Raw genomic sequence first — 56,504 nt, 5'->3', positions numbered from 1 at the left:
CATCGCCCTGGAGCGCGCCGGCATCACCCATCTGCAGCGCTGCGAGGACCCGCGCCGGGTCATGGAGATCCTGGCCCGGGAGCCGATCGGCCTGGTGACCCTCGACCTGACCATGCCGCATCTCTCCGGGGAGGCGCTGCTGGCGCGAATCGTTGAGGAGCACCCGGACGTCGGGGTCATCGTCATCAGCGGCATGAACCAGGTGGAGACCGCCGTCGACTGCATCAAGAACGGCGCCTTCGACTACTTCGTCAAGACCGACGAGCAGCGCCGCCTGATCGAGGGCATCAAGCGTGCCATTCGTCTCCAGGAGCTGAAGCTCGAGAACCAGGCACTGCGCCAGCGCTTCCTCGACGACACCCTGGAGCATCCCGAGGCCTTCGCGCCGATCATCACCGCCGACAAGGGCATGCGGGCGGTCTTCCAGTACCTGGAGTCGGTGGCGCCGAGCCGCCAGCCGCTGCTGATCTGCGGCGAGAGCGGCGTCGGCAAGGAGCTGGTGGCCCGCGCCGTGCATCGCCTCAGCGGCCGCCCCGGCCCGCTGGTCAGCGTCAATGTGGCGGGGCTCGACGACAACGTCTTCGCCGATACCCTGTTCGGCCACCAGCGCGGCGCCTTCACCGGCGCCGACCAGGCCCGCGCCGGCATGATCGAGCAGGCCGCCGAGGGCACCCTCTTCCTCGACGAGATCGGCGACCTCAGCCTGGCCTCCCAGGTCAAGCTGCTGCGGCTGCTCCAGGAGGGCGAGTACTATCCGCTGGGCAGCGACCGTCCCAAGCGCCTCAACGCCCGCATCGTGGTGGCCACCCACCGCGACCTGCACGCCAAGCAGCAGGCCGGCGACTTCCGCAAGGACCTCTACTACCGGCTGCGCACCCACCAGGTGCTGATTCCTCCCCTGCGGCGGCGCAAGCCGGACCTGCCCCTGCTGCTCGACCACTTCCTGGCCGAGGCCGCCGAGGAGCTGGGCAAGGCAGTGCCGAGCTATCCGCCGGAGCTGCCGGTGCTGCTGGCCAACTATGACTTCCCCGGCAATATCCGCGAACTGCGCGCCATGGCCTTCGATGCCATGAGCCTGCATCGCAGCCGCATGCTCTCCATGGAGGCCTTCAAGCGCGCCATCGAGCAGGGTGGCGGGCAGGCGCCCGCCGCCGAGGCCCGCGAGCGGCCGGTCTTCGCCCCGGACGCGCCCCTGCCCACCCTGCACGAGGTGGCCGACCTGCTGGTCGGCGAGGCGATGCGCCGCGCCGAGGGCAACCAGTCCCTCGCCGCGCGCCTGCTGGGCATCTCCCAGCCGGCGCTGAGCAAGCGACTCAAGCGGCGCCGCCAGGGCGATGGCGACCCCCTATAACCCGAGGCCACTTATAACCTGGGTTATAATTCCTGAAAAATCTTTATTTTCATAATCTTGCAATAAATCCCGGCGCCCGCCGGGACGCCGGGTTATACCCCTTCCCCCGCCTCCCCATCCCACCGAATCCTAAAAATTATCCTTAAATTCATATAGTTATATAAATACTGACGACTTGGCACGCGACTTGCTGATAACAGGGTGGCTCCCACGAGGGGGCCCGACATTCCGAGCAAGAGGTTCGACCCACCATGCCAATAACAACGCCCCCGATCCCCCGGCCGGCGATCGCCCGCCCGACGCCCCTCACCCTCATCGCCGGAGGTGCCCCATGCTGGATCTGATCAACGATCTCCTCTGGGGCAAGGTGCTGATCGCCCTGCTGATTGCCGTCGGTATCGGCTTCACCCTGCTGTCGCGCTTCGTGCAGTTCCGCTATTTCACGCGGATGTTCCGTATCCTCGGCGCCAGCCATGCCTTCAAGCGTAATGCCCACGGCCACCTCAGCTCCTTCCAGGCCCTGCTGCTGTCGGTGGCCGGCCGCGTCGGCGGCGGCAATATCGCCGGGGTGGCGGTGGCCATTACCCTGGGCGGCCCCGGCGCCATCTTCTGGATGTGGGTGGTCGGCCTGATGGGCATGGCCACCAGCTTCCTCGAGTGCACCCTGGCCCAGGCCTACAAGAGCGCCGAGCCCGACGGCACCTACCGTGGCGGCCCGGCCTACTACATCTCCCGGGGCCTGGGCAGTCGCTGGACCTGGCTCGCCGCCCTCTACTCGATCCTGCTGCTGGTGACCTTCGGCTTCGGCTTCACCGCCCTGCAGTCCTATGCCGTGGCCACCTCCGTCGGCGACGCCTTCGGCATCCCGGTGCACGTCACCGGTATCGCCCTGGCCGTGCTGGTGGGGCTGATCATCTTCGGCGGCGTCAAGCGCATCGCCCGGGTCACCGAGGTGCTGGTGCCGATCATGGCCGTCGGCTACCTGGTGATCGCCATCACGGTGCTGGCCCTCAACGTGACCCTGATCCCCGACGCCATCCTGCTGATCGTGCACAGCGCCTTCGGCCTGGAACAGGCGGTCGGCGGTGGCATCGGCGCCGCCATCCTGATGGGCGTCAAGCGCGGCCTGTTCTCCAACGAGGCGGGCCTGGGCAGCGCCCCCAACGTGGCCGCGGTGGCCTATGTGCCGCACCCGGTCAACCAGGGCATCGTGCAGTCCTTCTCGGTGTTTATCGATACCCTGATCATCTGCTCCGCCACCGCCTTTATCATCCTGCTCAGCGGCGCCTATGACCCCGCACTGGGCGCCGGCATCGATGGCGTGGCCCTGACCCAGTCGGCCCTCGCCGACCATGTGGGCGAGTGGGGACGCAGCTTCGTCAGCATCGCCCTGCTGCTGTTCGGCTTCAGCACCATCCTCTACAACTACTACCTGGGCGAGAACAGCCTCGACTTCCTCAGCCGCCACAATGGCCTGCTGTTCAATGCCTTCCGCATCGCCGTCATCGGCCTGTGCGCCTGGGGGGCGACCACCAACCTGGGTACCGTCTTCGCCTTCGCCGACGTCACCATGGGCCTGCTGGCGCTGGCCAACCTGGTCGCCCTGATCCTGCTGATCAAGCCGGGGCTGCGTTTCATGCGCGACTTCGACGACCAGCTGGCCGCCGGCGTGAAGCGGCCGACCTTCGCGGCGGCGCAGTTCGCCGACCTGGAGATCGACCCGGAGGCCTGGACCCTCGAGCCGGAGGATCGCCAACCGGCCACCGCGCCCTCCCCCGCCACCCCCCAGTAAGTCCGTCACGCGGGGCCCCCAGAGGCCCCGCTCTCCTCGCAGGAGAGCCACGTCATGAATGCCAGTCCCTGTGCGCCGAGCCTCGACCTCGGCGCCTCGTCGTCCCTGCAGGCCTGGGTGGAACGCCTCGTCGAACGGGCCCGCCGCCGACTCGGCCAGGGGCGAGTCGCCGACTATATCCCGGCCCTGGCCGACCAGCCCGCCGATCGCCTGGGGATCGCCCTGTGCACCCGGGATGGCCGCCTCTACAGCGCCGGCGATGCCGAGGAGCCCTTCTCCATCCAGAGCCTCTCCAAGGTGCTGCTGCTGAGCCTGGCCCTGCGTAGCCATGGCGATGCCCTCTGGCAGCGGGTCGGGCTCAACCCCTCGGGCATGCCCTTCAACTCCCTGATGCAGCTGGAGACCGAACACGGCAAGCCGCGCAATCCCTTTATCAATGCCGGTGCCATCGTGGTCACCGATCACCTGGTCGGCGCCTATGCCACCCCGGTGAAGCACCTCCAGGACATCGCCCGGCGCCTCTCCGGCAATCCTTCGGTGCTGATCGACCGGGAGGTCCTCGCCTCCGAGTGGCGGCATCGTGCCCGCAATGCCGCCGCGGCCTATCTGATGCAAGCCTTCGGCAACCTGCACAACGAGGTGGACCAGGTGCTCGAGGCCTACTTCGCCAGCTGCGCCCTGCGCATGAGCTGCCGCGACCTGGCCCGTGCCTTCCACTATCTCGCCGCCGAGGGACGTTCCCCCACCACCGGCGAGGCCTTTATCCCGCCGGCCATGGCGCAGCGCATCAATGCGCTGATGTTTACCTCGGGCATGTACGATGCCGCCGGCGACTTCGCCTATCGGGTCGGCCTGCCGGCCAAGAGCGGCGTCGGCGGCGGCATCGTCGCCATCGTGCCCGGCGAGCTGTCGATCTGCGTCTGGTCGCCGGCCCTCGACGCCAGCGGCAACTCGGTGGCCGGCCAGTATGCGCTGGAACTGATCGCCGAGGAGCTTGGCCAACTTCGCCGGGGCCGCTGATAGGCGGCCTGCTGTGACCGGCGGACGATTCGCCTCCTAATCGTCTTTGCCCTATACTTTCGTATTATTACTACGCGACTCCGGCCCGCCGCCGGAGTCGTTCGCTTTTCTGGAGGCTTCATGACGTCACCCGCCCCTTCCCCCACCGCGGCGCGCCACCCCCGGCTAGCCGAATTCGCCCTGGCCCTGGGCGGCTTCGGCATCGGTACCAGCGAGTTCGTGATCATGGGCCTGATGCCGCGGGTCGCCGCCGACCTGCAGGTGGCCACCGCCGAGGTGGGCTATGCCATCTCCAGTTATGCCCTGGGCGTGGTGGTGGGAGCCCCGCTGATCGCCGCCCTGGCCGCCCGGGTGCCGCGCCGCACCCTGCTGATCGCCCTGATGCTGGTGTTTGCCGTGGGCAATATCGCCAGCGCCCTGGCGACGACCTTCTGGCCCTTCGTCGGCCTGCGTTTCCTGGCCGGCCTGCCCCACGGCGCCTACTTCGGCGTCGCCGCCCTAGTCGCCGCGGCGGCGGTGCCCGTCGACCAGCGCGCCCGGGCCATCGGCCGGGTGATGCTGGGCCTGACCGGCGCCATCCTGGCCGGGGCCCCGCTGGCCACCTGGCTGGGCCAGTGGCTGGGCTGGCCCAGCGCCTTCGTCGGCGTCGGCGGGATCGCCCTGACCACCGCGGCGCTGATTCGCCTCTGGGTCCCGCCCCAGCCACGTGACGCCACCGCCAGTCCGCGCCGCGAGCTCTCCGCCCTGGCCAAGCCCCGGGTGTTGATCACCCTGGGCATCGCCAGCATCGGCTTCGGCGGCATGTTCGCGGTGTTCAGCTACGTGATGCCGACCCTGGCCAGCCAGGCCGGCATGCGCGAGACCCTGGGCCCCCTGGCGCTGGCGATCTTCGGGGTCGGCACCATCGCCGGCAACCTGGTAGGCGCCCGGGCCGCCGACCGCGACCTGAACCGGGCGATCCCGGGCATCCTGCTATGGTGCCTGCTGGTCCAGGGCGGCTTCTATTTCGCCGCCAACCACCTGGTCACCGGGCTGCTGTTCGTCGGCCTGGTGGGCACCAGCATGGCCCTGGGGCCGGCGCTGCAGACCCGCCTGATGGACGTGGCCGGCGATGCCCAGACCATGGCCGCCTCGATGAACCACGCCGCCTTCAACTGCGCCAACGCCCTGGGCGCCTGGCTGGCGGCACTGGTGATCCAGGCCGGGGCGGTGTGGTCTGCCAGCGGCCTGGTCGGCGCGGCGCTGGCCGCCGGCGGCCTGGGGGTTTTCCTGGTCGGGCGTCGCCTGGAGCGACGCGCCGCCGTCCCCGCGCCCGGGACGCCCTGAGCCGGGCACCGGCGGGCCATGACGGCCCGCCCTCTGGGGGCGTATAATACCTGGCTTCCGTTGCGGGCGGCCTCGCCGCCCCTCGCCCCGCGACCCGGAGCCCGACATGTCCCAAGGCACCCTCTTTATCGTTTCCGCCCCCTCCGGCGCCGGCAAGACCAGCCTGGTGCGCGCCCTGCTCGAGCGCCTCGACGGCATCGAGGTGAGCGTCTCGCATACCACCCGGCCCAAGCGCCCCGGCGAAGTCGACGGCGTCAACTACCACTTCGTGGATGTCCCCGCCTTCGAGGCGATGATCGAGCGCGGCGACTTCGTCGAACACGCCCGGGTCTTCGATAACTACTACGGCACCTCGCGTCCGGCGGTGCAGGCGCGCCTGGCCGCCGGTCAGGACGTGATCCTGGAGATCGACTGGCAGGGCGCCCGCCAGGTCCGCGAGCAGTTCCCCGAGGCCCAGTCGGTGTTTATCCTGCCGCCCTCCCGGGCGGCCCTGGAAGCGCGCCTCACCGGCCGCGGCACCGACGATGCCGAGGTGATCGCCCGGCGCATGCGCGACGCCATCAGCGAAATGTCACACTATGACGAGTATGATCATGTGATCATCAATGATGACTTCGCCGTGGCCCTGGACGAGCTGTGCGCCCTGGTGCTGACGAGTCGCACCCGGCTGGCGCGCGTTCGCGCCGGCCAGGCGGCGCTGATCGAGGCGCTCTTGTCACAGGATCATGGGGTCGAGTAGACTTTTTTGTCCCCCCGAATACACGCCGCGCACACGCCGGCAGTGCAACATCAGGATACCGTTCATGGCGCGAGTTACCGTTGAAGATTGTCTGGATCACGTGGAAAACCGTTTCAAGCTGGTGATGATCTCCACCCAGCGCGCCCGTCAGCTGGCCCGCGGTTCCCGTGATGCCCTGCTGCCCTGGGACAACGACAAGCCCACCGTGATGGCCCTGCGCGAGATCGCCGCCGGCAAGATCGACGACCAGGTGCTCAACGAACCGGTGGAGGCGCCGGTACGCCCGCGGCCGGAAGCGGAAGCAGGCTACGGCGAGTAACGGCGACGCCGTTCCTCGTGTCTTCCTTCCCTTCGCAGCAATAAGGCGCGCCCATGTTTACCATCGACGACCTGGCCGACCGCCTCGGCAGCTACCTTCCTGCCGAGGAAGTCCAGCAGGTCAAGCGCGCCTTCTATTACGCCGAGCAGGCCCACGACGGTCAGCGTCGCCGCTCCGGCGAGCCCTATGTGACCCACCCCCTGGCGGTGGCCAATATCCTCGCCAATATGCACATGGACCATCAGAGCCTGATGGCCGCCATGCTGCATGACGTCATCGAGGATACCGGCGTGCCCAAGGATGCCCTGGCCGCCCAGTTCGGCGAGCCGGTGGCGGAGCTGGTCGACGGCGTCTCCAAGCTGACCCAGATCGCCTTCGAGGACAAGGCGGTGGCCCAGGCGGAGAACTTCCAGAAGATGGTGCTGGCGATGTCCCAGGATATCCGGGTGATCATCGTCAAGCTCGCCGATCGGCTGCACAACATGCGCACCCTGGGCGCCCTGCGCCCGGAGAAGAAGCGCCGCATCGCCCGCGAGACCCTGGAGATCTACGCCCGCGTGGCCAGCCGGCTGGGCATCAACACCATCCGCGTGGAGCTGGAGGACCTCTCCTTCCAGGCCATCTACCCGATGCGCGCCGAGCGCATCAAGCGGGCGGTGAGCAAGGCCCGGGGACATCGCCGCTCGGCGATTCGCCAGTTGCAGACCAGCCTCCAGCAGTGTCTGGACGACGAGGGCCTGGCCGGCAACGTGGTGGGACGCCAGAAGCACCTGCTCTCCATCTACCGCAAGATGCGCGATCAGCGGAAATCCTTCGCCGAGATCATGGACGTCTTCGGCTTCCGCATCATCACCGACAGCGTCGACAGCTGCTACCGCATCCTCGGCGTGGTGCACAACCTCTACAAGCCGGTCCCGGGGCGCTTCAAGGACTATATCGCCATCCCCAAGGCCAACGGCTACCAGAGCCTGCACACCACCCTGTTCGGCGCCGGCGGCATGCCCATCGAGGTGCAGATCCGCACCCGCGAGATGGAGGCCATGGCCAACAACGGCATCGCCGCCCACTGGCTCTACAAGGCCGGTCAGACCGATCACCCCATCGCCGAGGGCAGCCACGCCCGGGCCCGGCAGTGGGTCAAGGGGCTGCTGGAGATGCAGCGTCACGCCGGTGACTCGCTGGAGTTCATCGAGCACGTCAAGAACGACCTCTTCCCCGACGATATCTACGTCTTCACCCCCAAGGGCGACATCATGGAGCTGCCCCAGGGGGCCACGGTGATCGACTTCGCCTACAGCGTGCACACCGATATCGGCAACAGCTGTATCGCCTGCCGCATCGATCGTCACCTGGCACCGCTCTCCACCCGGCTGGAGAGCGGTCAGACCCTGGAGATCATCACCGCCCCGGGGGCCAAGCCCAATACCACCTGGCTCTCCTTCGTGGTCACCGCCAAGGCGCGCTCGGCGATTCGCCACGCCCTCAAGCACCAGCAGCATACCGAATCGGTGCAGCTCGGCCGGCGCCTGCTCAACAAGGCGCTGGCGGATTTCGAGACCAGTCTCGAGGAGCTGCCGGAGGGGCACCTGGCCGCCCAACTGGAGACGCTGTCGGTCAAGCACGAGGACGAGCTGCTGGAATCCATCGGCCTGGGGACCCGCATGGCCTATGCGCTGGCCCGCCAACTGGTGGAGGCCCTGCCGGAGGGGCGCGAGGCGCCCCGAGCTCCCCGAGCCGCCCAGGGCAACAGCCCGGTGGTGATCAGCGGCGCCGAGGGCATGGTGATCAAGTTCGCCCGCTGCTGTCACCCGCTGCCCGGCGACCCGGTGCTGGGCCACCTCTCGGTGGGCAAGGGCATCGTGGTACACCGCGCCGACTGTCGCAATCTGAACGACCTCAAGGGGGAACCGGAAAAGCTCTTCCCCCTGGAATGGTCGGAGACTATCGCCGAGGACTTCCCGGTGGCGCTGCGCATCGAGATGGAGACCCGGCGCGGCCTGGTGGCGGAGCTGGCCAGCCTGGTCACCGATGCCGATGCCAATATCGAGCGCATCGGCATCGAGGAGCGCGATGCGCGCCTGGCCATCGTCAACCTGACCCTGGCGGTACGCGACCGGATCCATCTGGCGCGCATCATCAAGCGGATTCGCAACCTGCCCCAGGTGGGCCGCGTCGGCCGCGTCCGCAATTGATCGACAACCTCCGGCCCCGCCGCCCCTGCCGGGCGGCGGGGCCCGCTTTTTCCTACACAACCACAGCGAGGACACCACCATGAGCAACAAGGCCGTGATCAACACCGACAAGGCACCCGCCGCCATCGGCCCCTACTCCCAGGCCATCAAGGCCGGCAACACTGTCTACCTGTCCGGCCAGATCCCCCTGGACCCGGCCACCATGGAGCTGGTCTCCGATGACTTCGAGGCCCAGGCCCGCCAGGTCTTCACCAACCTCAAGGCGGTCTGCGAGGAAGCCGCCGGCTCCCTGGGCGAGATCGTCAAGATCAACCTCTACCTGGTCGACCTCGGCAACTTCGCCATCGTCAACCAGGTGATGGAGGAGTTCTTCAGCGCCCCCTTCCCGGCCCGTGCCGCGGTGGGCGTCAAGGCCCTGCCCAAGGGCAGCCAGGTAGAGGCCGAAGCGGTGATGGTCATCGGCGACTGAGCCGACCCGGCGTGCGGCTCTTCTTCGCCCTGCGCCCCGACCCGGCCCTCGGCGAGCGCCTCGCCGCCCTGGCCGAGCAGGCCCGCCGCCACTGCGGCGGGCGTGCCACCCCTCGCGCCTCACTGCACCTGACCCTGGCCTTCCTCGGGGAGGTGCCCGAGTCCCGCCTCGACGCCCTGATTCGGCTCACCGAGGCGTTCCCCTGCCCCGCTGGTAGCTGGTCTGCGGATCGCTATGGCAGCTTCCCCCATGGCGGCATCGTCTGGCTCGGCTCGAGCCGCCCCTGCCCTCCTTTGGAGTCGCTCCACCGCGACCTCTGGCAGGCCCTGACGCCGCTGGGCTTCGCGCCGCCCCGGCGCCCCTTCCTGCCCCATGTCACCCTGCTGCGTCACGCCGCCCCGGAGAAACGTGATCCCTGCGTCCTGGCCAGGCTGCCCCGCCCTCGCCTCGACTGGCACTACACTGGAATCGAGCTGGTTCAGTCGGTGGCCGAAGGAGGACGCCACCGATACCGTGGCCTGGCCAGCAGTGGCCGGCACTGATATTGCCGCCGAGGGGGAGAGGGAACATGCCAAGACATCATGCACTAGGAGCCGGCTTCGCCGTGGCCCTGCTGGCACTGAGCGCGCCGGCCCCGGCCGATCTGAACGTCGGCCTCGGCTATACCAGCGAGAGCACGCCGGCGCTACGCCTGACCCTGGATCAGGAATTCGACCTTAGCCGCTGGCATCCGCGCCTCGACTTGCGCCTGGCCACGGGGGTGCTGCTGCTGCCCGGCGATGATGCGGACGATAACGCCGCCTGGGTGGTGACGCCGGCCTTCCGTTACGACCTGGGCGCGCCCGGCGGGGCCTATCTGGAGGCGGGACTCGGCGCCGGGCTCTTCCTTGAGACGCGCCTGGAGTCCCGGGAGCTCTCCACTGCCTTCCAGTTCGAGAACCGGCTGGCGGCGGGATGGCGACTGGCCCATGGCGGCGAACTGGGCCTCAGCGCCATTCACTACTCGAATGGGCGGATAAAGCGGCCCAATGACGGCTTCGAGGTCTATTCCCTAAACTACCGCCTGGCGCTCTGAGTCTCGTCAGGCCAGAAAAAGGCCGCTCTCCAGTCGGCGGCTTCGAGGTCTACTCCCTGAACTACCGCCTGGCTTGGTAATCAGCCCTTCTTGGTCGGCAGGAAACCGCCCGCCTCCAGCACCTGGGCATAGCCCTCGCGGAAGCTGGGGTAGCGGAAGCGGTAGCCGCTCTCGAGCAGCAGGGCGTTGTCGCAGCGCTTGCTGGCCCGGCGCCGCAACGGCGACTGAATCACCTGGCTGGGCTCCACCCTGAGCTTGTCGGCCAGCCACTGCATCACCTCGTGCAGCGGCGCCGGCTCGCAGTCGGAGGCCAGGTAGAGCGGCTCCAGGGGCTGGTCGGCCAGGGCCAGGTCGATCAGGTGGGCCAGCACCCCGGTGCAATCGTCACGATGGATACGGTTGGAGTACATCGCCGGGCTGGCCGGCGCGATGCGCCCCTCGCGGACCTGGCGAATCAGGCGATCACGTCCCGGCCCATAGATGCCGGAGAAGCGCACCACGGTGCCCGGCAGGTCATGGGCCAGCAGCGCCTGCTCCGCCTCCAGCATCAGCTGCCCCGAGAAGCCATGGGGCACCACCTCGCTGTGCTCGTCCACGGTCTCGCCGGCCTGCTGGGCATAGACGCTGGTGGACGAGACGAAGAAGACCCGCTTAGGCGGCCGCTTGCGGCCGGCATACTCGGCCAGCACCGCCTTGAGCCCGTCCGGGTAGGCGGCCCGGTAGGCCTCCTCCTCGAAACGGTCGGCGCTGATCACATAGACCACCACCTCGGCGTCTGGCAGGGCCGCCAGGCTCTCGGCATCCTGGACGTCCGCGGCCACCGCGGCGATGCCCGCCTCGGTCAGTGCCTCCGGGCGGCGCCGCACGCCGGTGACGCTCGTGCCTTGGGCCTTGAGTTGCCGTGCCAGGGTGATGCCGATATCGCCGCAACCGACGATCAATGTCGTTGTTTTCTTCACCTTTCCCTTGCCCCTTGATAAAAAGTCCCTATCGGATAACACATTACTGCCCCGAGAGGATGCCGCCGAGGCACCATCATGACTCTAACAGAACTCCGCTACATCGTAACCTTGGCCCAGGAGCGCCATTTCGGGCGCGCCGCCGAGCGCTGCCACGTCTCCCAGCCGACCCTGTCGGTGGCGGTGAAGAAGCTCGAGGAGGAGCTGGGCGTGCCCCTCTTCGAGCGCTCCAAGTCCACGGTGCAGGTCACCCCCCTGGGCGAGCGCATCGTCGAACAGGCCCAGCGGGTGCTGGAGCAGAGCAGCGTGATCCGGGAGCTGGCCAATGCCGGCAAGGACCAGTTGGCGAGCCCGCTGCGTATCGGCGCCATCTACACCATCGGTCCCTACCTGTTTCCCGACCTGATTCCCGAACTGGCCCGCAGCGCCCCCCAGATGCCGCTCTACATCGAGGAGGGCTTCACCGCCACCCTGCGCCGCAAGCTGCGTAGCGGCGAGCTGGACGCCATCATCATCTCGCTGCCTTTCACCGAGACCGATGTGCTGACCAAGCGCCTGTATGACGAAGAGTTCGAGGTGCTGATGCCGGCCAGCCATCCCTGGACCGAGAAGGCCAGCATCGACAAGGAGGAGCTGCTCGGCGAGCGCCTGCTGCTGCTCGGCGAGGGCCACTGCTTCCGCGACCAGATCCTCGAGGCCTGCCCGGCGATCAGCGCCAAGCTCAATAGCCCCAGCAACACCCTGACCGCCGAGGGCGGCTCCCTGGAGACCATCCGCTATATGGTCGCCTCGCGGCTGGGGGTGACGGTGCTACCCCACTCCGCCATCGGCACCGGCCGCTACGAGCAGGGGGGCGTGGAGAGTCGCCCCTTCAGCGATCCGGCGCCGTCACGCACCGTGGCCATCGCCTGGCGGGCCAGCTTTCCGCGGCCCAAGGCCATCGATACCCTCACCGAGGCGATCGCCAAGTGCCGTCAGCGGCGGACTTCATGAACGAGCTGCAGCAGCCGGTCACCGCGCTCAAGGGGGTCGGCGAGGCGCTGGCCACCAAGCTGGCCCGGCTGCGTATCGCCACCCTAGCGGACCTGCTCTTCCACCTGCCGCTGCGCTATCAGGACCGCACCCGCATCACCCCCATGGGCACCCTCAAGGCAGGCCAGGAGGCGGTGATCGAGGGCGAGGTGGCCGCCGCCAGCGTGGTTCAGGGGCGGCGCCGCAGCCTGCTGGTGCGGCTCAAGGATGGCTCCGGCATCATCAGCCTGCGCTTCTTCCACTTCTCGCCGGCCCAGCAGCAGCAGTTTCGCCCCGGGGTGCCCCTGCGCGCCTTCGGCGAGGCCCGGGCCGGGGCCACCGGCCTGGAGATCTACCACCCGGAGTACCGCCTGCTGGCCAGCGGCGAGGCCCCGGTGGAGGAGCACCTGACGCCCATCTACCCGACCACCGAGGGACTCAACCAGGCGCGGCTGCGGGCCCTGATCGGCCAGGCCCTGGCGCTGCTGGATCGTCATCCCGACGACCTGCGCGACTGGATCCCCGAGGCCCTGCGGGAGCGTTTCGGCCTGCCGGAGCTGCGCCACTGCCTGCATGCCCTGCATGAGCCGCCCCCGGAGGCCGATCTCGACAGCCTGGCCGATGGTCACCACCCGGCCATTCGCCGCCTGGCCCTGGAGGAGCTGCTGGCCCATCAGCTCAGCCTGCGCCAGGTACGCCTGCGCATCCAGGCCGATGGCGCCCCCGAACTGCCCTCCGGCCGCGGCCTGCAGGCGCGCTTCGTCGCCCAGCTGCCGTTCAGCCTGACCGGCGCCCAGCGCCGGGTGCTCGACGAGATCGCCGCCGACCTGCAGCGCCCCCTGCCCATGCTGCGCCTGGTGCAGGGCGACGTGGGCTCCGGCAAGACGGTGGTGGCGGCCCTGGCGGCACTCGCCGCCATCGCCGGCGGCTGCCAGGCGGCGGTGATGGCGCCCACCGAGATCCTCGCCGAGCAGCACTTCCGCACCTTCCGCGCCTGGTTCGAGCCGCTGGGCATCGAGGTGGCCTGGCTGGCCGGCAAGCTCAAGGGCAAGGCACGCCTGGACACCAAGGCGGCGCTGCTGGATGGCCGCGCCCAACTGGTGGTGGGCACCCATGCCCTCTTCCAGGACGACGTCCACTTCCAGCGCCTGGGGCTGGCGATCATCGACGAGCAGCACCGCTTCGGCGTCCACCAGCGCCTGGCCCTGCGCGAGAAGGGCGAGGCCGCCGGCCTGACGCCCCACCAGCTGGTGATGACCGCCACGCCGATCCCCCGCACCCTGGCGATGAGCGCCTATGCCGACCTGGACCTGTCGGTGATCGACGAACTGCCCCCGGGGCGCACCCCGGTGCAAACGGTGGCGGTGCCCGACGAGCGCCGCCCGGAGGTGGTGGCGCGCATCCGCCATGCCTGCGCCGAGGGGCGCCAGGCCTACTGGGTCTGTACCCTGATCGAGGAGTCCGAGGCGCTGCAGTGCCAGGCCGCCGAGGCGACCCGGGACGAGCTCACCGAGCAGCTCCCGGAACTCGCCATCGGCCTGGTCCACGGGCGCATGAAGGCGGCGGAGAAGGCCGAGGTGATGGCGGCCTTCAAGGCCGGCGAGCTGGACCTGCTGGTGGCCACCACGGTGATCGAGGTGGGGGTGGACGTGCCCAATGCCAGCCTGATGATCATCGAGAACCCGGAGCGGCTGGGACTCTCCCAGCTGCACCAGTTGCGCGGCCGGGTAGGGCGTGGCGCCACCGAGAGCTTCTGCGTGTTGCTCTACCACCCGCCGCTGTCGGCCCACTCCCGGGAGCGCCTGGCGGTGATGCGCGAGACCACCGATGGCTTCCGTATCGCCGAGAAGGACCTGGAGCTGCGCGGCCCCGGCGAGGTGCTGGGCACCCGCCAGACCGGCCTGGCGCAGATGAAGATCGCCGACCTGGAGCGGGACCGCGACCTGCTGGAACGAGTCGGCGAGCTGGCCAAGGCCCTGCTGGAACAGGCCCCGGAGGCCAGCGAGCCGCTGATTCAGCGCTGGCTGGGGGATGAAGCTGGGCGTTATGGGCAGGTGTAGCGCGCCGGAAGCTCCGGGCGCAGCCGATTAGAGGTGCTTCAGCAGTTTCTGCAACTTGGTGAGATCGGCGGAGTCGCCGACCAGGCGCACGGTACCGGCCATCATGCCGTCGAGGAAGGCCTGCTGGGTCGGTTTGCGCAGGACCTTGAGGGCGGCGGCCTCGTCCTCGAAGCGTAGCTCCAGGTCGAGATCCACCGGCAATCCCTTGCCGGTCTGGATGCCACGGGGCGACATCCGATAATAGCGGGCGATGGAGAGGTCTTCGGTGGCGATCCCCCAGTCGAGCCCCCTGGCCTGGCTCAGGGACTCGCGGAAGGCCGGCTTACGGCGCAGGGCGCGCTTGAGCAGCCAGCCCAGGATCCACAACATTAGACGCAGCTTCATGGCGTTCCTTGCGTGGCGAGAACCCGGACCCGGCGCGGCTGGCTACCGGGTCCGCGATGGACGGCCTTACTTGGCGACGGCGTCCTTGAGCGCCTTGCCCGGCTTGAAGGCCACGGTCTTGCTGGCCGGAATGGTCAGCGGCTGGCCGGTCTGGGGGTTCTTGCCGGTGCGCGCGGCACGCTCGCGCACGGTGAAGGAGCCGAAGCCGATCAGCGAGACGTCCTGCCCCTTGGCCACGCTGCCGGTGATCTCGTCGAGAATCACGTTCAGCACCTGGCTGGCCTTGTCCTTGGAAAGATCGGCACGTTCGGCGATCGCCGAGGCGAGTTCTGGTTTGCGCATACAGCCCTCCTGGTTTGGATATGCAAGGCGGCATCCGCCGCTCTCGTTGTTCTTCAAGGGTAACGGTCATCGAAGCCCCGAAGGGGGCGAACCCCCGGGGATGCCGGCGGGAGCCCTCCCCACGCGTAACGTCACTAGACTAGCAACGGCGGTGCGGCTCGCGCCAGCTCAACTTTCCGCCTCACGGCGGCGCCTGTCAACGCGAAACCCATCAAACGTCCGTCTACATCCTCGGCCAGGGCCGCGAGATCCCGTCCTTCTCCCTCGATACGCCAGCGCGCCGGCGCCTCTCGGGGCGGCAGCGACACCACCGGCAGCAGCGGCGTCTTGACCAGCACCGGCCAGGGGCCATAGCTCACCGGGGTCGGGGCGCCGCTCAGGGTCGCCGCCAATGCCTTGGCGGCCGCCTGCAGCGGCTGCACATACATGGCGTTGATGCCGGCCACGCAGGCCGCATCGCCCAGGGCGTAGACTCCCGCCGCCGAGGTCGCCAGGTAGCGATCGGTGACGATGCCCTCGACACCGGTCGTCAACCCCGCCGCCTCGGCCAACTCGACCCGCGGCGCCAGGCCGGTGGCCACCAGCACCAGGTCCGCGGTCAGGGACTGACCATTATCCAGGCCCAGGGCCATGCCCTCTGCCTCGGCCTCGATCGCCGTCAGCGAGCGCCCCCCATGCAGGGCGATGCCCACCTCCGCCATGGCCTCGCCCAGGGCTCGCCCCAGGTGTTCCGGCAGCAGCCGCGCCAGGGGCGCCGGCTCCGGGGCGACCAGCGCCACCCGATGGCCGCCGGCCTGCAGGTCGTTGGCGAACTCGCAGCCCACCAGGCCGCTGCCGATGATCGCCACCCGGGCCGGGCGGCCGAGACCCGCCAGGGCCGTCTGAAAGGCGCGATAGTCGTCCAGGTCATTGATGGTAAAGACCCGATCGGCGAGCCCCACGGGGATGGCGAAGGGCGGTCGCGGCGCGGCGCCGGTGGCCAGGACCAGTTGCCCGTAGTCGAGGCGCTCCTCGCCGATCCACAGGCAGCGGGCCTCGGGGTCGAGGGCGGTGACCCGGGTGTGAGTCCGCACCACGGCCCCCAGTTGCTCGGCCACCTCGAGGGCCGAGCGCTGGGCCAGCCGCTCCGGGGGCAGGCCCTTGGCGAAGCCGGTGGAGAGCAGTGGCTTGGCGTAGTCATCGCCGCTATCGGCGGTGATCAGGGTCAAGGGATGGTCGGGGTTCCTGGCCCGCCACTGGCGGGCCAGGCCCAAGCCGGCCATACCGGTTCCGAGGATGATCAGGGGCGTGTCCATGGGGCTCCTGGCAGCGAGAGGGGAATGGCCCCCATGGTACACTAGCCGCCCCTTGACTCGACCCGGAGCGGCACGGTGCGCGACAGGCCACTTCATCCCATCGCCATCCCCCACTGGCAACCCGCCGCGGCCTTCAGGCCCTTGATCAGCGCCCCCTGGTGGCAGTGGCTGGCGTCCCAGGACTCATTGACCGAGCGCCTGACCGCCGCCGGCGACGCGCGCCCCTTCCGGGTACGCCTGCTGAGTCAGCGCCTGGGAGTGCCGCGGCGCGACGAGGCCCAGGCCCTGGGGCTGGCGCCACGCCGCCTGGCCTGGTTGCGCGAGGTCGCCCTGTGCCTCGACGAGCGCCCCTGGGTGGTGGCCCGCTCGGTGGCTCCCCTGACCCAGCTACGTGGCCAGCGCCTGGACGGCCTGGGCGAGCGCTCCCTGGGCAGCTGGCTGTTCCGCCAGCCGGACCTGGAACGCGGCCCCATCGAGCTGACCCGGCGGCCGGCCCCCTTCCACCCGGGGCGGGGCCCCTGGGGGCGCCGCTCGGTGTTCCGCCACGGCGACTTCGCGGTACTGGTGCAGGAGTACTTCCTGGCATCGATGGCCGAGGCGCTGGGGCTGCCATCGCGCTAGGAGGCTGTCGGCTTAGGCCGGATAGGCTGCTAGGATTAGCGCCATCGCTTCAGGAGGACACGATGGACTCGACCCAGCCCCGCGGCCTGCGCCGCCTGCCCGATTTCCTGCGCCTGATGCGCCTCGACCGGCCCATCGGCACCTGGCTGCTGATGTGGCCCACCCTCTGGGCGCTGTGGGTGGCCAGCGAGGGCATTCCCGAACGCAAGTTGCTGCTGATCTTCATCGCCGGGGTCTACCTGATGCGTGCCGCCGGCTGCGTGATCAACGACTTCGCCGATCGCCACCTGGACGGCCATGTGAAGCGCACCAAGGAGCGTCCCCTGGCCACGGGGCGGATCACCGAGAAGGAAGCCAAGACGCTGTTCGGCGCCCTGGTGGTGGCGTCCTTCGTGCTGGTGCTCTTCACCAACCTCTTTACCATCCTGCTGGCCTTCGTGGGGGTGGGGCTGGCCTTTATCTACCCCTTTATGAAGCGCTATACCCACCTGCCCCAGCTGTTCCTGGGCGCCGCCTTCTCCTGGGCCATCCCCATGGCCTTCGGCGCCGTGCTGGGCCATATCCCGATGGAGGCCTGGCTGCTGTTCGCCGCCAATGTCGCCTGGACGGTGGCCTACGACACCCAGTACGCCATGGTCGACCGGGACGACGACCTGAAGATCGGCATCAAGTCCACGGCGGTGCTCTTCGGTCGCGCCGACAAGGCGATCATCGGCCTGCTGCAGCTGACCACCCTGGGCCTGCTCGGTTGGGCGGGCTGGGGCCTGGGACTGGGTGGCTTCTTCTGGCTGGGGCTGGCGGCCATGGCGGCCACCTTCGTCCATCAGCAGGCGCTGATCCATGACCGCTCCCGGGAGCGCTGCTTCCAGGCCTTCCTCAACAACCACTGGTCGGGGCTGGTGCTCTTCGCCGGCCTGGCGCTAAGCCTCTGGCCCCAGGGCTAGCGACCTCGCCGAGGAACGCAGGGGCCGAGACGAAGCGGGATCCGGTAGCCCCGAGACAAACTCGCGTTGTCATGGCACTGTCATATTGTCAGGCTCTAATCGTCATCACACCGTCATAGCCAGCCGAGGCCCAAGATGACCGCCAAGACCGTTCTGATCGTCGATGACGAAGCGTCCATCCGCGAGATGATCGCCGTGGCCCTGGAGATGGCCGACTATCGGGTGCTCGAGGCCGACAACGCCCAGGATGCCCACGCCATGATCGTCGACCACCAGCCCGACCTGCTGCTGCTGGACTGGATGATGCCCGGCACCAGCGGCATCGAACTGGCCCGGCGCCTCAAGCGCGAGACCACCACCGCCGAACTGCCGATCATCCTGCTCACCGCCAAGGGCGAGGAGGACAACAAGATCCAGGGGCTGGAGGCCGGCGCCGACGACTACATCACCAAGCCCTTCTCGCCCCGGGAACTGGTGGCCCGCCTCAAGGCCGTGCTGCGCCGCACCACCCCCAAGGGGGTCGAGGAGGCCGTCGAGGTGGATGGCCTGGTGCTGGATCCCGCCAGCCACCGAGTCAGCGCCAACGGCCGGGCGGTGGAGATGGGTCCCACCGAGTACCGCCTGCTGCAGTTCTTCATGACCCACCAGGAGCGCGCCTATACCCGCAGCCAGCTCCTCGACCAGGTGTGGGGCGGCAACGTCTACGTGGAGGAGCGCACCGTGGACGTGCATATCCGCCGCCTGCGCAAGGCCCTGGGCGAGCACCATCAGCACCTGGTGCAGACGGTGCGTGGCACCGGCTACCGCTTCTCCGCCAAGGCCTAGAAGCTGGGCCACCGACTTTTCCGTCGAAGCCTAGTATTCTGATGCCAAAAGCGGTGCTGACCACCGCCCCCTGAACCTCCGATGCGGAGCCCGTCCGTGCATAACTGGCATCGCGAACTCTGGCGACTCGGCCTGTTGATCGTAGGCTTCGGCCTGCTGGGCTGGCCCCTGGGGCATCCCGCCGCCGGCCTGGCCCTGGGGCTGGCCCTGGGCCTGGGACGCCAGCTCTGGCAGTTGCGCGCCCTGCATCGCTGGCTGAGCGAGCACCCCCAGGACGAGCCCCCCGCCGCCAGCGGCCTGTGGGGGGAGCTCTTCGATCGCCTCTACAAGTACCAGAAGGGCCAGCGCCTCACCCAACGCCGCCTGCGCGATACCCTCAAGCGCATCCAGGACTCCTCCGAGGCGATGACCGACAGCGTGGTGATGCTCGACTCCCACGGCGACCTGGAGTGGTGGAACAGCGCCGCCGAGCGCATGCTGGGCCTCAAGGCCTCCCATGACCGCGGCCAGCACATCACCAACCTGCTGCGCGACCCGCGCTTTATCGGCTACTTCAATGCCCGCGACTACCAGGAGCCCCTGACCCTGCCCTCGCCGCTGCGCGAAGACCTGATCCTGCAGTTCCAGATCACCCTCTATGGCGACAACGAACGCCTGCTGATGGCGCGGGATATCTCGCGCCTGCACCGCCTGGAGATGATGCGCCGCGACTTCGTGGCCAATGTCTCCCACGAGCTGCGCACCCCCCTGACGGTGATGACCGGCTACCTGGAGACCTACGCCGACCATGCCGACCTGCTGCCGCCGCGCTTCGCCCGGGGCCTGGGGCAGATGCAGCAGCAGGCCACCCGCATGCAGACCCTGGTGGAAGACCTGCTGCTGCTGTCTCGCCTGGAGAACGAGCAGCATCGGGAACCCGCCGAAGCGGTGGACCTCGGCGAGCTGATGGCGGCGGTACGCCGCGACGGCGAGGCCCTCTCCGGAGGAGCGCACCAGCTTACGGTGGAGGCCCAGGCGACGGAGCGGCTGCTGGGCAATGCCCAGGAGCTGCGTAGCGCCCTCTCCAACCTGGTCTTCAATGCGGTGCGTTACGCCGGCGAGGGGGCGCAGATCACCCTACGCTGGCGCCTCACCGCGGAGGGCGCCTGCCTGGAGGTGGAGGATGACGGCGAGGGCATCGACCCGGTGCATCTGCCGCGCCTCACCGAGCGCTTCTACCGGGTCGACAAGGGGCGCAGCACCGCCACCGGCGGCACCGGCCTGGGCCTGGCCATCGTCAAGCATGTGCTGCTGCGCCACGACGCCCGCCTGGAGATCGACTCCCATCCCGGCGAGGGGGCCCGCTTCTCGTGCCACTTCCCCGCCGAGCGGCTGCTGCCCACCCCGGCCGAGGCCAACGCTTCCTGATTACGCCTGGCGCGGCATCGTCAAGCCGCGGTAGTGGGCGTCCCACATCAGCACCGCGCCGGCCACGGCGCCGGGCAGCAGGATCAGGTTGGCCAGGGGAATCCAGGTGATCAGGGTGACCCAGCCGCCGTAGGTGAGGGTCGGCCAGCGGCGCCGTGCCAGGCGCCGGCGCATCTCGGCGAAGCTCACCTGGTTGTTGTCCATGGGGTAATCCAGGTAGGTGATGGCCATGATCCAGGCGGAGAAGAGCGCCCAGAGCAGGGGCGCGAACAGGTTGAGGCCGGGAATCCAGCCGATCAGGAAGAGCAGCGCCATGCGCGGCAGGATATAGGCCAGCTTGACCAGTTCACGGCCCAGGGCATCCACCGCGGTGCGCAGCAGGCCGCGATCGTCCAGGGGTTCGCGGCCGGTGGTCAGCACCTCCACCCTGGCGGCGAGGAAGCCATAGAAGGGCGCGGCGATCAGGTGGGTCACCAGGGTAAAGGTAAAGAAGACCATCACCACCAGACTGATCAGGAACAGCGGCCAGATCAACCAGCTCAGCCAGTCGAGCCAGGCCGGCACTATCGCCATCCAGCCATCCAGCCAGCCGCCGAAATGGCTCAGCACATAGCGCAGCAGCAGCGCATAGACCACCAGGTTGATGGCGATGGGCATGAACACGTAGCGGCGCAGGCCGGGACGGAATACCAGGCGGGTGCCACGCAGCACCGCGGTCAGGGCATCGAGCATGGGGTATCTCTCCTCAAAACGACAGCGACCGCCGGCAGTCGCGGCGGTCGCTGCATTGGAGGGGCTCGCGCCCCGGCGGTCAAGCCCCAATCAGTCCTGACGCTTGATGGCGGCCTCGTCCAGCTTTTCGGGGTCGACATGGCGGATATCCAGCCCCTTGACCAGATAGACCACGTATTCCGCCAGGTTGTCGGCATGATCGCCGATACGCTCCAGGGCACGCAGGATCCACATCACGCTGAGCACCGAGGAGATGGAGCGGGGATCCTCCATCATAAAGGTCATCAGCGAGCGCATGGCGCTGGCATACTCGCTGTCCACCGAGTCGTCCTCGCGCACCACCTCCAGGGCCAGCTCGATATCGAAGCGCGCGAAGGCGGTCAGGGCGTCACGCAGCATCTTGCGCACGTGCTCGCTGATATGGCGCACCTCCACCATGCCCTTGGCGTTCTGGCTGGACTCGATCAATGCCAGGGCATTGCGGGCGATCTTGCTGGCCTCGTCGCCGATGCGCTCCAGGTCGGAGGTGGCGCGGATCACCGCCAGCACCAGGCGCAGGTCGGAGGCGGCCGGCTGACGACGCGCCAGCACCCGGGTGCACTCGTCGTCGATCTTCAACTGCATGTCGTTGACCGCCTTGTCGTTGTCGCGCACCCGCTCGGCGAGGCGGCTGTCGCCGTCCAGCAGGGCACTCACCGCCTCCTGGATCTGCTGCTCCACCAGGCCACCCATGGCCATCAGGTGGGTCTTGAGCTCCTCGAGCTCCTGGTTGAACTGGCGGGAAATATGCTGGCTATGGGTATCGCTGGTGATGTCCATGGGACTCTCCTGAAGCCGCCGGATCAGCTCATCCGGCCGGTGATGTAGTCTTCGGTGCGGGTCAGCCGCGGATTGGTGAACAGGTCATCGGTGGCGGCATACTCCACCAGTTCGCCGCCCTCCAGGAAGGCGGTGTAGTCGGAGACCCGGGCCGCCTGCTGCATGTTGTGGGTGACCAGGATCACCGAGAGCCGCGACTTGAGGTTGCGGATCAGCTCCTCGATCTTCAGCGAGGAGATCGGGTCCAGGGCCGAAGCGGGCTCGTCGAGCAGCAGCACCTCGGGCTGCACCGCCAGGGTCCGGGCGATCACCAGGCGCTGCTGCTGCCCTCCCGAGAGGGTCCAGGCGGAGTCGTGGAGGCGATCCTTGACCTCGTCCCAGAGGGCCGCGGAGACCAGCGCCCACTCGATGATCTCGTCGCGGCGGCGCTTTTTCAGCGGCGCCTGGAGTCGCAGCCCGAAGGCCACGTTCTCGTAGATCGACATGGGGAAGGGGTTGGGGGTCTGGAAGACCATCCCCACCCGGCGGCGCAGCTGCGCCACCGCCACCCCCGGCCCGTGGATATCCTCCCCCTCCAGCAGCACCCGGCCGCTCTGGGTGACCTCGTCATTGAGATCATGCAGCCGATTGAGGACCCGCAGCAGGGTCGACTTGCCACAGCCCGAGGGGCCGATAAAGGCGGTGACGCTGTGTCGCGGTACCCGCAGCGACAAGCCCCTGAGCGCCGGCTGCTCGCCATAGCGCAGGGAGAGGTCATCGATCTCCAGACAGCCCTGGGCCGCCGGGATCTCGATGATCGCCGAGCGGGTCTCCCCGGCCGCCCGGGAAAGCAGTGTCTCGGACATGGCTCGACTCATCGGGTCCCCGGCGCCGCATGCCGCGCCCTCAGATGATGCCGCAGCAATATTGCAGTCAGGTTAAGCACCAGGATCACTCCCACCAGCAGCAGCGCCGTGGCATAGACCAGCGGCAGGGCCGCCTCCACGTCACCGCCATGAAAACCGACATCGAAGACATGGTAGCCCAGATGCATGAATTTCCGCTCCAGGTGCAGGTAGGGGAAGTCCCCGTCCACCGGCACCTGGGGCGCCAGCTTGGCCACCCCCACCAGCATCAAGGGCGCCACCTCGCCGGCGGCCCGGGCGATGGCCAGGATCACCCCGGTGAGCATCGCCGGCAGGGCCATGGGCAGCACCACCCGGCGCAGCATCTCGGCGCGGGTGGCGCCGAGCGCCAGGGCCGCCTCGCGCTGCTGATCGGGGATGCGCGCCAGCCCCTCCTCGGTGGCCACGATGACCACCGGCAGGGTCAGCAGGGCCAGGGTCAGGGAGGCCCACAGCAGGCCCCCGGTACCGAAGGTGGGCGACGGCAAGGTCTCGGCGAAGAACCACGCATCGAGGCGCCCGCCGAGCCCATAGACGAAGACCCCGAGGCCGAAGACGCCGTAGACGATGGAGGGCACCCCGGCCAGGTTGCGCACCGCGATACGCACCCAGCCGGTCAGCCGTCCCTGGGGGGCCACCTCGTGCAGATAGACCGCCGCCAGCACCCCGAAGGGGGTCACCAGCAGCGACATCAGCAGCACCATCAGCACGGTGCCGAAGATCGCCGGCCAGACTCCGCCGGCGCTATTGGCGGCCTCGGGCCCCTCGCTGAGGAAGTGCCAGAGGTTGCTTCCCCAGGCCAGCAGTTTCTCCGCCGGCGACATGGCATTGGGCCGCCAGGCGGCCGTTATCTCGGCCAGGGGCACGCTCAGGCGCTCGCCGGCGGCGCTCTCCACCACCAGGACATCCCGTGCCATGGCCGCCTGCAGTTCGGCGACCCGCGCTTGGGCCGCGACCAACCGCTCGCGGGCCGCGGCGTCGTCATGGCCCGCCGCCAGGCGCCGCGCCAGCGGCGCGATCACCTCCTCGCGCAGGGCATCGCGCTCCTCGGCCAGCGCCCGGCCCCGTTCCAGGCGGGCCTCGAAGGCCGACCATAGCGGCGCCTCCGTCAGTCGCCGTCCCGCCTCCTCCAGGGCCAGGGGACGCACGATCAGCTCGCCCCAGCGCCGACGCTCGATCACCGCCCACGCCTCGGGGGTCTCCTCGGCGACGATGCGCCCGACCTCGACCCAGCGCCAGGCCTCGCCGTCCAGGTCGCGGTTGCCGACCCGGTAGAGACGCTCGCGCACCCAGTGCCCCTCCAGGGTACGCCGGCGCTCCTCGCGCACCGGCTGACCGGCCAGCTGGTGCCCGTCATCGAGGGTCACCAGCACCACCGGCGCCGGCCAGAAATGCCCCAGGCCGCGCCCCGCCAGCAGCAGCAAGAGGGCCGCCAGCATCAGCAGCGACAGGGCCAGGCTGCCGGCGGCCAGCCAGGGCCAGGGCCCCTCGCCCCGGGGTCGCCCGGCACGGCGCATCGTCGGGAGTCTCATCGTCCCGCCCCCAGGCGCCGATAGCGTCGCTTGAGGCGCCGCCGGACCAGCTCCGCCAGGGTATTGACGACGAAGGTGAAGAGGAACAGCAGCAGGGCGCTGAGCAGCAGTACCCGATAGTGGGTGCCGCCGGGTACCGCCTCGGGCAGTTCGATGGCCAGGTTGGCGGCAAAGGAGCGCAGGCCCTCCAGGGGATTGACGCTCATCAAGGCGGTATTGCCGGTGGCCATCAGCACGATCATGGTCTCGCCCACGGCGCGTCCGGCGCCGATCATCACCGCCGAGAAGACCCCCGGCCCAGCGGCGGGCAGCAGCACCTTCCACAGGGTCTGCCAGCGGGTGGCGCCCAGGGCCTGGGCGCCCTCGCCGAGGCTCGCCGGCACCCCGGAGAGGGCATCCTCGGCCAGGGCGAAAATGGAAGGAATTACCGCGAAGCCCATGGCCAGGCCGACGATCAGGGCGTTGCGCTGCTCGACGTCGAGCCCCAGGGAGGCCGCCAGCCAGCCGCGCAGATCGCCGCCGAACCAGGCCGCCTCCAGCCAGGGCGAGGCCCATAGCGCCAGGGCCACCCACAGCGCCAGCCAGGGCATCAGCCAGAGCCCCGCCCAGCCCAGGGGCAGGTGGCGGCGCAGCGCCGTGGGCAGCCAGGCCCACAGCCCTCCGGCCAGCAGCATCGCCAGCGGCAACAGCACGATCAGCGCCAGGCTACCGGCCAGATGGCGCTCGACGAAGGGCGCCAGCACCAGGCCGGCGATAAAGCCGATCACCACCCCGGGCAGCGCCTCCATCAACTCCAGAGTCGGCTTGAGGCGATGGCGCAGTCGCCGCGGCAGGTAGCAGGCGCTGAAGACCGCCGCCCCCAGGGCCAGGGGCACGGCGAACAGCAGGGCATAGGCCGCCGCCTTGAGGGTGCCCCAGGCCAGCGGGGTCAGACCGTACTTGGGCTCGTCCAGGCTGCCCTCGCCGGCGCTCTGCCAGCGTTGCTGGGGGGCGGCATGGCCCTCGTAGGGCTGCGGCAGCCAGAGCGTCCGCCAGTCAATCTCGGCATGGGGCGCCTCGATGGCCAGGCGCCGGACGACGCCCTCGCCTCGCCATAGCAGGTGCCCCTCGCCATCGAAGCCCAGGGCCTCGCCGGCGGGGAGCTCGCCGCGCCAGCGCTCCCCGGCCAGGGCGTCGTAGAGGCTCAGCCCCGCGGCGTCCCGGACCAGGAACTGGCGCGACCCGGGGCGCACCCAGAGGGCCTCGATGGGCGTTCCCCGGTCACGATAGGTCTTGGCCAGGCGCAGCCAAGGGGGGCGCTCCTCGACGAGCCAGCGGCGCAGGCCACCGGCGTCGTCGGCGATGATCAGGCTGCGCCCCCCGGCCAGGCTCGCCACCGCGCTGATGCGCCGCTCGGGGGCCACCACCGGCAACCGCGCCACCAGCGTCGGCGCCTCCCCCGCCAGGTCGATCCTGGCCAGGCGATGCGCCTCGGCCAGCCAGAGTCGCTCGTCCAGGGCTCGCGGCGGTCGCTCCAGCCGCTGCTCCCGCAGCCAGGCCTCGAGCCCGGCGGGCAACGGCGCCTGCAGGGGGTAGGCCACCTCGACGCCAGGGGAGGCCGACTCGGCGGTCACGCGTGGGGCGGAGAAGAGCGGCCAGGCGGCCATCACCAGGAAGACGCCGATGGCCAGCACGGCGACGATCACACCGATGCCGCAGGCGCTGATCAGCAGAGTCGCCAGGCGATCCCGCACCTGGCGCCAGCGCTGGCGCCGGCGCACGGCGAGCGAGGAGAAGTCGATCATGGCCGGGGCCCATGGGAAGCGAAGAGTGGCATGGAGGTAGCGTGACTCTAGGTCAGGATGATGACAAAACGATGACAGCGATCAGGGCGGCGCCAGGCCGATCTCCCGGCGAATCGCCGCCAGGCGTGGCGGCGGCAGGGCCACGAACCCCAGCTCCTCGACGATGGCCTGCCCCTCGGCGGAGAGCACCAACTCGACGAAGGCCCGTTCCAGGGGCGGCCAGGGCTCGCCGGGGACCAGATTGAGGTAGAGGTAGAGGGGGCGCGTCAGGGGATAGTCACCGGCCAGGGCGGCCTCGGCGGTGGGACGGACCACCGTGCCGTCCTCTCCCACCAGGCCCAGGGCCCGCACCCCGGATCTCAGGTAACCCAGGCCGGCGTAGCCGATGCCCCGGGGATCGCTGCCGACCGCCGCCACCACCGCCGCCGATCCCATGAGTTCTCCCACGTCGAGGCGGAAGTCGCCGCCGCACAGGGCCAGGCGGCGCACCACCCCATGGCTGCCGGAGGCGCTGTTGCGGCCATAGCGACTGATGTCACCCGACAGCGTCGGGCGCAGCGCGTCCCAGCGCTCCAGGGGGGCGGCGGCCCCGCAGCGCCGGGTGTCGGAGAAGATGGCATCCAACTGTGCCAGGCTCAGGGCCGCGACGGGATTGTCGCGATGCACGAAGAACGCCAGGGCATCCAGGGCCACCGGCACGGCCAGGGGCGCATAGCCGTGGGCCGCCTCGAAGGCCGCTCGCTCCGACTCCGACATGGGCCGCGACATGGGCCCCAGGCGGGTACTGCCCGCCACCAGCGCCGGCGGCGCCGTCGAGGAGCCACTGGCCTGCAACTGCAGGCGCACCCCGGGGTGTCGCGCCTCCAGGGCCTCGCCCCAGCGCAGCATCAGGCTGGCCAGGGTCTCGGAGCCGGTGGAGTGGAGGGTGCCGGCGATGGGCGGGGCGGCCTGCAGCGGCCCGCCGATCAAGCCGATCAGCAGCAGGGCGACCCATGGCAGGTGGCGAAGCCGTCGTCGAGGGAGTGGCATGGCAAGGTTCCTGAACGCCGCGACGCCCTGTCACGGATGGTGGTTAAGGGGCGGACAGGCGTTTAAGATGCCTGTTTCGTCATTCTCGAACAACAATTGCAGCGATGCCCGCCCCATGACCGATCTCGATGATATCCCCGCCCCCCAGGGGCAGTTGACCCTCAAGCTGCTGGCCTCGCGCCAGGATACCAACCTCTATGGCGATATTCCCGGTGGCTGGCTGGTCAGCCATATGGATCAGGCCGCCGAACTGGCCGCCGGTCGGGTGGCGCATGGCCGCACCGCCACCGTGGCCATCGAGGCCATGGATTTCCTGTGCCCGGTGCGGATCGGTTCGGTGGTCAATATCTTCACCGAGGTGCGGGAGATCGGCCGCAGTTCCATCAAGATCGACGTCGAGGTCTGGAGCCGTCCGCCCCAGGAGCGCGATCCGGACGAGCTGCACAAGGTCACCGAGGCGCGCTTCGTGATGGTGGCCCTGGACGAGAACGGGCGGATTCGCGCCGTCCCCGAGGCCTAAGACGCCACTGGGCACCCGCAGGCGCCCAGTGGCTCTAATGGTGACATCCCCCTGGCGCCACCACTGATTCAGGACGTTACCGCATCGCGGCTTTTCAGGTAGGCGAATTCCCCCACGTCGGTAAAGCCCCGCACCAGGCGCTGGAAGGCCTGATAGGACTCGTAGACCCGCGCCGACTCGGGGTCGGACTCCGCCTGCCGCGCCAGTACTTCACGTGACGACTCGTGGAGCGCCGCCATCACCTCGTCCGGGAAGGTGCGCAGCTGCACCCCATGCTCGTCCACCAGGGTCTGCAGGGCCTGGGCATTGCGGAAGGTGAACTCATCGATCATCGCCAGGTTGGCGGAGCGCGCCGCCTCCACCACCACCGCCTTGAGGTCGTCGGGCAGGGCGTTCCAGGCATCCAGGTTGATGGTGCCCTCGAGCACCGCGCTGGGCTCGTTCCACACCGAGGTGTAGTAGTAATCGGCCACCTGATAGAGGCCGAAGGCCATGTCGTTATAGGGGCCCACCCAGTCGGCGGCGTCCAGCACCCCGGTCTGCATGGAGGTGAAGATCTCCGAGCCCGGCATATTGACGGCGGTGGCGCCGATGCCGTTCATGGCCTCGCCGGCCAGTCCCGGCAGGCGGATACGCAGGCCGCGCATGTCCTCCAGGGAGTTGATCTCCCGCTTGAACCAGCCGGCCATCTGGGTACCGGTATTGCCCACCGCGAAGGGCTTGAGGTTGTGCTGGGCGTAGATCTCGTCCCACAGCTCCTGGCCGCCGCCATGGTAGAGCCAGGCATTGGTCTCGGTGGTATTCATGCCGAAGGGCACGGCGGTGAAGAACTGGGAAGCGGCGACCTTGCCCCGCCAGTAGTAGGCGGCGGAGTGGCCCATCTCGGCGGTGCCGGCGGCCACCGCATCGAAGACCTCCAGGGCCGGGACCAGCTCGCCGGCCCCATAGACCTCGACCCGCATGCGCCCCCCGGAGAGCGTCTCGATGCGCTGGGCGAAGTCGTTGGCGCCGGTGCCCAGGGCCGGGAAGTTCTTCGGCCAGGAGGTGACCATGCGCCAGGTGATGGTCTCCTGGGCGCTGGCGGTGGAGACGAAGGGGGCGGCCACGGCTCCCGCGGCGCCGGCGCCCAGGGCGCCGAGGAATTGACGTCGTTGCATGACGGGCATGACTCCATTGAGCGTTATTGTTTTTCCGCCGCGGGGCGTGCCCGGCGGAAAAGTGTCCGTCACGCAGTATGCTTAGCGCGCATATATTCGGCAAGTTCCACCGCCAACGCCATTGACGTTAGCGTCAAGCAGCATTTATAGCGGCGTTAGCTTGGCGAAGCCCAGCACCAGCCACTTGTCGCCCTCGCCCTCGAAGCTCACCTGCACCCGGGCCCGCTGCCCCTCGCCCTCGGCGTTGATGATCACCCCCTCGCCGAACAGCGGATGTCTGACCCTTTGCCCCAGGGAGAGGCTGGGCAGCGCATCGCCGCCGTTGACGCCCTCCTGGCGGGCCGCCGCGGGCATGGCCCGGCCGGCGGTGACCGGCCGCGAGATCTGGCCGCGCAGGCGCACCTCCTCCAGTAGCGCCTCGGGCAGCTCGCGCAGGAAACGGGAGGGGCGCTGGAAGGTCTCCTTGCCGTGCAGGCGGCGCAGCTCCGCATAGGTGAGGTAGAGCTTGTGCATGGCTCGGGTCAGGCCCACGTAGCAGAGGCGCCGCTCCTCCTCCAGGCGTCCCGGCTCCTCCAAGGACATCTTGTGGGGGAAGAGCCCCTCCTCGACCCCGGCGACGAAGACCACCGGGAACTCCAGCCCCTTGGCGGAGTGCAGGGTCATCAGCTGCACGCAATCCTCGAACTCGTCCGCCTCGTGGTCGCCGGCATCCAGGGCCGCCTCGGCCAGAAAGGGCTCCAGGGCCGCGGCGCCCTCGCCCACCTCCACTTCGGCCAGGGGCGTGGCCTGGGTAAAGGCGCGGGCGGCGGTGACCAGCTCCTCCAGGTTCTCGACCCGGGCCTGGCCCTTCTCGCCCTTCTCGTTGCGGTGATGCTCCAGCAGCCCCGACTGGCTCACCACATGATCGACGATCTCGTGGAGCATCAGCGCCGCGGTGTCGTGATCGAGGCGCTCGACCAGCTCGGCGAAGGCCTCCACCGCCTTGGCGGCACGCCCCTTGAGCCGGCCCTGCGCCAGACAGTCGTGAAGCGCCTGCCACAGGGAGATATTGTCCTCCCGGGCCCGCTCGCGGATCACCTCCACGGTACGGGTGCCGATGCCCCTTGCCGGCACATTGATGACTCGCTCGAGGGAGGCGTCGTCATCGCGGTTGAGCAGCAGGCGCAGATAAGCCAGGGCGTTCTTGATCTCCAGGCGCTCGTAGAAGCGGTGGCCGCCATAGATGCGGTAAGGCATGCCCTGGCGGATCAACGCCTCCTCCAGCACCCGAGACTGGGCATTGGAGCGGTAGAGGATGGCGATATCGCGGCGATTGATGCCCTCGTCCACCTTCTCCTTGATGGTGTCGACGATGAAACGCGCCTCGTCCAGGTCATTGAAGCCGGCGTAGACGGAGATCGGCTCGCCCTCGGCGCCGTCGGTCCACAGCTCCTTGCCCATGCGCCCGCTGTTGTTGCTGATCAGCGCATTGGCGGCATCCAGGATGGCGCTGGTGGAGCGATAGTTCTGCTCCAGGCGCACCGTCTTGGTGTCGGTGAACTCGGTCTCGAAGCGGCGGATATTCTCGACCCGGGCGCCGCGCCAGCCGTAGATCGACTGGTCGTCGTCGCCCACCACCGTCATCGGCGTGCGCTGGCCGCTGAGCAGCTTGAGCCAGGCGTACTGCAGGGTATTGGTGTCCTGGAACTCGTCCACCAGCACATGAGCGAAGCGCGCCTGGTAGTGGGCCAGCAGCGCCGGGGTATCGCGCAACAGCTCCAGGCTGCGCAGCAGCAGCTCGCCGAAGTCCACCAGGCCGCCCCGCTCGCAGGTCAGCTGATAGCGCTCGTAGAGCTCCACCATCTGGCTCATGTAGGCGTCGCCATGGGCATCCACCTGATGGGGCCGCAACCCTTCCTCCTTGCAACCGGAGATAAAGTACTGCACCTGGCGGGGCGGGAAGCGCTCGTCGTCGATCCGGTGATCCTTGAGCAGGCGCTTGATCAGGCGAAGCTGGTCATCGCTGTCTATGATCTGGAAGTGCTGGGGCAGGCGGGCGTCCTGCCAGTGGGTACGCAGCAGGCGATGGGCGATGGAGTGAAAGGTGCCCACCCACATATGGCGCAGCGACAGGCCCAGCAGGGCCTCCAGGCGGGTGCGCATCTCCCGGGCCGCCTTGTTGGTGAAGGTCACCGCCAGGATGGCGTAGGGGGAGAGCCCCTCGGTCTGCAGCAGCCAGGCGATGCGATGCACCAGCACCCGGGTCTTGCCGGAACCGGCCCCGGCCAGCACCAGCATATTGCCCTGGGGGGCGCTGACGGCCTCGCGCTGGGCGGGGTTGAGGTGGTCGAGAATCGCCGTGACGTCGTCCATAGGGGCAGGCACTTGCTGGTCGAAAAATGGGCGACCAGCTTAGCATAAGCCCCGGATGGAAGCTGGGCACTCGCGGCTTTAGGCGCCCGGTTCGTCGTCTTCCGGATAGCGCAGCGGCACCAGGCTCTTCTTCACCGACTTGAGCTGTTCGGCGAGCCGGGGGCCGCGGGTCTTGGCCACCCCCACCGCCAGCACGTCGACCAGCACCAGATGGGCGATCCGCGAGCTCATGGGGGTATAGATCTCGGTGTCCTCGTGGACATCGATATAGAGCGGCAGGCTCACCTCCTCGGCCAGCGGCGAGCCACTGGGGCACAAGCCGATCACGGTGGCGCCGGCCTCGCGGGCCAGACGCACGCTGGCCACCAGGGCACGGGTGCGGCCGGTCTGGGAGATGGCCACCACCACGTCGCCCTTGCCCAGGGTCACCGCCGACATGTTCTGCATATGCGGATCGGTGTAGGCCGAGGTCGAGATCTGCAGGCGGAAGAACTTGTGCTGGGCATCGAAGGCCACCGCCCCCGAGGCGCCGAAACCATAGAACTCCACCCGGTTGGCCATGGCCAGGGCGTTGATGGCCTGGTTGAGGGCCTCGATATCGAGGCGGTCGCGCACCGAGAGCAGGGTGCCCACGGTGGAGTCGAAGATGTTGTGGGAAAATTCGGCGACGCTATCGCTGTCGTTCATGGAGAACTGGGCGAACTGGCTGCCGGTGGCCAGCATCTGGGCCAGCTTGAGCTTGAAGTCCTGGAAGCCGTTGCAGCCCAGGGCGCGGCAGAAACGCACCACGGTGGGTTCGCTGACCTTGGCCTCGGTCGCCAGGTCGACGATTCGCATATGAATCACTTCCTCGGGATTGCGCAGCACAAAGCGGGCCACTTTCTGCTCGGAGCGACGAAAGTGCTCCATGCGACCTCTGAGTTCATCGAATAGGGCGCGGCTCACGTTTCGCTCCTCGTTCTTTCGTTATCGTCTCGGGGCCCGACGGGCGCGCCTTCAGTATGCCCAGCTCGAGGCCGAGCTGTCAGCACCGGGATGGCGGCGCTTGACATCAACGGCCTGCCTGGGTCATCAAATTGTCAAGTAGGTTATAGTAAGAGAAGCAGTGTCGACACTTTTGTTGCTTGCGTCCTCTGCAGGAGAACCGACTCATGCGCGATATGGAACGGCTATCCACGCTTCGTAACGAGCTCCTCGATATCTTCATGAGCATGGAGAACGACGAACACCAGCAACGCCAGAAGAGCGCCGCCGTGCGCCATCTGCGAGCCCGTCGCGGCATCGAGCTGCATGGCGAATTCAAGCGTCTCGAGAAGGAGATCAGCGACCTCGACGACGCCCTGCAATAGACAAGAACGCGGTAGCCCCGCCGAGGCGGGGCTACCGGGGAGAACGGCGACAGCGTCCCGTCGCGAGCCTAGAGGCTGGCGATGAACACCACGATGACGCCGATCGGTGCCACATAACGTGACACCAGGTGCCAGAGGCTGGCCATACCACCGCTCAGGCCCAGCTCCTGCTCGACGCCGCGACGTTCCAGGAACCAGCCCACGAAGATGATCGCCCCCAGGCCGGTCAGCGGCAGCATAAACTTGCTGGTCAGCTTATCGAGCAGGTCGAAGACGCCCAGGCCGAACAGCACCGGGTCACTCCACACATTGAACGACAGCAGGGCGGCGATGCCCAGCGCCCAGGCACCGACGCCGGCCACCAGGGTGGACAGGCTCCGGGACAGCGGGGTGCGCTCCTCCACGAACTCAACCACCGGCTCCAGCAGCGAAATGGCCGAGGTCAGGGCGGCGAAGGTCAGCAGCAGGAAGAACATCAACCCGAGGATCAGGCCACCGCCCATATTGCCGAAGGCCAGCGGCAGGGTAACGAAGATCAGGCCGGGGCCGGAATCGAGATCGAGACCGTTGGAGAAGACGATCGGGAAGATCGCCAGGCCCGCCGCCAGGGCGATCACCGTATCGAGGATCACCACGGTGCGCGCCGTCTTGAGCAGGTTCACCTCTTCGCCCAGGTAGGAGCCATAGGCCATCATGATGCCCATGCCCAGCGACAGGGTGAAGAAGGCGTGGCCCAGGGCCGCCAGCACGGTATCCCCGCTCAGGGCGCTCCAGTCCGGATTGAACAGGTAGGCCACCGCCTGGCCGAAGTGGCCGGTGGTCATACCGTAGCCCACCAGAACCAGCAGCAGCAGCGCCAGCGCCGGCATCAGGGTGCGCACCGCGCCCTCCAGCCCCTTGCTGACCCCGCGCGCCACGATACCGATCACCAGCAGCATGAAGACCGAGTGACCGGCCAGCAGCAGGCCGGGGCTAGCCAGCATATTACCGAACAGCTCGCCGATGCCGTCCGCATCCTGGCCACTGAAGGCGCCGGTCACCGAGCCCAGGGTGTAGTAGAGCGACCAGCCGCCGATCACGCTGTAGAAGGAGAGGATCAGGAAGGCACCGATGATGCCGCTGGCGCCCACCAGCCACCAGATTCGGGGGCGTCCCGCCCGTTCGGCCACATCGGCCATGGCATTCGCCGGGTTCTCCTGGCCACGCCGCCCCACCAGCCATTCGGCCACCAGGATCGGCAGGCCAATCAGGGCGATACATAACAGGTACACCAGGACGAAGGCGGCGCCGCCGCTTTCGCCCACCATATAAGGAAACTTCCAGATATTGCCCAGGCCGACGGCGGAGCCGGTGGCGGCCAGGATAAAGGCCAGTCGCGAGGACCATTGCGCATGTAGCTTGTTGGACATGATTCACCCTGATTGTGCGTGTCGCTATCGATCGGTCGGATGCGATAACGGCTTGTGCTTATTGTTGCCACGTCCAGGGCGCCATGGGTCACACGGCGCTCCAAGGGCATGACAGGATCCAGGCAGGATCACTGCCAAGTCACGCCCCCTTCCGCCATGGCCCCTGGTCGGTGCCCAGGCGAAAGGGTGCCGAGCGCCGAAACCTTACCGAATCCACGCAGGATTCGCGCAAAACCCGGGAAGATCTTTGGATAAACAGCGCTCAGGACGATAAAACTATCCGATCATACGCTCGATGGCCAGGCCCGCTTTCGTCTCCTGTCCCGGATCGAAAGATTAGAAAAGGCTGACTTGCTGCTCACCGGGAAAGGCCGCCAGCGCCGGCAAGGGGACGCGACGCGCCACCTCGGCATAGAGGTCGCGCGCCAGGGCCGGGGCCTCCCGGTTATCCGGGGTATGCACAAAGAGGAAAGGGGTTTTCCCCTGTTTTATCCACAAGGCCAGGCGCTCCGCCCAGGGAGCGAAGTGCTGCCGATTGATCGCGGCGTCGAAGTGACCGATAAAACGCACCAGGGGCGAGGATGCCGTGGAGATCACATGTAGCGGGACTCTCGGCTTTTCGCCCTGGGCCTTGAGCAGGCCGGGCTCCTCGCCGGCGGGCGTGGCAAAGAGCGGGCGGACATCCAGCATTACCCGCTCCATGCCATGACTTATCAACAGGCGGTTGAAGGCCCGCTCGGCCTCCCCCTTGTGGAAAAAGTCGGGATGCCGCCCCTCCACCGCCGCCGGCAGATCCGCCGGCCACGCCTCGAGCAGGGCCGCCAGCCGCGGCAGCTCCTGGCCACCGAAGTCCCTGGGCAGCTGGATCATCAGCGGTCCGAGGCGATCATGCAGCGGCGCCAAGGCCTCGATAAAGGCCGCGAGCTCCGCCTCGATACCCACCAGGCGCCGGCGATGGGTCAGTTCGGCAGGCAGCTTGAAGCAGAAGCGAAAGTGGGAGGGCGCCTGTTGCGCCCAGGCCGCCGCCGTCTCGGCCCGCGGGGCGCCACTATAGAAGGTGGTATTGCCCTCCACGGCATCGAAGACCGCGGCATATTCCGCCAGCATGCCGGCATTACCGCCATGGGGGGCCAGCAGCGAGCCCCGCCAGTCGCCATTGGCCCACATGGCCAGGCCCAAGTGAAGTTTCCCCATGATCTACTCGATGGCTCTCGACTCGCCGGGCCGATCCCTATCGATGCCCGGCCTTTGCCTTGTTACTCCACCGTGACGGATTTAGCCGGGGTGGTGGAGAGCCGGGCTAATCCACATCGGGGCCCGGCCTTTGCCTTGTTATTCCACCGTGACGGATTTGGCTAGGTTCCGCGGTTGATCCACATCGGTACCCTTGAGTACCGCCACATGGTAGGAAAGCAGCTGCAGCGGCAGGGTGTAGAGGATCGGCGCCAGGGCCTCGTGCACCGCCGGCAGGCGCAGCACCCGCACGCCTTCCCCGGCCTCCAGGGCCACGCTCTCATCGGCGAAGACGAAGAGCTCGCCGCCCCGGGCCCGCACCTCCTGGAGGTTGGACTTGAGCTTGTCGAGCAGCTCATCATTGGGGGCGACCGAAATGACCGGCATCTCGCTGTCGACCAGGGCCAGGGGCCCATGCTTGAGCTCCCCGGCGGGATAGGCCTCGGCATGGATATAGGAGATCTCCTTGAGCTTCAGGGCCCCCTCCAGGGCGATGGGGTAGTGGGCGCCACGCCCCAGGAAGAGGGCATGGTGCTTCTCGGCGAAGGCCTCGGCAAAAGATTCGATCTCGTCGTCCAGGGCCAGTACCCGGGTCACCGCCTCGGGCAGCCCACGCAGGGCCTCGATCAGCCCCGCCGGAGCCTCGCCCCCCTGGACGCGCTGCAGGGCCAGGGTCAGCAGCAGCAGGGCGGTGAGCTGGGTGGTAAAGGCCTTGGTGGAGGCCACGCCGATCTCCGGGCCGGCCTGGGTGAGCAGGGTCAGGTCCGACTCTCGCACCAATGAGCTGCCCGGCACGTTGCAGATCGCCAGGCTGGCCAGGTAGCCATTGTCCTTGGCGAAGCGCAGGGCGGCCAGGGTATCGGCGGTCTCGCCGGACTGGGAGAGGGTGACGAAGAGCGTGTTCTCCGGTACCACCACCCGACGATAGCGGTATTCCGAGGCGACCTCCACCTGGGTCGGCAGGCCGGCATAGCGCTCCAGCCAGTAGCGGGCCACCAGGCCCGCGTGGTAGCTGGTGCCACAGGCGACGATATGCACCTGGCGCACCTGCGGGAAGAGCGCCTGGGCCTCGCTGCCGAAGCCGTTGACCAGTACCCCCTCGGCACCCAGGCGCCCCTCCAGGGTGGCGGCGATCACCGCCGGCTGCTCGTGGATCTCCTTGAGCATGAAGTGACGATAGTCGCCCTTGCTGGCGGCGCCGTCACCGTGTTCGAAGACCCGCACCGGACGCTCCACCGCCTGTCCCCGGGCATCGAAGATGGCGATCTCGCCGCCCGGGGCCAGGCGCACCACGTCGCCCTCCTCCAGGTAGATAAAGCGGTCGGTGACCTGCAGCAGCGCCAGGGGGTCCGAGGCGAGGAAGGCCTCCTCGATGCCCACCCCTACCACCAGGGGACTGCCCTGGCGGGCGCCGATCACCACGCCGGGCTCCGAGGGGCTGATCACCCCCAGGGCATAGGCGCCGTCGAGCCCCCCGGCCACCGCCTGTACCGCCGCCAGCAGATCCTTGCCATCGCGCAGCTGACGCGCCAGCAGATGGGCCACCACCTCGGTATCGGTCTCGGAGGTAAAGACGAAGCCCTCGCCCCGCAGCTCGCGACGCAGCGCCTCGAAGTTCTCGATGATGCCGTTATGCACCACCGCCAGGTCATCGCCGGACTGATGGGGGTGGGCATTGGCCTCGCTGGGCTTGCCATGGGTGGCCCAGCGGGTATGGGCGATGCCGCTGTGACCGCCCAGGGGCGACTCGGCGAGGCGCGCCTCCAGGGCCGCGACCTTGCCCAGGGCGCGGCGCCGCCCCAGGGTCCCGGCACTATCGAGCACCGCCATGCCCGCGGAGTCGTAGCCCCGATACTCCAGGCGCTTGAGGCCCTCCAGCAGGATGCCCTGGACGTTGCGGCCGGCGACCGCGGCGACGATTCCACACATGATGACTCTCCTCGAAATAATGCGACTAGTCGGCGTCGACGGCGGCCCGGATCACCTCGATCCCCTGGGCCTCGATGGCGGCCAATGACTTATCCCCAAGCCCTTCGTCGGTAATCAGGGTGTGGATAACCTTCCAGGGCAGCTCCAGGTTGGGAATGCGCCGGCCTACCTTGGCGGACTCCGCCAGTACCACGACCTCCCGGGAGACCTCGGCCATGACCCGGGAGAGGCCCAGCAGTTCGTTGAAGGTGGTGGTGCCCCGGGCCGGATCGATGCCATCGGCGCCGATAAACAGCTGGTCGAAGTCGTACTGGCGCAGCACCTGCTCCGCCACCTGGCCCTGGAAGGACTCGGAGTGGGGATCCCAGGTGCCGCCGGTCATCAGCAGCATCGGCTCCTCCTCCAGCTCGCGCAGGGCATTGGCCACCGCCAGGGCATTGGTCATCACCACCAGGCCCGCCTTGCCCGCCAGGCCGGGAATCATCGCCGAGGTGGTGCTGCCGCTGTCGATAATGATGCGCTGATGCTCGCGGATACGCCCGCAGGCGGCCCGGGCGATGGCCCGCTTGGCCGGAGAGAGGCGCGCTTCCCCGAGCAGCTCTTGGGGCAGGGGCGCGGCCCCGCCGTAGCGGCGCAGCAGCAGGCCGCTCTTCTCCAGGGTCGCCAGGTCCTTGCGCACCGTCACCTCGGAGATGGCGAAGTGCTCGGCCAGGGTATCCACGCCGGTCTCGCCCCGGGCGTTGACGAAGGCGAGAATGGCATGGCGGCGCTGGGCGGTATTACGCTTCGACATGAAAGATCTTGGCTTCGACTCGAAAGAAGAGATAAAACCGCAGCCGGCGCCCCGGGTCAAGCCCGGGAGCTACCCGAGCAGGGTTCGTGCGGGAATCGCTAAGGGACACTGGGGGCCGGCCTCCCGGAGGCCTGCCCCAGGGTAGCCCCGGGCCTCGGGCATTAACCGCCCGCGATTACTTGCGCTTGCTGGGCCGCGGCCAGTCCGCCTTGGTCAACTGGCGACCCCGGGCCACCGCCAGGGCACCGTCGGCCACGTCCTTGCTGATGGTGGAACCGGCGCCGATGGTGGCGCGGGCCCCCACGCTGACCGGGGCCACCAGGGCGGTATTGGAGCCGATAAAGGCGTCGTCGCCGATCTCGGTGCGGGACTTGTTGACGCCATCGTAGTTGCAGGTGATGGTACCGGCCCCCACGTTGACGCCGCGCCCCAGGGTGGCATCGCCCACATAACTCAGGTGGTTGATCTTGCTGCCCTCGCCCACCTGGGCATTCTTGGTCTCGACGAAGTTACCCACCTTGGCCTGCACCGCCAGGTGGGTGCCGGGACGCAGCCGGGCGAAGGGCCCGATACGGTTATGTCCCGCCGCTACGCTCTGCTCGACGATGCTGTGGGCCTCGATCACGCTGCCGGCGCCGATATGGCTGTCGCGGATCACGCAATAGGGGCCGATGCGCACCCCCTCGCCCAGCTCTACCTCACCCTCGAAGACGCAGCCCACGTCGATCTCCACGTCATGGCCGCAGCGCAGGCTGCCCCGCACGTCGAGGCGTGCCGGATCGAGCAGGGCCACCCCCTCGGTCATCAGCGCTTCGGCGATCCGCGCCTGATGCGCCCGCTCCAGGCGCGCCAGTTGGGCGCGGTTATTGACCCCCTCCACCTCCAGGGGATCCTCCGGCTGGGCGGTGACGATCTTCACCCCCTCGGCGGCGGCCAGGGCGATAATATCGGTGAGGTAGTACTCGCCCTGGGCGTTATCGGCGGAGAGCTGGGGCAGCCAGCGCTTCAGCTGGGCCCGGGTCATGGCCATGATGCCGGTATTGCACTCCTTGACCGCCCGCTCGCTCTCGGAGGCGTCCTTGTGCTCGACGATGGCCACCGCCTGACCCTCGGCATTGCGCAGGATGCGCCCATAGCCGTCGGGCTCCGCCAGGGTCACGGTGAGCAGCCCCAGATGTGACTCGTCGACCCCGTCCAGCAGCCCCGCCAGGGTCTCGGCGCGAATCAGCGGCACGTCGCCATAGAGCACCAGCACCTTGTCATGCTCCAGGCCCTCGAGGGCCTGGGCCACCGCATGCCCGGTGCCCTTCTGCTCCGCCTGCAGGGCGAAGTGCACCGGGCAGTCGCCCAGCTCGCTGCGCACCTGGTCGGCGCCGTGGCCGATCACCACATGCAGCTTGCCGGCGCCGAGCCGGGTGGCGGTATCGATCACATGGCGCACCATGGGCTTGCCGGCCAGGCGATGCAGCACTTTGGGCCGGGTCGAACGCATCCGGGAGCCCTGCCCGGCGGCGAGAATCACGACGTCGAGACTCATTCTTCCTCCTGATTGTGGTTCCATGCCGGCACCTCGATCTCCAGCTCGGCGAGGCGGGCCTCGCCCAGGCGTTCGCCGAAGGCACGACTGGCCAGGCTCGCCCAGCCCTCGCCGTCGCGCACCAGCAGCAGCACCTCGAGCCCCTCGCGCTCGGCCAGGGTCAGGGCCTCCTCCGGCCCTACCACGCTGAGTGCGGTGGCCCAGGCATCGGCCCAGGCATTGGAGGGGTGAAAGACCGATACCGAGGCCAGGGTATGGGTCACCGGATAGCCGCTGCGCGGATCGAGGGTATGGGAGAAGCGCCGGCCATCCTCTTCAAAGTAGTTGCGGTAGTCGCCGGAGGTGGCCACGCTACCGTCATGCAGCGGCAGCACATGGCGGGCCACCCGGCGCTCGCTATCCGGCAGCTCGACGCCGATCCGCCAGGGCTGCGCCTGGCGATCCCGGAATCCCTGGGCGACCAGGTCGCCCCCCAGGTTGACCAGATAGTGATCGATGCCCTGGGCCTCCAGGTAGACGGCGACCCGGTCGGTGGCATACCCCTTGGCCACCCCGGAGAGGTCGACGAAGACATCCGCCAGGCGCCGCGCCTGGCTCGTCGCCGGATCCAGCTCCAGCTTGTCGGGGCCGATCTCGGCCAGGCGGGTCGCCAGCTCGTCGCCATCGGGCACCTCCCGGGGGCGAGCCTCGGGCCCGAAGCTCCACAGATTGACCAGGCCACCCACCGTCATGTCGAAGGCGCCGCCGCTGGCCTCGGCCACCGCCTGGCCGATGGCCAGCACCTCCATCAGGGGCGCAGAGAGGGGCTGCCACTCGCCCACCGGCGCCCGATTGAAGGCCACCAGCTCGGCGTCGTCCCGATAGGTGGACATGGAGGCATCCACCGCCTCGAGCACCTCCAGGAAGCCCGCCTCCAGCGCCTCGGCGCCTTGCCGGGTCAGGGAATCGGCGATGGTCACCTGATAGAAGGTGCCGAAGATCTCCCCATCCAGGGTGACCGGTGACTCCAGCGGGCGATCGCCGTTATCGCAGGCGCTCAGTGTCACCGCCAGCAGCACCATCAGTGCCCAGCGCACCGGGCTTGCACAGGACCTCATCACATCACTCCTCGGAAATCACCAGAAGATCCATAGTAGCCAGGCCCCCAGCAGCAGCCGGTAGGCCACGAAGGGCTGCATGCCGATGCGCTGGATAAAGGCCAGGAAGTAGTGGATGCACAGGTAGGCGCTGATCCCGGAGAGCAGGGCCCCGATCACCAGCACCGACCAGTCGATGGCCTGGGGCGTGCGGATCAGGGTCAGGGTCTCCATCCCCCCGGCCAGCACGATCACCGGGATCGACAGCAGGAAGGAGAAGCGCGCGGCCCCCTCCCGACTTAGCCCCAGCAGCAGCGCCGCGGTGATGGTGATACCCGAGCGGGAGGTGCCGGGAATCAGCGCCAGGGCCTGGGCGGCGCCGATCCATAGCGCCTGCTTCCAGGTCAGCTGGTACTCGCTCAGGCGTCCGCGCCCGCGCCAGTCGGCGTAGCCCAGCAGCACCCCGAAGCCGATCAGTCCCGCGGCGACGATCAGCGGCGAGCGCATGGCGTCCTGGATCAGGTCGTGGCACGCCCAGCCCACCACCCCCACCGGCACGGTGGCCAGCAGCACCCACCAGGCCAGGCGGCCGTCGGCATCGGTGCCGCGGCCCCTCAGGGAGGCCCACCAGCTGACTAGCATGCGCCCCAGGTCATGGCGGAAGTAGATCACCACCGCCCCCAGGCTGCCGATATGCAGGGCCACGTCGAAGGCCAGGCCCTGGTCGGGCCAGGCGGTCAGCTCCGGCGCCAGGATCAGATGCGCCGAGCTGGAGATGGGCAGGAACTCGGTGAGTCCCTGCAGGATGGAAAGCACCAGGACCTGCAGCCAATCCATGGATCACTCGCTTGCTATCAGGGATGAGACCGCGCGGGCCGGTTCGAAACCTGGCAGAGAATACACCCCATGGCGTGCCTTGTCCGCCGTCGCACCATCGCGACTAAGGCACGCCAGCGAGACAAGACGCCTTGGCGCCTAGCCGGTCAACAGGGCGGTGGCGATGCTGAAATAGATCAGCACCCCGGAGGCGTCGATCAGGGTGGTCACCAGGGGCGCCGAGGCGGTGGCCGGGTCCCAGCCGATGCGATTGAGCACGAAGGGCAGGCACATGCCCAGCAGGCTGCCGAAGAGCACGATGGTGACCATGCTGAAGGCCACCACCAGGGCCACGGTCTCGCCGCCGCGCATGATGCCGATGGGCGTCACCGCCACCGCCATGGTCAGCCCCAGGGAGCCGGCCACCAGCAGCTCGCGCCCCAGCAGCTTGCCCCAGTCCTTGACCCCCACGTCGCCGGTGGCCATGCCACGCACCGTCAGGGTAGCGGCCTGGGCCCCGGCGTTGCCGCCGCTGCCGATCAGCAGCGGCAGGAAGAACACCAGCGCCACCTGGGCGGCGATGGTCTCCTCGAAGTAGGCGATGCCGGCGCCGGAGAAAAGGTTGGCGAAGACCAGCAGCACGAGCCAGAAGACCCGCTTGCGGTAGAGGCTCCACAGCGGCACCCGACTGACGCCGTCCTCCAAGGCGCCGATGGACATCCCCTTGTGGATATCCTCGGTGGCCTCGGACTCGGCCACGTCCATGGCGTCATCGTGGGTGACGATGCCCACCAGGCGCTCCTCGGCATCGATCACCGGGATCGCCAGCAGGTCGTAGCGGGCCACCAGGCGGGCCACTTCCTCCTGCTCCTCGTCCACCGCCACGCCGATCACGTCCTTGATCATCAGGTCATCGACCCGGGCCCCGGGCCGCGCCACCATCAGCTGACGCAGCGACAGGGTCCCCACCAGGCGGCCCTCGGGATCGACGACATAGATCTGGTAGACGGTCTCGGCGTCCGGTGCCGTCTGGCGTACCCGCATCATCGCCTGGGAGACGGTCATGCCACTGGGAATGGCCACATAGTCCGAGGTCATGATGGCCCCGGCGGTGCCCTCCTCGTAGCTGGCCAGGCGCTTGAGCTCCTCGCGCTCCTGGCGGGCCATGCGTCGCAATAGCGCCTCGCGGCGATCCTCATCGAAGAGATTGAAGAGGTCGGCACGCTCGTCGGAGCTCATCTCCTCGAGCACCAGCAACAGGGCCTCGTCGGCGATCTCGGCGGCCCAGGCCAGCTGCAGCTCACCGGGCAGATAGCCCAGCACATTGGCGCGCCGCTCGATGGGCAGGCGCTCCATCAGCGCCTGGAAGCAAGCCAGGCCCTCCTCCTGTTCGGCGATATCCTCGAGGATCTCACCGATATCGGCGGCACGCAGCTCCGGCAGCAGGGCATCCAGGCGCTCGGCGTCATCCTGGGCCAGGGCCGCCAGCAGGACGCTCTTCTGCTCGGTGAGGGTTTCGTTCAGCGACATGGGCATCCTCCTGATGCCTCCACGATCCACGCGGCGACAGGTGACGGAATCTTCCGGAGGCGATCCGGCAATGGGAGTCATGATACCAGGAGGCTGCCGGGCTTGACCGATCGTGACGAGGATCACGGATTTCGAGTCAAATGGTCCGATCGATTGAGGCGAATAGCGAGCTATTTAACGAAATCGATCGAATCAAGTTGGCCGAAAGCCCGGGATTCGCAGTAGGTCTGTGTTAAGTCCGGCAGCCTCCACACACGAAAACGCCCCCCGAACACTGTTCGAGAGGCGTTTTCCACGGCCCGGGAGGGGTTAGCCTCGGCCGAGTTTCTTGCGCAACTGCTGAATGGTACGCAGCTGGGCCACGGCCTCGGCGAGCTCGGACGCGGCGCGGCTGTAATCCAGCTCCGCGGACTGCTCGTTGAAGGCCTTCAGCGCATGCTGGCGCGCCTCTTCGGCGGCGGCCTCATCCAGGTCGTCGGCACGCACGGCGGTATCGCCGAGGATGGTCACCACATCCGGCTGCACTTCCAGGAAGCCGCCGGAGATGTAGAAGTTTTCCTCGTCGCCACCGTCATGAATGACGCGAACCGGACCCGGCTGCAGCTCGGTCAGCAGCGGTGCGTGACCGGGCAGCACGCCCAGGTCACCCATCACGCCGGCCGCAATGATCTGCTCGACCCGGCCGGAGAACACCGCGGCTTCGGCGCTGACGATCTCGCACTTGAAGCTGTTCGCCATAGTCTAGTCCTCTTGGTGGACGGCCCTTTACTTGTTGGCTTTCTCGACGGCCTCGTCGATGGTGCCAACCATGTAGAAGGCCTGCTCCGGCAGCTCGTCGTAGTCGCCGTTGAGGATGCCCTGGAAACCGCGGATGGTCTCCTTCAGCGACACGTACTTGCCGGGCGCACCGGTGAAGACCTCGGCGACGAAGAACGGCTGCGACAGGAAGCGCTGGATCTTACGCGCCCGGGCCACGGTCTGCTTGTCCTCGTCGGACAGCTCGTCCATGCCCAGGATGGCGATGATGTCCTTGAGCTCCTTGTAGCGCTGCAGCACGCCCTGCACGCGGCGAGCGGTGTCGTAGTGCTCGTCGCCGACGACCAGCGGATCCAGCTGACGGGAGGTGGAGTCCAGCGGATCGATGGCCGGGTAGATACCCAGCTCGGCGATGGAGCGGGACAGTACCACGGTGGCGTCCAGGTGGGCGAAGGTGGTCGCCGGGGACGGGTCGGTCAGGTCGTCCGCGGGGACGTAGACCGCCTGCACGGAGGTGATGGAGCCGGTCTTGGTGGAGGTGATGCGCTCCTGCAGGACGCCCATCTCCTCGGCCAGGGTCGGCTGATACCCCACCGCGGAGGGCATCCGGCCCAGCAGGGCCGAGACCTCGGTACCGGCCAGGGTGTAGCGGTAGATGTTGTCGACGAACAGCAGCACGTCGCGGCCTTCATCGCGGAACTTCTCGGCGATGGTCAGGCCGGTCAGGGCCACACGCAGGCGGTTCCCGGGCGGCTCGTTCATCTGACCGTAGACCAGCGATACCTTATCGATAACGTTGGAGTCGGTCATCTCGTGATAGAAGTCGTTACCCTCACGGGTCCGCTCACCCACGCCGGCGAACACGGAGAAACCGCTGTGCTCGATGGCGATGTTGCGGATCAGCTCCATCATGTTGACGGTCTTGCCGACGCCGGCGCCGCCGAACAGGCCGACCTTGCCGCCCTTGGCGAACGGGCAGACCAGGTCGATGACCTTGATGCCGGTTTCCAGCAGCTCGTTGGAAGCCGCCTGATCCGCGTAGCTCGGGGCCTTGCGGTGGATCGGCATGCGTGCTTCTTCGCCGATCGGGCCGGCTTCGTCGATCGGGCGACCCAGCACATCCATGATGCGCCCCAGGGTCTCCTTGCCCACCGGCACGGAGATGGCCGCGCCGGTGTTCTCGACGTCCATGCCCCGCTTGAGGCCCTCGGTGGAGCCCATGGCGATGGTCCGCACCACGCCGTCGCCCAGCTGCTGCTGGACTTCGAGCACGGTTTCGGAATTGGCGACATTCAGCGCGTCGTAGACCTTGGGCACATCGTCCCGCGGAAACTCTACGTCAATCACCGCGCCGATGATTTGTACGATACGTCCGCTCATCTTGGTTCCTCTCAAAACCCTGTAAATGAAATCCGGTGACGGAGGGCGGGGCCCGTGCCCGCTCACCCTCCGTGGTGCTATACGGCGGCGGCGCCGCCGACGATCTCGGAGATCTCCTGGGTGATGGCGGCCTGACGGGCCTTGTTGTAGACCATCTCCAGGTCGTCGATCAGTCCGCCGGCATTGTCGGTGGCGTTCTTCATGGCGATCATTCGCGCCGCCTGCTCACAGGCCGCGTTTTCCACCACCGCCTGATAGACCTGCGATTCGATGAACCGCGTCAGCAGGCTATCCAACAGCACCTTGGGGTCCGGCTCATACAGGTAGTCCCAGCTTCCGGGACGCGACTGTTCTGCGTTGTGCCCGTTCCCGATATCCGGGGAGAGGGGCAGCAACTGGCGCACCACCGGCTTCTGCGTCATGGTGTTGACGAACTCGTTGGACACCACGCAGAGGCGGTCGAGACGCCCCTCGTCATAGGCTTCCAGCATCACCTTGACGCTACCGATCAGATCCTTGACCTCGGGCTTCTCGCCCAGGCCGCTCTTCGCCGCCACGAGGTTGCCCCCGTAGCTGCGGAAGAAGCTGCCGGCCTTGGAGCCCAGGGCGCAGAAATCGATCTCCGCGCCCTGTTCGCGCCACACCTTGGCGTCCTGGATCACGGCCTTGAACAGGTTGACGTTCAGGCCGCCACACAGGCCGCGGTCGGTGGAGACGACGATATAACCGACCCGCTTCACCTCGCGCTCGACCATGTAGTCGTGCTTGTACTCGGGGTTGGCGTCGGCGATATGGCTCACGACATTGCGGATCTGCTTGGCGTAAGGCTGGCTGGCCTTCATCAGATCTTGCGCTTTACGCATCTTCGACGCAGCGACCATTTCCATGGCGCTGGTGATCTTCTGCGTATTCTTGATGCTCCCGATCTGGGTGCGAATCTCTTTTGCAGCTGCCATAGCGATCTACCTTTCGTTCGTGGCCCTCAGAAAGCTCCAGGGCCCACCCCGGAAGCCGGGATGGGCCAGTGGCGTTACCAGCTCTGAGTGGCCTTGAACTTCTCGAGACCCGCCTTCAAACCGCTCTGGATCTCGTCATCGTAGCCGCCGGTCTGGTTGATCTTGTCGAGCAGCTCGGCGTGTTCGGCCTTCATGTAGTCGTGCAGGGCACGCTCGAAGTCCAGCACCTTGCTGACGTCGACGTCGTCCAGGAAGCCTTCGTTGGCGGCATACAGGGTCAGCGCCATCTCGGCCACGGACATCGGCGAGTACTGCAGCTGCTTCATCAGCTCGGTGACGCGCTGACCATGCTCCAGCTGCTTGCGGGTGGCCTCGTCCAGGTCGGAAGCGAACTGGGAGAAGGCCGCCAGCTCGCGGTACTGGGCCAGGGCCAGACGCACGCCGCCACCGAGCTTCTTGATGATCTTGGTCTGGGCGGAGCCACCGACACGGGAGACCGACAGGCCGGCGTTGATGGCCGGACGGATGCCCGAGTTGAAGAGGTCGGTCTCCAGGAAGATCTGACCGTCGGTGATGGAGATCACGTTGGTCGGAACGAAGGCGGAGACGTCGCCACCCTGGGTCTCGATGATCGGCAGCGCGGTCAGGGAACCGGTCTGGCCTTTCACTTCGCCGTTGGTGAACTTCTCGACGTAGTCGGCGTTGACGCGCGCGGCGCGCTCGAGCAGACGCGAGTGGAGGTAGAAGACGTCACCCGGGTAGGCTTCGCGGCCCGGCGGACGACGCAGCAGCAGGGAGACCTGACGGTAGGCCCAGGCCTGCTTGGTGAGGTCGTCATAGACGATCAGGGCGTCCTGGCCGCGGTCGCGGAAGTACTCGCCCATGGTGCAGCCGGCGTAGGGCGCCAGGAACTGCATCGGGGCCGGGTCGGCGGCGCCGGAAGCGACCACGATGGTGTGCTCCATGGCACCGTGCTCTTCCAGCTTGCGCACCACGTTGGCGATGGTCGACTGCTTCTGACCGATGGCCACGTAGATGCAGGTGACGCCCTTGCCCTTCTGGTTGATGATGGTATCGACGGCGATGGCCGACTTACCGATCTGGCGGTCACCGATGATCAGCTCGCGCTGGCCGCGGCCGATCGGCACCATGGCGTCGATGGACTTGAGGCCGGTCTGGATCGGCTGGTCCACGGACTGACGGGTGATGACGCCGGGGGCGACCTTTTCCACCGCGTCGGTGAGCTTGGCGCCCACTTCGCCCTTGCCATCGATGGGGTTACCCAGCGGATCGACCACGCGGCCGACCAGCTCGGGACCCACCGGCACCTCGAGGATGCGGCCGGTGCACTGGGCGGTCATGCCCTCTTCCAGCTGCAGGTAGTCGCCCAGCACCACGGCGCCCACGGAGTCGCGCTCCAGGTTGAGCACCATGCCGTAGATGCCGCCGGGGAATTCGATCATCTCACCGAACATCGCCTCGGCCAGGCCGTGGATCTTCACGATGCCGTCGGAGACGCTGACGATGGTGCCCTCGTTGCGGGCTTCGGATGCGACATCCAGCTTTTCGATACGCTGCTTGATGATGTCGCTGATCTCGGAAGGATTCAGTTGCTGCATGCCATGTCCCTCAGACTCAGGCGGAAAGTGTCTCACGGAGGCGGGTCAGTCGACCGCGTGCGGAACCGTCGATCACGGTGTCACCGGCACGCAGGATGACGCCACCGAGAAGCGATGAGTCCACCTGAGTGGTAATGGAGATTTCGCGATTCAGGCGCTTCTTGAGTGCCTTGGCGAGCTTGTCCTGCTGCTTGGCGTCGAGTTCGAAGGCCGAGACCACGCTCACGTCGACGCGCTGCTCCTGCTCGGCGCGCAGGCGCTCGAACTGCTCGGCGATGGCACCGAGAATCGCCAGGCGCCCCTGATCGGCCAGGGTGGCCAGCAGGTTGCGCTGGCCCTCGTCGGCCTCGACCTCGGCCAGCTCGAGCAGTACCTCGACCTTGCGGCTCGGGGTGAGCCTGGGGCTGGCCAGCAGGCTCTGGACGTCGCGGGTGGCGACGACCTGGCCCAGCTTGGCGAGCCACTCGGCCCAGGGAGACAGCGCCTGATGATCACGTGCGTACTCGAACGCCGCCTTGGCATAGGGCCGGGCGACGGTTGACGTTTCCGCCATGGATCACCTCCTCACAGTTCGGCCGCGAGCTTGTCGAGCATCTCGCGATGGGCCTTCTCGTCGATGGAGGCTTCCAGGACACGCTCGGCACCGACCAGGGCCAGGGAAGAGACCTGGACACGCAGCTCGTCCTTGGCGCGATGGACTTCCTGCTCGATCTCGCTGCGGGCGCTGGCCACCAGGCGTTCGCCTTCGGCACGGGCCTGCTCGCGGGCCTCTTCGATCATCTGGCTGGCACGCTTGTTGGCCTGCTCGAGAATCTCGGTAGCCTGCTGCTTGCTCTCGCGAAGGGTTTCGGCGGCCTGCTCCTGGGCCAGCTCGAGGTCACGAGAGGCACGGCTGGCGGCATCCAGGCCATCGGCGATCTTCTTCTGACGCTCATGGAGCGCGTTGCTGATCGGCGGCCACACATACTTAATGCAAAACCAGACAAAGATCGCGAAGGCGATCGTCTGTCCGATAAGCGTCATGTTGATATTCACAGGGATGTACCTCTGACTGATTCGTGGCGACCGGAAACAAGCAAACCGAGCGCAGGGCGCCCGGTGTGCACATCGTTAACCGGCGACAACGAAGATCAGGTACATCGCGATACCGACACCGATCATCGGCACGGCGTCCAGCAGGCCAGCCATCAGGAAGGTCTTGGTCTGCAGCTGGTCGCCCAGCTCCGGCTGACGAGCGGTGGATTCGAGCAGCTTGCCACCCAGCAGGGCGAAGCCGATGCCGGTACCCAGGGCGCCCAGACCGATCATCAGAGAAGCAGCGATGTAAACGAGTTCCATGGTAGTACTCCTAGTTTCAAGTTGAGTTACAAGGGGTTAAGGGTGTTACTTGGTCGATTCGAGTCAGTGATGCTCGTGAGCCGCGTTCAGGTACACCACCGACAGCACCGTGAAGATAAAGGCCTGCAGGGTGATGACCAGAATGTGGAAGATGGCCCAGGGCACATTGAGTGTCCACATGATCCAGAAGGGCAGCAGCGCAATCAGGATAAAGATCACTTCACCGGCGAACATGTTGCCGAAGAGTCGCAGGCCGAGGCCCAGCGGCTTGACCAGCAGGCCAATGATTTCCAGCAGCAGGTTGAAGGGGATCAGCAGCCAGTGGTTGAACGGGGTCAGCGAGAGCTCCTTGGCGAAGCCGCCCACGCCCTTGACCTTCAGGCTGTAGTAGATGATCAGCAGGAAGACGCCCAGGGCCATGCCCAGGGTGGCGTTGGGATCGGTGGTAGGCACCATCTTCATGTAACCCACGCCCAGCCGCGCGAAGAGCTCGGGGACATAGTCCACCGGGATCAGCTTGAGCAGGTTCATCAGGAAGATCCAGACGAACAGGGTCAGGGCCAGGGGCGCGATCACCGGGTTCTTGCCGTGGAAGGCGCCGCGCACGGTGTTCTCGACGAATTCCACCACCATCTCGATGATGTTCTGCAGGGTGCCGGGCACCCCGGTGGTCGCCAGCTTGCCGGCCTTGCGGAACAGCCAGATGAACAGGGCCCCCATGGCGATGGACCAGCCCATGGTGTCCAGGTGGATCGCCCAGAAGCCCATCTCCATGGCTTCCTCGGAGCTGTGTGCCAGGGACCAGCCGTTCTCCGGGTGCTTGCCGAAGGTCAGGTTCTGCAAGTGGTGCTGGATATAGTAAGTCGCAGTGACTTCGCTACCTGCTGCCATACGCTGCTTACCTCAGGTTCAGGGGGTCGACCGTTTACGCAGCAGCCAGGGGGCCAGCCAGTGCGCGAATTGGGTCGCCACATATGCGCCAAAAAATAAAGCCGGGTTTGAGGGGGGCACTAGCACGAACGCAGCGACGAACAATGCCACCGTCAAACCGAACTTGCCCGCCGCCGCACGATAGAAGTTATTGACCATGCGGCGCGGCTGGCGACCCCCGCGGATACGCGAGGCTCGCCACAGGAAATAGGCGTTGCCTGCCACACAGATGGTGGCGCCACTCAGGGCGGAGAGCGCCGCGGCGCCTCCCGACAGCAGGGCAGAGAGCACTGCCAGGGCGACGGCGACCAGTAGCTGGGCGCCTATCAGGCCGCCCACGGGGAGTGATCGTCGCCGAGACTGCGCGGCCCTATGCATGAAATGCCCTTTCATTGACTGCCGCCGAGGGTAGCGATTCGTCGGCCCTCGACCCGTTCCCCGGTGGCCGGGCAAACCACCGCGGATTATAGGGAAGCGCCATGACGGCTTCAACCAAAGCCGGAGCGATTTTTCACGTTTTCGCGCCAGCTTACGACCAAAAGGCGAGTTTTCGATAAAAGTAGGCTGCTAATGGGTTAGCGAATATGCGCCAGGATGCCGTCCAGCTCGTCGAGGCTAGTGTAGCGGATGGTCAGGCGTCCCTTGCCGCTGCGGCCATGCTGGATCTTCACCGGGGCCCCGAGCAGTTCGCCGAGCTGCGTCTCCAGCCGCGTCACGTCCGCGGAGGGCGCCTCGCGCTGGGGCTTGGCCGGCTCGCCATTGACCAGGCGCTTCACCAGGGCCTCGGTATCGCGCACCGTGAGGTCCTTGTTGACCACCTCGTGGGCGGCCTGGCGTTGCCTGGCCCCGGAGAGGGCCAGCAGGGCCCGGGCATGGCCCATGTCCAGGTCGCCCCGCTCCAGTAGCGTCTGCACCTCCGGATCCAGGGCCAGCAGGCGCAGAAGGTTGGCCACCTGGGCCCGGGACTTGCCCACCGCGTCGGCGACCTGCTGCTGGGTCAACTCGAACTCGTCGAGCAGCCGCTTCAGCGCCATGGCCTCTTCCACCGGGTTGAGGTTCTCGCGCTGGATATTCTCGATCAGCGCCAGGGCCAGGGCGACCTGGTCGCTGACCTCGCGGACCACGGCGGGGATCACGTCCAGCTCGGCGAGCTGGGCGGCGCGCCAGCGCCGTTCGCCGGCGATGATCTCGTAACGCTTGTCGCCGATGGGGCGCACCACGATGGGCTGCATGACCCCCTGGGCGCGAATCGAGTCGGCCAGTTCCTCCAGGGCCTCGGGCTGGATATCGCGACGCGGCTGATACTTGCCGCGCGTCAGCTGCCCCAGGGGCAGCCGCTCGAGGCGCTCGCCGGCGGCAACATCCGGCTCAGGCTCGACGCCGTTGAGCTCCATCGACTCGGCGCTCTCTTCCAGCAGTTCGCGGCGGCGGGCCCCGGCACCGATCAGGGCATCCAGGCCGCGCCCCAGGGCACGTTTACGGGTCATCGGCGTTTCCTCACAGCGACAGGCGACGAATCAGTTCCTTGGCCAGCACCCGATAGGCCTGGCTGCCCCGGGAGAGACGCGCATACTTGGTCACCGGCAGGCCATGGCTGGGCGCCTCGGCCACCCGCACGTTGCGCGGAATGGTGGTCTTGAGCAGGGTCTCGCCGAAGTAGTCGAGCAACTGCTTGCTGACGTCCCGGGTCAGGCCGTTGCGGGCGTCGTACATGGTGCGCAGGATGCCGAAGATCGCCAGGCTAGGATTGACGCTCTCCTTGATCTGATCGACGGTATCGAGCAGCGCCGAGAGCCCCTCCAGGGCATAGAACTCGCACTGCAGCGGGATCATCACGCCGTCGGCGGCGGTCAGGGCATTGACGGTCAGCATGTTCAGCGACGGCGGGCAGTCGATCAGCACCACGTCGTACTCGCCGGCCACCGGGGCGATGGCATCCAGCAGGCAGCGCTCGCGCCCCTCGTCCCGCTCGAGCAGATCGACCTCGGCGGCGGTCAGGTCGCCGTTGCCGGGCAGCAGGCCGTAGCCCGCCTCGGGGCAGTCGAGAATCACCTCGGTGGCGCCCTTGTCCCCCAGCAGCACCTCCAGGACGCTGCCCTCCAGCTCATGCTTGTCGACGCCGCTGCCCATGGTGGCATGGCCCTGGGGATCGAGATCGACCAGCAGCACCCGGCGATCCAGGGCGGCCAGGCTGGCGGCCAGGTTGACCGCCGTGGTGGTCTTGCCCACGCCGCCCTTCTGGTTGGTCAAGGCGATGATCTTGGTCACGAGCGACTTCCTTGCGTCTGACGGCCCGCCCGACAGGCGGCCTAGGTGGTCGGGTAGCGCTGCAGGATCAGCAGCTGCCGCTGGCTCTCGTCGAAGGGCACCGCCAGCTCATGGCGAGCGTTCAGGCGGACGCCGGGTGGCAGCGCTTCCAGCTCCTCGTCGGCGGCGGGGCCCTTCATGGCCAGCCACTCGCCGCCCTCGGCCAGCAGCCCTTCGGTGAGGGTGACGAAGTCGGCCAGGCTGGCGAAGGCCCGGGAGATCAGCTGATCGAAGGGCGCGTCCCGATGCGCCTCGACCCGGGCCTGCACCGGGGTGACATTGGTCAGCCCCAATTCCAGCACGGCCTGGCGTTGAAAGCGCACCTTCTTGCCGTTGCTGTCGAGCAGGCTCACCTCGAGCTGCGGCGCCAGGATCGCCAGCACCAGGCCGGGCAGGCCGGGGCCGGCGCCCACGTCGAGCAGCCGCGGCCCACGCACCCAGGGCAATACCGCGGCGCTGTCGAGCAGGTGGCGAGAGACCATGGCCAACGGATCGCGTACCGCGGTGAGGTTATAGGCGCGGTTCCACTTGTGCAACAGCGCCAGCAGGGCCAGCAGCTGGTCGCGCTGGGCCGGCTCGACGGCGAGTTCGAGCCGCGCGAGGCCCTCATCGAGCCGGCGTTCGATGGTCGGTGTCAGGGTCTGACTCATTGATTCACCGCCTGACTCTCCTGAAGCAGACGATGCTTCTTGAGGTGGATCAGCAGGATGGAGACCGCCGCCGGCGTCACCCCGGAGATGCGCCCGGCCTGGGCCAGGGTCGCCGGCCGTGCCGCGGCGAGCTTCTGGCGAATCTCGTTGGAGAGCCCCTCGACCCGGTCGAAGTCGAGATCCGCCGGCAGGCGGGTGGCCTCGAAGCGCTTGAGCTTGTCGATCTCGGCCTGCTGGCGATCGATATAGCCCTGGTACTTGGCCTGGATCTGTACCTGCTCGGCCACGGCGGCGTCTGCCACCGGTTCGCCCTCGATGCCCGGCAGCCCGGCGAGGTCGGCGTACTCCAGCTCCGGGCGCTTGAGCAGGTCCATCAGGTTGTATTCCCGGGGCAGGGGCTTGCCGGTCTTCTCCGCCAGGCGTTCGCCGGCCGCGCTACCCGGCTGCACCCAGTTGGCGCGGAAGCGGGCGCTCTCGCGCTCGATCGCCTCGCGCTTGGTGGCGAAGGCAGTCCAGCGGGCGTCGTCCACCAGGCCCAGGTCGCGGCCGGTCTCGGTAAGCCGCAGGTCGGCGTTGTCTTCCCGCAGCAGCAGCCGGTACTCGGCCCGAGAGGTGAACATCCGGTAGGGCTCCTGGGTGCCCAGGGTGATCAGGTCGTCCACCAGCACCCCCAGGTAGGCCTCGTCGCGGCGCGGCCACCAGGCCTCGAGCCCCTTGGCGCGGCGGGCGGCATTGAGCCCCGCGAGCAGGCCCTGGGCGCCGGCCTCCTCGTAGCCGGTGGTGCCGTTGATCTGCCCGGCGAAGAAGAGGTTGTGGATAAACTTGGTTTCCAGGGAGTGCTTCAGGTCCCGGGGATCGAAGAAATCGTATTCGATGGCATAGCCGGGCCGGGTGATATGCGCGTGCTCCAGTCCACGGATGGAACGCACCACCTGCAACTGCACGTCGAAGGGCAGCGAGGTGGAGATGCCGTTGGGGTAGAGCTCGTGGGTATCCAGGCCCTCCGGCTCGACGAACACCTGGTGGCTCGCCTTGTCGGCGAAGCGATGCACCTTGTCCTCGATAGACGGGCAGTAGCGCGGCCCGACGCCCTCGATCACCCCGGAATACATCGGCGAGCGATCCAGGTTGGCGAGGATGATCTCGTGGGTGCGCTCGTTAGTATGGGCGATATGGCAATCCACCTGGCGCGGGTGCATCTCGCGACTGCCCAGGTAGGACATCACCGGGGTCGGGGTATCGCCGGGCTGGGCCTCGAGCACCGAGAAGTCGACGCTCTTGGCATCGATGCGCGGCGGGGTACCGGTCTTCAGCCGGGCCACGTTGAAGGGCAGGGCGCGCAGGCGCTGGGCCAGTGCATTGGAGGGCGGATCCCCGGCACGGCCACCGCGACTCTGGTCGAGCCCGATATGGATCACCCCGCCGAGGAAGGTCCCGGTGCACAGCACCACGCTCTCGGCGTGGAAGCGAATGCCGGTCTCGGTGACCACCCCACGCACGGTGTCGTTATCCACAAGCAGATCGCCGGCGGCCTGCTGGAAGAGCGTCAGGTTGGGCTGGTTCTCCAGCAGGCCGCGGATCGCCGCCTTGTAGCGCACCCGGTCCGCCTGGGCTCGGGTCGCCCGCACCGCCGGGCCCTTGCGGGCGTTGAGCACCCGGAACTGGATGCCGCCCAGGTCCGTGGCCAGGGCCATGGCCCCACCCAGGGCATCGATCTCCTTGACCAGATGACTCTTGCCGATGCCGCCGATGGCGGGATTGCAGGACATCTGGCCCAGGGTCTCGATGTTATGGGTCAGCAGCAGGGTCTGACAGCCCATACGGGCGGAGGCCAGGGCGGCTTCGGTTCCCGCATGGCCACCGCCGATGACGATGACGTCAAAGCGGTCGGGGTAATCCACGTTGCACCTCGAATGGCGCCGGCGGCGCCGCAGTAGAGCTCGGAGCAGAAAATCAGCCGCACAGTATAAACCCCCTGTGGGTAACCGTCAGGGGTTTTGCACAACCTCGTCGGCCTTTCCTTGTCTTCACTTCCTAACTAGTTATTAAAGAAGAGAGATAAAAGAGAAGTTCTGTTGCTGTTGTGTCTATTGGTGTGGACAAAATCCGGGGACAAGTGAATAAACTTCTTTTTTAACAACAGGATGCCGTGTTGACGAGTCTCGGGAGAAGCTCGTGGGAGGCTGCGAACAAGCGCACCCGAGGCTGTGGATGAAAGTCCCACTTATGCACAGCGCGAATGGTGCACCGTTTTTCCACCGTCGCCTACCCGACTTGCGCCCGCGGTGGTCAACAGCCGCCGAATCGCGCGCCAGGCCCGGCATGGTGGGCCCTGGGGGCATTCGTCGAAAAATTGTATCCACAGGCAAAAAAAGGGCCTGTCGATAAGCCGACAGGCCCTTTTTTCCGCCGAAGGTGGTCGATGATGGCCGTGCAGGGGCGCCCCTAGTGCTTCAACACCCGGGCCAGAAAGCCGCGGGTGCGTTCATCCTGAGGCGAATCGAAGATGCGCTCGGGCGTCGCCTCCTCGGCGATCTCGCCCTTGTGGACATAGATGACCCGATCGGCCACCTCCCGGGCGAAGCCCATCTCGTGGGTGACGATGATCATCGTCATGCCCTCCCGGGCCAGTTCGCGCATGGCATCCAGCACCTCGCCGATCATCTCCGGATCCAGGGCCGAGGTGGGCTCGTCGAAGAGCATTAGCCGAGGTTCCATGGCCAGGGCGCGGGCCAGGGCGACCCGCTGCTGCTGGCCCCCGGAGAGCTGGCTGGGGTACTTGTCGGCCTGGTCGCGGATGCCCACCCGGTCGAGCAGTCGCTCGGCGCTCTCGCCGGCCTGGGCGGCGGTGACACCGCGTACCTTGAGGGGCGCCAGGGTGACGTTGTCGCGCACCGAGAGGTGGGGAAAGAGGTTGAACTGCTGGAAGACCATGCCCACCTCGGTGCGGATGCGCTGCAGGGCCTTGGCCCCCTTGCCGTGGGGCAGCAGGTCCTTTCCATCCACCATGATATGACCGTCCTGGAACTCCTCCAGGCCGTTGATGCAGCGGATCAGGGTCGACTTGCCGGAGCCGCTGGCGCCGATGATCACCACCACCTCGCCGGGCATGACCTCCAGATCGATATTCTTGAGCACATGCAGGCTGCCGAAATGCTTGTTGAGCTTGCGCATGCGCACGATGGCTTGGGACTCGTGTTGGCTCTCTGTCATGGATGGGGTCCCTTATTGTCCGACCAGGCCGCGGCGTTCCAGCACACGCAGCAGCAGGGAAAGGCTCCAGGTGATGGCCAGGTAGAGCAGGGCCACCATCAGATAGACCTCCAGGGCGGTGAAGGTCGTGGCGATATAGATCTGCCCCTGGCGCACCAGCTCGCCGACGCCGATCACCGAGAACAGCGAGGTGTCCTTGATGCTGATGATGCCCTGGTTGCCCAGCGGCGGGATCATGCGCCGGAAGGCCTGGGGCCAGATCACGTAGCGGAACGCCTGGGTGCGCGACAGGCCCAGGGATAGCGCGGCCTCGCGCTGGCCGCGCTCGATGGACTGCACCCCGCCGCGTACCACTTCGGAGATATAGGCCCCGGAGTTGACGGCGATGGCGGCGATCCCGGCGGTCAGGGCGTTGATGGGGCCGCCGAGCAGCTGTGGCAGGCCATAGAAGATAAACAGCACCTGGACCAGGATGGGGGTGCCGCGGAATACCTCGATATAGAAGACGGCGGGCAGGCGCATCCAGCGGGAGGGACTGATGCGCATCAGGCCGAAGACGATGCCGATCACGAAACCGATGGCCAGGCCGCCGAAGGAGATCATCAGGGTCCAGGGGATCCCGGGCAGCAGATGGGGGATCGATCCGAAGGCGGCTGCCCAGTCGAATTGAAAATTGACTTCCACAAGCGTCTCTCCGACTAACGGAAACGGCGCGGGGCCGGGAGGCATGGCCGCCCGGCCCC

At 67.6% G+C, this 56,504-nt stretch carries 54 protein-coding genes (1 of these 54 running past the window's edge); 18 read left to right on the top strand and 36 right to left on the bottom strand.

Annotated features, from left to right (window positions below; genetic code table 11):
* From HPA02_RS07585 to HPA02_RS07540, 10 genes are all read left to right on the top strand, one after another.
* On the top strand, positions 1–1,351 hold the 3' portion of the coding sequence (locus tag HPA02_RS07585; protein WP_146802487.1) for a sigma-54-dependent transcriptional regulator. 74 nt of this gene lie to the left of the window's left edge; the window shows 1,351 of its 1,425 coding nt (coding positions 75–1,425); the start codon falls outside the window, past its left edge; the stop codon is at positions 1,349–1,351.
* Positions 1,352–1,682: 331 nt separating this feature from the next.
* Positions 1,683–3,143, top strand: coding sequence for an amino acid carrier protein (locus HPA02_RS07580; RefSeq protein WP_146802486.1), 1,461 nt, complete (start codon positions 1,683–1,685; stop codon positions 3,141–3,143).
* Positions 3,144–3,197: 54 nt separating this feature from the next.
* Positions 3,198–4,163 (top strand): glutaminase B, encoded by a 966-nt coding sequence (gene glsB / locus HPA02_RS07575; protein WP_244945883.1) that lies wholly within the window; start codon positions 3,198–3,200, stop codon positions 4,161–4,163.
* A 120-nt stretch (positions 4,164–4,283) separates the two neighbouring features.
* Positions 4,284–5,489 (top strand): MFS transporter, encoded by a 1,206-nt coding sequence (locus HPA02_RS07570; RefSeq protein WP_146802485.1) that lies wholly within the window; start codon positions 4,284–4,286, stop codon positions 5,487–5,489.
* 106 nt (positions 5,490–5,595) lie between these two features.
* On the top strand, positions 5,596–6,228 hold the full coding sequence (gene gmk, locus HPA02_RS07565) for a guanylate kinase (protein WP_146802484.1): 633 nt from the start codon (positions 5,596–5,598) through the stop codon (positions 6,226–6,228).
* 64 nt (positions 6,229–6,292) lie between these two features.
* Complete coding sequence (rpoZ, locus tag HPA02_RS07560; protein ID WP_146802483.1) at positions 6,293–6,547, top strand: DNA-directed RNA polymerase subunit omega; 255 nt, start codon at positions 6,293–6,295, stop codon at positions 6,545–6,547.
* A 53-nt stretch (positions 6,548–6,600) separates the two neighbouring features.
* Positions 6,601–8,739: a RelA/SpoT family protein gene (locus HPA02_RS07555; RefSeq protein WP_146802482.1), complete on the top strand. Its 2,139-nt coding sequence runs from the start codon at positions 6,601–6,603 to the stop codon at positions 8,737–8,739.
* A 79-nt stretch (positions 8,740–8,818) separates the two neighbouring features.
* Positions 8,819–9,208 (top strand): deaminase RidA, encoded by a 390-nt coding sequence (gene ridA / locus HPA02_RS07550; protein ID WP_146802481.1) that lies wholly within the window; start codon positions 8,819–8,821, stop codon positions 9,206–9,208.
* Between the two features lie 11 nt (positions 9,209–9,219).
* Positions 9,220–9,750 (top strand): RNA 2',3'-cyclic phosphodiesterase, encoded by a 531-nt coding sequence (gene thpR, locus HPA02_RS07545; RefSeq protein ID WP_186809949.1) that lies wholly within the window; start codon positions 9,220–9,222, stop codon positions 9,748–9,750.
* A gap of 26 nt (positions 9,751–9,776) precedes the next feature.
* Complete coding sequence (locus tag HPA02_RS07540) at positions 9,777–10,283, top strand: acyloxyacyl hydrolase (RefSeq protein WP_146802479.1); 507 nt, start codon at positions 9,777–9,779, stop codon at positions 10,281–10,283.
* A gap of 80 nt (positions 10,284–10,363) precedes the next feature.
* Here HPA02_RS07540 and HPA02_RS07535 read toward each other — a convergent pair whose 3' ends face one another.
* Positions 10,364–11,242 carry an SDR family oxidoreductase gene (locus HPA02_RS07535; protein WP_146802478.1) on the bottom strand — a complete coding sequence of 293 codons (879 nt, stop codon included), beginning with the start codon at positions 11,240–11,242 and terminating at the stop codon, positions 10,364–10,366.
* Between the two features lie 78 nt (positions 11,243–11,320).
* Between HPA02_RS07535 and HPA02_RS07530 the strand changes: the two genes are divergently transcribed.
* The gene (locus HPA02_RS07530) at positions 11,321–12,235 is read left to right on the top strand and encodes a hydrogen peroxide-inducible genes activator (protein ID WP_146802477.1); all 915 of its coding nucleotides are present in this window, start codon (positions 11,321–11,323) and stop codon (positions 12,233–12,235) included.
* The gene (gene recG, locus HPA02_RS07525; protein ID WP_146802476.1) at positions 12,232–14,313 is read left to right on the top strand and encodes an ATP-dependent DNA helicase RecG; all 2,082 of its coding nucleotides are present in this window, start codon (positions 12,232–12,234) and stop codon (positions 14,311–14,313) included. The genes HPA02_RS07530 and recG overlap by 4 nt, the downstream gene beginning before the upstream one ends.
* A gap of 27 nt (positions 14,314–14,340) precedes the next feature.
* Here recG and HPA02_RS07520 read toward each other — a convergent pair whose 3' ends face one another.
* The 3 genes from HPA02_RS07520 to HPA02_RS07510 form a co-directional block, all read right to left on the bottom strand.
* Complete coding sequence (locus tag HPA02_RS07520) at positions 14,341–14,697, bottom strand: hypothetical protein (protein WP_146802475.1); 357 nt, start codon at positions 14,695–14,697, stop codon at positions 14,341–14,343.
* A gap of 66 nt (positions 14,698–14,763) precedes the next feature.
* Complete coding sequence (locus HPA02_RS07515; protein WP_332309521.1) at positions 14,764–15,096, bottom strand: HU family DNA-binding protein; 333 nt, start codon at positions 15,094–15,096, stop codon at positions 14,764–14,766.
* Between the two features lie 77 nt (positions 15,097–15,173).
* A complete protein-coding gene (locus HPA02_RS07510; RefSeq protein WP_146802474.1) occupies positions 15,174–16,334 on the bottom strand; it encodes an NAD(P)/FAD-dependent oxidoreductase in 1,161 nt (386 codons plus the stop codon).
* Between the two features lie 75 nt (positions 16,335–16,409).
* Between HPA02_RS07510 and HPA02_RS07505 the strand changes: the two genes are divergently transcribed.
* The 4 genes from HPA02_RS07505 (at position 16,410) to phoR (ending at position 20,131) form a co-directional block, all read left to right on the top strand.
* Entirely contained in the window at positions 16,410–16,955 is a 546-nt protein-coding gene (locus tag HPA02_RS07505; RefSeq protein WP_146802473.1) for a chorismate--pyruvate lyase family protein, read from the top strand.
* Positions 16,956–17,017: 62 nt separating this feature from the next.
* A complete protein-coding gene (gene ubiA, locus HPA02_RS07500; protein ID WP_146802472.1) occupies positions 17,018–17,899 on the top strand; it encodes a 4-hydroxybenzoate octaprenyltransferase in 882 nt (293 codons plus the stop codon).
* 135 nt (positions 17,900–18,034) lie between these two features.
* The gene (phoB, locus tag HPA02_RS07495; RefSeq protein ID WP_146802471.1) at positions 18,035–18,724 is read left to right on the top strand and encodes a phosphate regulon transcriptional regulator PhoB; all 690 of its coding nucleotides are present in this window, start codon (positions 18,035–18,037) and stop codon (positions 18,722–18,724) included.
* Between the two features lie 96 nt (positions 18,725–18,820).
* Complete coding sequence (gene phoR, locus HPA02_RS07490) at positions 18,821–20,131, top strand: phosphate regulon sensor histidine kinase PhoR (protein ID WP_244945882.1); 1,311 nt, start codon at positions 18,821–18,823, stop codon at positions 20,129–20,131.
* On the opposite strand, the gene cysZ is transcribed toward phoR, so the two are convergent.
* The 6 genes from cysZ to HPA02_RS07460 form a co-directional block, all read right to left on the bottom strand.
* Positions 20,132–20,863, bottom strand: a complete 732-nt coding sequence (gene cysZ, locus HPA02_RS07485; protein WP_146802469.1) for a sulfate transporter CysZ — start codon at positions 20,861–20,863, stop codon at positions 20,132–20,134.
* 90 nt (positions 20,864–20,953) lie between these two features.
* A complete protein-coding gene (phoU, locus tag HPA02_RS07480) occupies positions 20,954–21,682 on the bottom strand; it encodes a phosphate signaling complex protein PhoU (RefSeq protein WP_146802468.1) in 729 nt (242 codons plus the stop codon).
* Between the two features lie 23 nt (positions 21,683–21,705).
* Positions 21,706–22,527 carry a phosphate ABC transporter ATP-binding protein PstB gene (pstB, locus tag HPA02_RS07475; protein WP_146802467.1) on the bottom strand — a complete coding sequence of 274 codons (822 nt, stop codon included), beginning with the start codon at positions 22,525–22,527 and terminating at the stop codon, positions 21,706–21,708.
* Between the two features lie 8 nt (positions 22,528–22,535).
* The gene (gene pstA / locus HPA02_RS07470) at positions 22,536–24,098 is read right to left on the bottom strand and encodes a phosphate ABC transporter permease PstA (protein ID WP_146802466.1); all 1,563 of its coding nucleotides are present in this window, start codon (positions 24,096–24,098) and stop codon (positions 22,536–22,538) included.
* A complete protein-coding gene (locus HPA02_RS18415) occupies positions 24,095–25,165 on the bottom strand; it encodes an ABC transporter permease subunit (RefSeq protein ID WP_232341102.1) in 1,071 nt (356 codons plus the stop codon). Before HPA02_RS18415 ends, pstA begins: the two co-directional genes overlap by 4 nt.
* A gap of 798 nt (positions 25,166–25,963) precedes the next feature.
* Entirely contained in the window at positions 25,964–26,911 is a 948-nt protein-coding gene (locus HPA02_RS07460; RefSeq protein ID WP_146802464.1) for a PstS family phosphate ABC transporter substrate-binding protein, read from the bottom strand.
* A gap of 115 nt (positions 26,912–27,026) precedes the next feature.
* Between HPA02_RS07460 and HPA02_RS07455 the strand changes: the two genes are divergently transcribed.
* The gene (locus HPA02_RS07455) at positions 27,027–27,431 is read left to right on the top strand and encodes an acyl-CoA thioesterase (RefSeq protein ID WP_146802463.1); all 405 of its coding nucleotides are present in this window, start codon (positions 27,027–27,029) and stop codon (positions 27,429–27,431) included.
* Positions 27,432–27,499: 68 nt separating this feature from the next.
* On the opposite strand, the gene HPA02_RS07450 is transcribed toward HPA02_RS07455, so the two are convergent.
* From HPA02_RS07450 to hexR, 3 genes are all read right to left on the bottom strand, one after another.
* A complete protein-coding gene (locus HPA02_RS07450; protein ID WP_146802462.1) occupies positions 27,500–28,588 on the bottom strand; it encodes a TRAP transporter substrate-binding protein in 1,089 nt (362 codons plus the stop codon).
* A gap of 144 nt (positions 28,589–28,732) precedes the next feature.
* Complete coding sequence (uvrD, locus tag HPA02_RS07445) at positions 28,733–30,940, bottom strand: DNA helicase II (protein WP_146802461.1); 2,208 nt, start codon at positions 30,938–30,940, stop codon at positions 28,733–28,735.
* A gap of 78 nt (positions 30,941–31,018) precedes the next feature.
* Positions 31,019–31,885 (bottom strand): transcriptional regulator HexR, encoded by an 867-nt coding sequence (gene hexR / locus HPA02_RS07440; RefSeq protein ID WP_146802460.1) that lies wholly within the window; start codon positions 31,883–31,885, stop codon positions 31,019–31,021.
* 206 nt (positions 31,886–32,091) lie between these two features.
* Between hexR and HPA02_RS07435 the strand changes: the two genes are divergently transcribed.
* The gene (locus HPA02_RS07435; RefSeq protein WP_146802459.1) at positions 32,092–32,289 is read left to right on the top strand and encodes a PA3496 family putative envelope integrity protein; all 198 of its coding nucleotides are present in this window, start codon (positions 32,092–32,094) and stop codon (positions 32,287–32,289) included.
* 68 nt (positions 32,290–32,357) lie between these two features.
* On the opposite strand, the gene HPA02_RS07430 is transcribed toward HPA02_RS07435, so the two are convergent.
* The 23 genes from HPA02_RS07430 to HPA02_RS07320 form a co-directional block, all read right to left on the bottom strand.
* Positions 32,358–33,698: a sodium-dependent transporter gene (locus HPA02_RS07430; RefSeq protein ID WP_146802458.1), complete on the bottom strand. Its 1,341-nt coding sequence runs from the start codon at positions 33,696–33,698 to the stop codon at positions 32,358–32,360.
* Between the two features lie 336 nt (positions 33,699–34,034).
* Positions 34,035–34,892, bottom strand: coding sequence for a DUF72 domain-containing protein (locus HPA02_RS07425; RefSeq protein WP_186809947.1), 858 nt, complete (start codon positions 34,890–34,892; stop codon positions 34,035–34,037).
* Positions 34,893–35,030: 138 nt separating this feature from the next.
* Positions 35,031–36,860, bottom strand: coding sequence for a glutamine--fructose-6-phosphate transaminase (isomerizing) (glmS, locus tag HPA02_RS07420; protein ID WP_146802456.1), 1,830 nt, complete (start codon positions 36,858–36,860; stop codon positions 35,031–35,033).
* 25 nt (positions 36,861–36,885) lie between these two features.
* A complete protein-coding gene (locus HPA02_RS07415) occupies positions 36,886–37,653 on the bottom strand; it encodes a DeoR/GlpR family DNA-binding transcription regulator (RefSeq protein WP_146802455.1) in 768 nt (255 codons plus the stop codon).
* A gap of 175 nt (positions 37,654–37,828) precedes the next feature.
* Entirely contained in the window at positions 37,829–39,190 is a 1,362-nt protein-coding gene (gene glmU / locus HPA02_RS07410; RefSeq protein ID WP_146802454.1) for a bifunctional UDP-N-acetylglucosamine diphosphorylase/glucosamine-1-phosphate N-acetyltransferase GlmU, read from the bottom strand.
* Complete coding sequence (locus tag HPA02_RS07405) at positions 39,187–40,287, bottom strand: FAD:protein FMN transferase (protein ID WP_146802453.1); 1,101 nt, start codon at positions 40,285–40,287, stop codon at positions 39,187–39,189. Before HPA02_RS07405 ends, glmU begins: the two co-directional genes overlap by 4 nt.
* 18 nt (positions 40,288–40,305) lie before the next feature.
* Entirely contained in the window at positions 40,306–41,103 is a 798-nt protein-coding gene (locus tag HPA02_RS07400) for an undecaprenyl-diphosphate phosphatase (protein ID WP_146802452.1), read from the bottom strand.
* A gap of 138 nt (positions 41,104–41,241) precedes the next feature.
* The gene (gene mgtE, locus HPA02_RS07395; protein WP_146802451.1) at positions 41,242–42,612 is read right to left on the bottom strand and encodes a magnesium transporter; all 1,371 of its coding nucleotides are present in this window, start codon (positions 42,610–42,612) and stop codon (positions 41,242–41,244) included.
* Positions 42,613–42,921: 309 nt separating this feature from the next.
* Positions 42,922–43,350: a F0F1 ATP synthase subunit epsilon gene (locus tag HPA02_RS07390; RefSeq protein ID WP_146802450.1), complete on the bottom strand. Its 429-nt coding sequence runs from the start codon at positions 43,348–43,350 to the stop codon at positions 42,922–42,924.
* Between the two features lie 27 nt (positions 43,351–43,377).
* On the bottom strand, positions 43,378–44,748 hold the full coding sequence (gene atpD / locus HPA02_RS07385; RefSeq protein WP_146802449.1) for a F0F1 ATP synthase subunit beta: 1,371 nt from the start codon (positions 44,746–44,748) through the stop codon (positions 43,378–43,380).
* Between the two features lie 77 nt (positions 44,749–44,825).
* Entirely contained in the window at positions 44,826–45,704 is an 879-nt protein-coding gene (gene atpG / locus HPA02_RS07380; protein ID WP_146802448.1) for a F0F1 ATP synthase subunit gamma, read from the bottom strand.
* 74 nt (positions 45,705–45,778) lie between these two features.
* Positions 45,779–47,323: a F0F1 ATP synthase subunit alpha gene (gene atpA / locus HPA02_RS07375; protein WP_146802447.1), complete on the bottom strand. Its 1,545-nt coding sequence runs from the start codon at positions 47,321–47,323 to the stop codon at positions 45,779–45,781.
* A 16-nt stretch (positions 47,324–47,339) separates the two neighbouring features.
* Positions 47,340–47,876, bottom strand: a complete 537-nt coding sequence (locus tag HPA02_RS07370) for a F0F1 ATP synthase subunit delta (RefSeq protein ID WP_146802446.1) — start codon at positions 47,874–47,876, stop codon at positions 47,340–47,342.
* 11 nt (positions 47,877–47,887) lie between these two features.
* Positions 47,888–48,358 (bottom strand): F0F1 ATP synthase subunit B, encoded by a 471-nt coding sequence (locus HPA02_RS07365; protein ID WP_146802445.1) that lies wholly within the window; start codon positions 48,356–48,358, stop codon positions 47,888–47,890.
* Between the two features lie 75 nt (positions 48,359–48,433).
* Positions 48,434–48,661, bottom strand: coding sequence for a F0F1 ATP synthase subunit C (gene atpE / locus HPA02_RS07360; protein WP_110284402.1), 228 nt, complete (start codon positions 48,659–48,661; stop codon positions 48,434–48,436).
* Positions 48,662–48,724: 63 nt separating this feature from the next.
* Positions 48,725–49,552 carry a F0F1 ATP synthase subunit A gene (gene atpB, locus HPA02_RS07355; protein WP_146802444.1) on the bottom strand — a complete coding sequence of 276 codons (828 nt, stop codon included), beginning with the start codon at positions 49,550–49,552 and terminating at the stop codon, positions 48,725–48,727.
* An 18-nt stretch (positions 49,553–49,570) separates the two neighbouring features.
* Positions 49,571–49,930: an ATP synthase subunit I gene (locus HPA02_RS07350; RefSeq protein WP_244945881.1), complete on the bottom strand. Its 360-nt coding sequence runs from the start codon at positions 49,928–49,930 to the stop codon at positions 49,571–49,573.
* 236 nt (positions 49,931–50,166) lie between these two features.
* Entirely contained in the window at positions 50,167–51,078 is a 912-nt protein-coding gene (locus HPA02_RS07345) for a ParB/RepB/Spo0J family partition protein (RefSeq protein WP_146802443.1), read from the bottom strand.
* 10 nt (positions 51,079–51,088) lie between these two features.
* Entirely contained in the window at positions 51,089–51,859 is a 771-nt protein-coding gene (locus HPA02_RS07340) for a ParA family protein (RefSeq protein ID WP_146802442.1), read from the bottom strand.
* A 41-nt stretch (positions 51,860–51,900) separates the two neighbouring features.
* A complete protein-coding gene (rsmG, locus tag HPA02_RS07335; RefSeq protein WP_146802441.1) occupies positions 51,901–52,548 on the bottom strand; it encodes a 16S rRNA (guanine(527)-N(7))-methyltransferase RsmG in 648 nt (215 codons plus the stop codon).
* Entirely contained in the window at positions 52,545–54,449 is a 1,905-nt protein-coding gene (gene mnmG / locus HPA02_RS07330; protein ID WP_146802440.1) for a tRNA uridine-5-carboxymethylaminomethyl(34) synthesis enzyme MnmG, read from the bottom strand. The genes rsmG and mnmG overlap by 4 nt, the downstream gene beginning before the upstream one ends.
* A gap of 544 nt (positions 54,450–54,993) precedes the next feature.
* Positions 54,994–55,761 (bottom strand): amino acid ABC transporter ATP-binding protein, encoded by a 768-nt coding sequence (locus tag HPA02_RS07325; RefSeq protein ID WP_146802439.1) that lies wholly within the window; start codon positions 55,759–55,761, stop codon positions 54,994–54,996.
* 12 nt (positions 55,762–55,773) lie between these two features.
* Positions 55,774–56,445 (bottom strand): amino acid ABC transporter permease, encoded by a 672-nt coding sequence (locus HPA02_RS07320; protein ID WP_146802438.1) that lies wholly within the window; start codon positions 56,443–56,445, stop codon positions 55,774–55,776.
* Positions 56,446–56,504: the final 59 nt, after the last annotated feature.

It is taken from the genome of Bisbaumannia pacifica (assembly GCF_007989625.1).
GTDB lineage: Bacteria > Pseudomonadota > Gammaproteobacteria > Pseudomonadales > Halomonadaceae > Bisbaumannia > Bisbaumannia pacifica.
This window is presented reverse-complemented; position numbering and strand designations above follow the sequence as displayed.

What these genes read in the sequence shown, in the direction of transcription:
- gmk (WP_146802484.1), top strand. Translation starts at nt 5,596, where the DNA reads ATGTCCCAAGGCACCCTCTTTATCGTTTCCGCCCCCTCCGGCGCCGGC.
- HPA02_RS07520 (WP_146802475.1), bottom strand. Translation starts at nt 14,697, where the DNA reads ATGAAGCTGCGTCTAATGTTGTGGATCCTGGGCTGGCTGCTCAAGCGC.
- recG (WP_146802476.1), top strand. Translation starts at nt 12,232, where the DNA reads ATGAACGAGCTGCAGCAGCCGGTCACCGCGCTCAAGGGGGTCGGCGAG.
- atpD (WP_146802449.1), bottom strand. Translation starts at nt 44,748, where the DNA reads ATGAGCGGACGTATCGTACAAATCATCGGCGCGGTGATTGACGTAGAG.
- pstA (WP_146802466.1), bottom strand. Translation starts at nt 24,098, where the DNA reads ATGAGACTCCCGACGATGCGCCGTGCCGGGCGACCCCGGGGCGAGGGG.
- cysZ (WP_146802469.1), bottom strand. Translation starts at nt 20,863, where the DNA reads ATGCTCGATGCCCTGACCGCGGTGCTGCGTGGCACCCGCCTGGTATTC.
- atpB (WP_146802444.1), bottom strand. Translation starts at nt 49,552, where the DNA reads ATGGCAGCAGGTAGCGAAGTCACTGCGACTTACTATATCCAGCACCAC.
- ridA (WP_146802481.1), top strand. Translation starts at nt 8,819, where the DNA reads ATGAGCAACAAGGCCGTGATCAACACCGACAAGGCACCCGCCGCCATC.
- HPA02_RS07325 (WP_146802439.1), bottom strand. Translation starts at nt 55,761, where the DNA reads ATGACAGAGAGCCAACACGAGTCCCAAGCCATCGTGCGCATGCGCAAG.
- phoU (WP_146802468.1), bottom strand. Translation starts at nt 21,682, where the DNA reads ATGGACATCACCAGCGATACCCATAGCCAGCATATTTCCCGCCAGTTC.
- glmS (WP_146802456.1), bottom strand. Translation starts at nt 36,860, where the DNA reads ATGTGTGGAATCGTCGCCGCGGTCGCCGGCCGCAACGTCCAGGGCATC.
- HPA02_RS07370 (WP_146802446.1), bottom strand. Translation starts at nt 47,876, where the DNA reads ATGGCGGAAACGTCAACCGTCGCCCGGCCCTATGCCAAGGCGGCGTTC.
- atpE (WP_110284402.1), bottom strand. Translation starts at nt 48,661, where the DNA reads ATGGAACTCGTTTACATCGCTGCTTCTCTGATGATCGGTCTGGGCGCC.
- HPA02_RS07415 (WP_146802455.1), bottom strand. Translation starts at nt 37,653, where the DNA reads ATGTCGAAGCGTAATACCGCCCAGCGCCGCCATGCCATTCTCGCCTTC.
- phoB (WP_146802471.1), top strand. Translation starts at nt 18,035, where the DNA reads ATGACCGCCAAGACCGTTCTGATCGTCGATGACGAAGCGTCCATCCGC.
- HPA02_RS07405 (WP_146802453.1), bottom strand. Translation starts at nt 40,287, where the DNA reads ATGAGGTCCTGTGCAAGCCCGGTGCGCTGGGCACTGATGGTGCTGCTG.
- HPA02_RS07540 (WP_146802479.1), top strand. Translation starts at nt 9,777, where the DNA reads ATGCCAAGACATCATGCACTAGGAGCCGGCTTCGCCGTGGCCCTGCTG.
- atpA (WP_146802447.1), bottom strand. Translation starts at nt 47,323, where the DNA reads ATGCAGCAACTGAATCCTTCCGAGATCAGCGACATCATCAAGCAGCGT.
- rsmG (WP_146802441.1), bottom strand. Translation starts at nt 52,548, where the DNA reads ATGAGTCAGACCCTGACACCGACCATCGAACGCCGGCTCGATGAGGGC.
- ubiA (WP_146802472.1), top strand. Translation starts at nt 17,018, where the DNA reads ATGGACTCGACCCAGCCCCGCGGCCTGCGCCGCCTGCCCGATTTCCTG.
- HPA02_RS07460 (WP_146802464.1), bottom strand. Translation starts at nt 26,911, where the DNA reads ATGCCACTCCCTCGACGACGGCTTCGCCACCTGCCATGGGTCGCCCTG.
- glsB (WP_244945883.1), top strand. Translation starts at nt 3,198, where the DNA reads ATGAATGCCAGTCCCTGTGCGCCGAGCCTCGACCTCGGCGCCTCGTCG.
- HPA02_RS07555 (WP_146802482.1), top strand. Translation starts at nt 6,601, where the DNA reads ATGTTTACCATCGACGACCTGGCCGACCGCCTCGGCAGCTACCTTCCT.
- HPA02_RS07425 (WP_186809947.1), bottom strand. Translation starts at nt 34,892, where the DNA reads ATGGGGAAACTTCACTTGGGCCTGGCCATGTGGGCCAATGGCGACTGG.
- HPA02_RS07390 (WP_146802450.1), bottom strand. Translation starts at nt 43,350, where the DNA reads ATGGCGAACAGCTTCAAGTGCGAGATCGTCAGCGCCGAAGCCGCGGTG.
- HPA02_RS07450 (WP_146802462.1), bottom strand. Translation starts at nt 28,588, where the DNA reads ATGCAACGACGTCAATTCCTCGGCGCCCTGGGCGCCGGCGCCGCGGGA.
- HPA02_RS07580 (WP_146802486.1), top strand. Translation starts at nt 1,683, where the DNA reads ATGCTGGATCTGATCAACGATCTCCTCTGGGGCAAGGTGCTGATCGCC.
- HPA02_RS07455 (WP_146802463.1), top strand. Translation starts at nt 27,027, where the DNA reads ATGACCGATCTCGATGATATCCCCGCCCCCCAGGGGCAGTTGACCCTC.
- HPA02_RS07435 (WP_146802459.1), top strand. Translation starts at nt 32,092, where the DNA reads ATGCGCGATATGGAACGGCTATCCACGCTTCGTAACGAGCTCCTCGAT.
- atpG (WP_146802448.1), bottom strand. Translation starts at nt 45,704, where the DNA reads ATGGCAGCTGCAAAAGAGATTCGCACCCAGATCGGGAGCATCAAGAAT.
- HPA02_RS07400 (WP_146802452.1), bottom strand. Translation starts at nt 41,103, where the DNA reads ATGGATTGGCTGCAGGTCCTGGTGCTTTCCATCCTGCAGGGACTCACC.
- HPA02_RS07510 (WP_146802474.1), bottom strand. Translation starts at nt 16,334, where the DNA reads ATGGACACGCCCCTGATCATCCTCGGAACCGGTATGGCCGGCTTGGGC.
- HPA02_RS07530 (WP_146802477.1), top strand. Translation starts at nt 11,321, where the DNA reads ATGACTCTAACAGAACTCCGCTACATCGTAACCTTGGCCCAGGAGCGC.
- pstB (WP_146802467.1), bottom strand. Translation starts at nt 22,527, where the DNA reads ATGTCCGAGACACTGCTTTCCCGGGCGGCCGGGGAGACCCGCTCGGCG.
- glmU (WP_146802454.1), bottom strand. Translation starts at nt 39,190, where the DNA reads ATGAGTCTCGACGTCGTGATTCTCGCCGCCGGGCAGGGCTCCCGGATG.
- HPA02_RS07430 (WP_146802458.1), bottom strand. Translation starts at nt 33,698, where the DNA reads ATGTCCAACAAGCTACATGCGCAATGGTCCTCGCGACTGGCCTTTATC.
- HPA02_RS07345 (WP_146802443.1), bottom strand. Translation starts at nt 51,078, where the DNA reads ATGACCCGTAAACGTGCCCTGGGGCGCGGCCTGGATGCCCTGATCGGT.
- uvrD (WP_146802461.1), bottom strand. Translation starts at nt 30,940, where the DNA reads ATGGACGACGTCACGGCGATTCTCGACCACCTCAACCCCGCCCAGCGC.
- rpoZ (WP_146802483.1), top strand. Translation starts at nt 6,293, where the DNA reads ATGGCGCGAGTTACCGTTGAAGATTGTCTGGATCACGTGGAAAACCGT.
- mgtE (WP_146802451.1), bottom strand. Translation starts at nt 42,612, where the DNA reads ATGTCGCTGAACGAAACCCTCACCGAGCAGAAGAGCGTCCTGCTGGCG.
- HPA02_RS07570 (WP_146802485.1), top strand. Translation starts at nt 4,284, where the DNA reads ATGACGTCACCCGCCCCTTCCCCCACCGCGGCGCGCCACCCCCGGCTA.